The organism is Armatimonadota bacterium (genome assembly GCA_031459765.1).
GTDB lineage: Bacteria > Sysuimicrobiota > Sysuimicrobiia > Sysuimicrobiales > Kaftiobacteriaceae > Kaftiobacterium > Kaftiobacterium secundum.
This window is the reverse complement of sequence record JAVKHY010000015.1, coordinates 1-50857: the sequence shown is the minus strand read 5'-3', so window position 1 is coordinate 50857 and position 50857 is coordinate 1. Positions and strand designations below refer to the sequence as shown.

The 50857-nt window shown below is 69.9% G+C and carries 54 protein-coding genes, 1 tRNA gene and 1 pseudogene; 29 read left to right on the top strand and 27 right to left on the bottom strand.

Annotated features, from left to right (window positions below; translation table 11 throughout):
• From QN141_12915 to QN141_12895, 5 genes are all read right to left on the bottom strand, one after another.
• The coding region (locus tag QN141_12915) for a hypothetical protein (protein MDR7559377.1) at positions 1–444 on the bottom strand (444 nt) is incomplete at its 3' end.
• Positions 441–1136, bottom strand: a complete 696-nt coding sequence (locus QN141_12910) for an ABC transporter ATP-binding protein (GenBank protein MDR7559376.1) — start codon at positions 1134–1136, stop codon at positions 441–443. The genes QN141_12910 and QN141_12915, both read right to left, overlap by 4 nt.
• A gap of 45 nt (positions 1137–1181) precedes the next feature.
• Positions 1182–2411, bottom strand: coding sequence for an FtsX-like permease family protein (locus QN141_12905; protein MDR7559375.1), 1230 nt, complete (start codon positions 2409–2411; stop codon positions 1182–1184).
• Positions 2412–3158 (bottom strand): outer membrane lipoprotein-sorting protein, encoded by a 747-nt coding sequence (locus tag QN141_12900; protein MDR7559374.1) that lies wholly within the window; start codon positions 3156–3158, stop codon positions 2412–2414.
• Positions 3159–3170: 12 nt separating this feature from the next.
• Complete coding sequence (locus QN141_12895) at positions 3171–4382, bottom strand: FtsX-like permease family protein (GenBank protein ID MDR7559373.1); 1212 nt, start codon at positions 4380–4382, stop codon at positions 3171–3173.
• A gap of 53 nt (positions 4383–4435) precedes the next feature.
• Here QN141_12895 and QN141_12890 point away from each other — a divergent pair, with 53 nt between their 5' ends.
• From QN141_12890 to QN141_12860, 7 genes are all read left to right on the top strand, one after another.
• On the top strand, positions 4436–5017 hold the full coding sequence (locus QN141_12890) for a nitroreductase (GenBank protein ID MDR7559372.1): 582 nt from the start codon (positions 4436–4438) through the stop codon (positions 5015–5017).
• A gap of 119 nt (positions 5018–5136) precedes the next feature.
• Positions 5137–5811 carry a glucosaminidase domain-containing protein gene (locus QN141_12885; GenBank protein ID MDR7559371.1) on the top strand — a complete coding sequence of 225 codons (675 nt, stop codon included), beginning with the start codon at positions 5137–5139 and terminating at the stop codon, positions 5809–5811.
• A complete protein-coding gene (locus QN141_12880) occupies positions 5811–6371 on the top strand; it encodes a hypothetical protein (protein ID MDR7559370.1) in 561 nt (186 codons plus the stop codon). The genes QN141_12885 and QN141_12880 overlap by 1 nt, the downstream gene beginning before the upstream one ends.
• Complete coding sequence (locus QN141_12875; GenBank protein MDR7559369.1) at positions 6349–6816, top strand: hypothetical protein; 468 nt, start codon at positions 6349–6351, stop codon at positions 6814–6816. Before QN141_12880 ends, QN141_12875 begins: the two co-directional genes overlap by 23 nt.
• Positions 6817–6883: 67 nt before the next feature.
• A complete protein-coding gene (glyA, locus tag QN141_12870) occupies positions 6884–8212 on the top strand; it encodes a serine hydroxymethyltransferase (protein ID MDR7559368.1) in 1329 nt (442 codons plus the stop codon).
• A gap of 22 nt (positions 8213–8234) precedes the next feature.
• Positions 8235–8897 carry a phosphopantothenoylcysteine decarboxylase gene (locus QN141_12865; GenBank protein MDR7559367.1) on the top strand — a complete coding sequence of 221 codons (663 nt, stop codon included), beginning with the start codon at positions 8235–8237 and terminating at the stop codon, positions 8895–8897.
• 61 nt (positions 8898–8958) lie between these two features.
• Positions 8959–9033 (top strand) — tRNA-Gly (locus QN141_12860).
• Between the two features lie 316 nt (positions 9034–9349).
• Here the strand turns inward: QN141_12860 and QN141_12855 are convergent.
• Positions 9350–9928: a hypothetical protein gene (locus tag QN141_12855; protein ID MDR7559366.1), complete on the bottom strand. Its 579-nt coding sequence runs from the start codon at positions 9926–9928 to the stop codon at positions 9350–9352.
• 401 nt (positions 9929–10329) lie between these two features.
• Between QN141_12855 and QN141_12850 the strand changes: the two genes are divergently transcribed.
• A complete protein-coding gene (locus QN141_12850) occupies positions 10330–10920 on the top strand; it encodes an HD domain-containing protein (protein ID MDR7559365.1) in 591 nt (196 codons plus the stop codon).
• A gap of 158 nt (positions 10921–11078) precedes the next feature.
• On the opposite strand, the gene QN141_12845 is transcribed toward QN141_12850, so the two are convergent.
• On the bottom strand, positions 11079–11558 hold the full coding sequence (locus QN141_12845; GenBank protein ID MDR7559364.1) for a PadR family transcriptional regulator: 480 nt from the start codon (positions 11556–11558) through the stop codon (positions 11079–11081).
• A gap of 179 nt (positions 11559–11737) precedes the next feature.
• Here QN141_12845 and QN141_12840 point away from each other — a divergent pair, with 179 nt between their 5' ends.
• The gene (locus QN141_12840) at positions 11738–12721 is read left to right on the top strand and encodes a hypothetical protein (protein MDR7559363.1); all 984 of its coding nucleotides are present in this window, start codon (positions 11738–11740) and stop codon (positions 12719–12721) included.
• Between the two features lie 81 nt (positions 12722–12802).
• Entirely contained in the window at positions 12803–13543 is a 741-nt protein-coding gene (locus QN141_12835; GenBank protein MDR7559362.1) for an SDR family oxidoreductase, read from the top strand.
• A 43-nt stretch (positions 13544–13586) separates the two neighbouring features.
• Here QN141_12835 and QN141_12830 read toward each other — a convergent pair whose 3' ends face one another.
• Complete coding sequence (locus QN141_12830; GenBank protein ID MDR7559361.1) at positions 13587–14399, bottom strand: VWA domain-containing protein; 813 nt, start codon at positions 14397–14399, stop codon at positions 13587–13589.
• 301 nt (positions 14400–14700) lie between these two features.
• Between QN141_12830 and QN141_12825 the strand changes: the two genes are divergently transcribed.
• The 4 genes from QN141_12825 to QN141_12810 all read left to right on the top strand — a co-directional run bounded on the left by QN141_12825 (position 14701) and on the right by QN141_12810 (position 17554).
• Complete coding sequence (locus QN141_12825) at positions 14701–15312, top strand: DinB family protein (GenBank protein ID MDR7559360.1); 612 nt, start codon at positions 14701–14703, stop codon at positions 15310–15312.
• A gap of 1 nt (position 15313) precedes the next feature.
• Positions 15314–16408 carry a DUF763 domain-containing protein gene (locus tag QN141_12820; GenBank protein ID MDR7559359.1) on the top strand — a complete coding sequence of 365 codons (1095 nt, stop codon included), beginning with the start codon at positions 15314–15316 and terminating at the stop codon, positions 16406–16408.
• Positions 16409–16532: 124 nt separating this feature from the next.
• Complete coding sequence (locus tag QN141_12815; protein ID MDR7559358.1) at positions 16533–17072, top strand: DinB family protein; 540 nt, start codon at positions 16533–16535, stop codon at positions 17070–17072.
• Positions 17069–17554, top strand: a complete 486-nt coding sequence (locus QN141_12810) for an inorganic diphosphatase (protein ID MDR7559357.1) — start codon at positions 17069–17071, stop codon at positions 17552–17554. The genes QN141_12815 and QN141_12810 overlap by 4 nt, the downstream gene beginning before the upstream one ends.
• A gap of 20 nt (positions 17555–17574) precedes the next feature.
• Here QN141_12810 and QN141_12805 read toward each other — a convergent pair whose 3' ends face one another.
• The 5 genes from QN141_12805 to QN141_12785 all read right to left on the bottom strand — a co-directional run bounded on the left by QN141_12805 (position 17575) and on the right by QN141_12785 (position 22858).
• Positions 17575–19158 (bottom strand): FMN-binding glutamate synthase family protein, encoded by a 1584-nt coding sequence (locus tag QN141_12805; GenBank protein MDR7559356.1) that lies wholly within the window; start codon positions 19156–19158, stop codon positions 17575–17577.
• A gap of 12 nt (positions 19159–19170) precedes the next feature.
• On the bottom strand, positions 19171–19893 hold the full coding sequence (locus QN141_12800) for a 2Fe-2S iron-sulfur cluster-binding protein (protein MDR7559355.1): 723 nt from the start codon (positions 19891–19893) through the stop codon (positions 19171–19173).
• Positions 19894–19903: 10 nt separating this feature from the next.
• Positions 19904–21757, bottom strand: coding sequence for an NADH-quinone oxidoreductase subunit NuoF (locus QN141_12795; protein MDR7559354.1), 1854 nt, complete (start codon positions 21755–21757; stop codon positions 19904–19906).
• A 13-nt stretch (positions 21758–21770) separates the two neighbouring features.
• Entirely contained in the window at positions 21771–22253 is a 483-nt protein-coding gene (locus QN141_12790) for an NAD(P)H-dependent oxidoreductase subunit E (protein ID MDR7559353.1), read from the bottom strand.
• Between the two features lie 236 nt (positions 22254–22489).
• Positions 22490–22858: a VOC family protein gene (locus tag QN141_12785; GenBank protein ID MDR7559352.1), complete on the bottom strand. Its 369-nt coding sequence runs from the start codon at positions 22856–22858 to the stop codon at positions 22490–22492.
• Between the two features lie 134 nt (positions 22859–22992).
• Here QN141_12785 and QN141_12780 point away from each other — a divergent pair.
• The 3 genes and pseudogenes from QN141_12780 to QN141_12770 all read left to right on the top strand — a co-directional run bounded on the left by QN141_12780 (position 22993) and on the right by QN141_12770 (position 24670).
• Positions 22993–23178, top strand: a pseudogene (locus tag QN141_12780) (Rdx family protein).
• Between the two features lie 2 nt (positions 23179–23180).
• Complete coding sequence (locus tag QN141_12775; GenBank protein ID MDR7559351.1) at positions 23181–24341, top strand: aminotransferase class V-fold PLP-dependent enzyme; 1161 nt, start codon at positions 23181–23183, stop codon at positions 24339–24341.
• A gap of 29 nt (positions 24342–24370) precedes the next feature.
• Positions 24371–24670, top strand: coding sequence for a VanZ family protein (locus QN141_12770; GenBank protein MDR7559350.1), 300 nt, complete (start codon positions 24371–24373; stop codon positions 24668–24670).
• On the opposite strand, the gene QN141_12765 is transcribed toward QN141_12770, so the two are convergent.
• The 3 genes from QN141_12765 to QN141_12755 all read right to left on the bottom strand — a co-directional run bounded on the left by QN141_12765 (position 24643) and on the right by QN141_12755 (position 26502).
• Positions 24643–25059: an OsmC family protein gene (locus QN141_12765; protein MDR7559349.1), complete on the bottom strand. Its 417-nt coding sequence runs from the start codon at positions 25057–25059 to the stop codon at positions 24643–24645. The genes QN141_12770 and QN141_12765 overlap by 28 nt on opposite strands.
• Entirely contained in the window at positions 25056–25913 is an 858-nt protein-coding gene (locus tag QN141_12760) for an MBL fold metallo-hydrolase (protein MDR7559348.1), read from the bottom strand. Before QN141_12760 ends, QN141_12765 begins: the two co-directional genes overlap by 4 nt.
• 232 nt (positions 25914–26145) lie before the next feature.
• Entirely contained in the window at positions 26146–26502 is a 357-nt protein-coding gene (locus QN141_12755; GenBank protein ID MDR7559347.1) for a DMT family transporter, read from the bottom strand.
• A gap of 140 nt (positions 26503–26642) precedes the next feature.
• Between QN141_12755 and QN141_12750 the strand changes: the two genes are divergently transcribed.
• A complete protein-coding gene (locus QN141_12750; GenBank protein MDR7559346.1) occupies positions 26643–27665 on the top strand; it encodes a trypsin-like peptidase domain-containing protein in 1023 nt (340 codons plus the stop codon).
• Positions 27666–27681: 16 nt separating this feature from the next.
• On the opposite strand, the gene QN141_12745 is transcribed toward QN141_12750, so the two are convergent.
• Complete coding sequence (locus QN141_12745; GenBank protein ID MDR7559345.1) at positions 27682–28395, bottom strand: hypothetical protein; 714 nt, start codon at positions 28393–28395, stop codon at positions 27682–27684.
• Between the two features lie 235 nt (positions 28396–28630).
• Here QN141_12745 and QN141_12740 point away from each other — a divergent pair, with 235 nt between their 5' ends.
• On the top strand, positions 28631–29356 hold the full coding sequence (locus QN141_12740) for a hypothetical protein (GenBank protein MDR7559344.1): 726 nt from the start codon (positions 28631–28633) through the stop codon (positions 29354–29356).
• A 23-nt stretch (positions 29357–29379) separates the two neighbouring features.
• On the opposite strand, the gene QN141_12735 is transcribed toward QN141_12740, so the two are convergent.
• Positions 29380–30396, bottom strand: a complete 1017-nt coding sequence (locus QN141_12735) for a LacI family DNA-binding transcriptional regulator (protein MDR7559343.1) — start codon at positions 30394–30396, stop codon at positions 29380–29382.
• Positions 30397–30611: 215 nt separating this feature from the next.
• Between QN141_12735 and QN141_12730 the strand changes: the two genes are divergently transcribed.
• The 10 genes from QN141_12730 (at position 30612) to QN141_12685 (ending at position 42329) form a co-directional block, all read left to right on the top strand.
• Positions 30612–32027 (top strand): L-fucose/L-arabinose isomerase family protein, encoded by a 1416-nt coding sequence (locus QN141_12730; protein ID MDR7559342.1) that lies wholly within the window; start codon positions 30612–30614, stop codon positions 32025–32027.
• A 20-nt stretch (positions 32028–32047) separates the two neighbouring features.
• The gene (locus QN141_12725) at positions 32048–33673 is read left to right on the top strand and encodes a ribulokinase (protein MDR7559341.1); all 1626 of its coding nucleotides are present in this window, start codon (positions 32048–32050) and stop codon (positions 33671–33673) included.
• Between the two features lie 52 nt (positions 33674–33725).
• Positions 33726–34685: a tripartite tricarboxylate transporter substrate binding protein gene (locus QN141_12720; GenBank protein ID MDR7559340.1), complete on the top strand. Its 960-nt coding sequence runs from the start codon at positions 33726–33728 to the stop codon at positions 34683–34685.
• A gap of 7 nt (positions 34686–34692) precedes the next feature.
• Positions 34693–35148, top strand: a complete 456-nt coding sequence (locus QN141_12715) for a tripartite tricarboxylate transporter TctB family protein (protein MDR7559339.1) — start codon at positions 34693–34695, stop codon at positions 35146–35148.
• A 13-nt stretch (positions 35149–35161) separates the two neighbouring features.
• Positions 35162–36682 (top strand): tripartite tricarboxylate transporter permease, encoded by a 1521-nt coding sequence (locus tag QN141_12710; GenBank protein ID MDR7559338.1) that lies wholly within the window; start codon positions 35162–35164, stop codon positions 36680–36682.
• Between the two features lie 14 nt (positions 36683–36696).
• Complete coding sequence (locus QN141_12705; GenBank protein ID MDR7559337.1) at positions 36697–37620, top strand: dihydrodipicolinate synthase family protein; 924 nt, start codon at positions 36697–36699, stop codon at positions 37618–37620.
• A gap of 76 nt (positions 37621–37696) precedes the next feature.
• Positions 37697–38782, top strand: coding sequence for a pyridoxal phosphate-dependent aminotransferase family protein (locus QN141_12700; GenBank protein ID MDR7559336.1), 1086 nt, complete (start codon positions 37697–37699; stop codon positions 38780–38782).
• 25 nt (positions 38783–38807) lie between these two features.
• On the top strand, positions 38808–40379 hold the full coding sequence (locus QN141_12695; protein ID MDR7559335.1) for an ABC transporter substrate-binding protein: 1572 nt from the start codon (positions 38808–38810) through the stop codon (positions 40377–40379).
• A 59-nt stretch (positions 40380–40438) separates the two neighbouring features.
• Positions 40439–41443, top strand: a complete 1005-nt coding sequence (locus tag QN141_12690) for an ABC transporter permease (GenBank protein ID MDR7559334.1) — start codon at positions 40439–40441, stop codon at positions 41441–41443.
• The gene (locus QN141_12685; protein MDR7559333.1) at positions 41436–42329 is read left to right on the top strand and encodes an ABC transporter permease; all 894 of its coding nucleotides are present in this window, start codon (positions 41436–41438) and stop codon (positions 42327–42329) included. The genes QN141_12690 and QN141_12685 overlap by 8 nt, the downstream gene beginning before the upstream one ends.
• A 58-nt stretch (positions 42330–42387) precedes the next feature.
• Here the strand turns inward: QN141_12685 and rbsK are convergent, their stop codons facing one another.
• The 9 genes from rbsK to QN141_12640 form a co-directional block, all read right to left on the bottom strand.
• Positions 42388–43326, bottom strand: a complete 939-nt coding sequence (rbsK, locus tag QN141_12680) for a ribokinase (protein ID MDR7559332.1) — start codon at positions 43324–43326, stop codon at positions 42388–42390.
• 168 nt (positions 43327–43494) lie between these two features.
• Entirely contained in the window at positions 43495–44421 is a 927-nt protein-coding gene (locus QN141_12675; protein MDR7559331.1) for a nucleoside hydrolase, read from the bottom strand.
• Positions 44422–44501: 80 nt separating this feature from the next.
• Positions 44502–45893, bottom strand: a complete 1392-nt coding sequence (locus QN141_12670) for an amidohydrolase (protein MDR7559330.1) — start codon at positions 45891–45893, stop codon at positions 44502–44504.
• Between the two features lie 5 nt (positions 45894–45898).
• A complete protein-coding gene (locus QN141_12665) occupies positions 45899–46858 on the bottom strand; it encodes an ABC transporter permease (GenBank protein ID MDR7559329.1) in 960 nt (319 codons plus the stop codon).
• A complete protein-coding gene (locus QN141_12660; GenBank protein MDR7559328.1) occupies positions 46845–47963 on the bottom strand; it encodes an ABC transporter permease in 1119 nt (372 codons plus the stop codon). Before QN141_12660 ends, QN141_12665 begins: the two co-directional genes overlap by 14 nt.
• On the bottom strand, positions 47960–49516 hold the full coding sequence (locus QN141_12655; GenBank protein ID MDR7559327.1) for an ABC transporter ATP-binding protein: 1557 nt from the start codon (positions 49514–49516) through the stop codon (positions 47960–47962). Before QN141_12655 ends, QN141_12660 begins: the two co-directional genes overlap by 4 nt.
• Positions 49517–49565: 49 nt before the next feature.
• On the bottom strand, positions 49566–49922 hold the full coding sequence (locus QN141_12650) for a PIN domain-containing protein (GenBank protein ID MDR7559326.1): 357 nt from the start codon (positions 49920–49922) through the stop codon (positions 49566–49568).
• Positions 49919–50119: a type II toxin-antitoxin system VapB family antitoxin gene (locus QN141_12645; GenBank protein ID MDR7559325.1), complete on the bottom strand. Its 201-nt coding sequence runs from the start codon at positions 50117–50119 to the stop codon at positions 49919–49921. Before QN141_12645 ends, QN141_12650 begins: the two co-directional genes overlap by 4 nt.
• 104 nt (positions 50120–50223) lie before the next feature.
• A partial coding sequence (locus tag QN141_12640) for a BMP family ABC transporter substrate-binding protein (protein MDR7559324.1) occupies positions 50224–50857 on the bottom strand: 634 nt, incomplete at its 5' end.

Sequence of the window (50857 nt, the reverse complement as noted above, 5' to 3'; positions counted from 1 at the left end):
GAGTCCGGCGCGACCGAGTCTGGTTCCGAGCGCATCCACGGGTTCGACGGAGAAGGGAATCATCAGACGCGCGCTCTCCAGCGGCAGGCGCTCCACGCCCGCCCGCAGTTCGTACGGCCCGCGGCGGTGCCGGAGGTAGGCCTCCGTCAGGCCCCAGGACCACCGGGTCGATCCGAGCCCGCTGAGATCGAGGAGGACGCCGGGATCCAGGGTGAGGGTGACGGCGTCGGATCCCAGCGCGGCCCGGCGCTCCAGGTGGATCAGGCCGCGGAGGAACCAGGTCGCCGGCGCACCGGACTGCAGGAAGGTGACGGTGGTGAACTCGACGGACGAGGCGGCGGAGGCCTCAGAGGCCGGCGCGGAGAGCCACACGGCGGTGAAGACGGCGACGGCGACGCAGGCGGCGAGGGGGACCGCGGGCCCGCGCCTCTCCCGGAAGGTCATCCCGCCTCCCGCGTCTCGTCCCGCACGACACGCCCGTCCTCGAGGTGGACGATCCGCCGCACCCGCTCCAGCAGGCGCGGGTCGTGGGTGGCGACGAGGAAGGTCACCCCGTGCTCGCGGTTCAGGCGCCGCATCTCGTCGATGAGGGCGCCGCCGGTGGCGCCGTCGAGGTTGGCCGTGGGCTCGTCGGCGAGGATCAGCCGGGGACGGGCCGCCAGGGCCCGGGCCACGGCGACCCGCTGCTGCTGGCCTCCGGAGAGCTGGTTGGGCCGCCGGTTCCACAGTTCGCCGATCCCCAGGTCGCCCAGGGCGCGGCGGGCGCGCTCCTCCCGCTCCCTGCGGGGACGCCCCTGCAGTTCGAGGACGAAGGCGGCGTTCTCCAGTGCAGTCAACACCGGGATCAGGTTGTAGGCCTGGAAGACGAAGCCGAAGTGGCGCAGGCGCAGTTCGGCCAACCGGTTGTGGTCCAGCCGGTCGATGCGCTGTCCTTCCAGCCACACCTCCCCCGCGGTGGGGTGATCGAGGCCGCCGATGAGGTGCAGCAAGGTGCTCTTGCCGCTGCCCGAGGGTCCGGCGACCGCCGTGAACTCCCCCGGCGCGATCTCCAGGTCCACCCCACGCAGAGCAGGGGTCTGCTGTCCGTCGGTCCGGTAGACCTTCGTCAACCCGCGGACTTTGATCAGCGGTTCCATCGTGTTCATCCTCCGATGCATTCACGCGCCGACCGCAGCGCGCGGCTAGGCCACGAACCGCATCGCCTCCACCGGCGCGAGCCGCCCGGCGGTCCGGGCCGGCAGGAGCGCGGCCAGGACGCCGATGCCGATCACAAAGGCGACGATGATTGCCACCTCTACGGGGGCAATGCTGCCGTACATCACCTCGGGGAGACCGTAGGCCTCCACCACCTCCCGCCACGCGCCGGGATAGGAGTACCCGCGGGCCAGGCGCGCCACCGTGGCCGAGCCCACCGCCAGGCCCACGGCCGCGCCGCTGCCGCAGAGGAGGAGGCTTTCCAGGAGGACCATCCCCAGGACCCGCCGGCGGTTCGCCCCGAGGGCGATGATGACGCCGAACTCGCGCGTGCGCTCCACCACGCTGAGGTAGACGGTATTGAGGACCAGCAGCCCGGCCAGGATGAAGAACAGGCCGAGGAAGACCGTGAGGATGGGCCGCAGGGCCCGTTCCAGGCTGCTGATGGCGGGATAGGTCTCCCGCCAGGTCTCCACCACGACCTCGTTGCCCAGCGCCGCCTGCAGCCTGGCGGCCAGCGGAACCAGTGCCGCGTCGTCCGTGGTGCGGCGGAACTCCGGAACGTGGACCTCGAACCGGGAGACGGCGTCCGACGCGGCCAGCTCCTGGGCGGCGGGCAGGGAGAGCACCGCCCCGCGGGCATCCTGCGCCGGGTCGGGAAAGCGGAGGATTCCGACGACGACGTAGGCCGACGCCCCGGTGCCCTCCGTGCCCGGCGCATAGGCGTAGACCGCGTCGCCGATCTGCACCTGGAGGGTGCGGGCCAGAGCCCGGCCCAGCGCGATGCCCTCGAGGTCCTCCGGGTCGGGAAGCCGTCCTTCCCGGACGAACTTGTCCGCAAACCGCCGCCGCAGCGCCGGCGGTTGCCTCAGCCCCACCAGCAGGACACCGCGGGCGCGGTCTTCGCCGGAGAGCAGGGCCGGCACTTCCAGCGCCTCGACGATCAGGCCGTCCCCAAGGGCGCGGGTGAGGCGGTCGCGAAGGGCGGCGGCTCGGGGGAGGACCGCCTCGCGGAAGTCGCGGACGGCACGGTAGCCGCGGATGTGGATCTGGATGTGACCCACGGTGTCGGTGAGGTTGACGTACATCCCATCGCGGGCGGCGTTGGACAGGCCGAAGTAGGTCATGCTCATCCACACCGTAAAGGCGACGGCGAACGCTGCCCCGAGGCTGCGGCTGCGGTTGCGCCAGATGCTGCGCCAGGCGAAGGCGAACAACTACTCGCACCCCTGTTCCAGGGCCTGTAACGTGAAGCAGGTCTCGGGGACGGCTCCGAACCGGAGGTCCCGGAGGGACGCCGTCGTGCGGTACCCTTCGCGCAGCAGATCCTCGACCACGGTGCGGGTCGGGAACAGCCGGGCTCCGACCCGGGTATGGTCGGAGAAGGTGACGCGTTTGACCGCGCGGTCGCGCTGGTCGTAGAAGGTCCACTCCAGCGGGGCATAGGTGGCGGCCTGCGCCCGCACCAGGAGCTTCCCGTACGGCGTCGGCGCCCCGGGTTTCGGCCGCAGCTCGAGGGTGATCACCCCTTCCGCGGTGCCGGCGATACGCGGCGTGTAGTCCTGCTCCGCGTCGCGCCCGGCCAGGTCGCTGTAGGAGATGTCCGAACCGAGGAAGCTCTCGCTGCGGCCGCTGGGCGGCAGGCGCAGCGCCCGCTTGAGGCGGGGGTTGTAGAGCCATAGGTTGTCACCGACCCGCAGGAAGGCCTGCCCGGCGTCGCGGGCGGGCGCGCGGACCACGGCCAGCGCGCGGTCTTCGCCGTCGCTCCAGATGTCCAGCACGTACTCGGTCTGCCGCCCCGGCCGGACCACGGTTAGCGCGATGGTGAACCGGCCGCTGCCCCCGCGGTGGTTGTCCTCGATCGCCCGCAGCACGGCCTGCGGATCGGGCGCCGGTGCGCCGGCGCCCGCCGATGAGGCGAGCAGGGCCGCCAGGATGCCGAGAGTCCACACGGTCCGGACCATGCTCTTTCCCTCTCACTCGATACGCATCGCCTGCGCCGGCCGCAACCGGCGGACGCGGCGGGCGGGGATCAGGGCCGCCAGCACTGCGCCGACGAACACGGTCATCGAGGCGTAGAGCGCGTACGCCGGGCGCACCGCCGTGTAGATCTCTCTGGTCAGGGGAACGCTGGACCAGGCCCCGACGAATCCGCCAAAGGCGGCGCCGAGCAGGTTGATTCGGGCCAGCAGGCCGACCGCGCCGTACCCGGCGGCGAGACCGACGATCCACCCCAGCACGGTGGTGATGACCGACTCCAGCACGACGACCCGCGCCAGACGGACCGGGGCCAGGCCCACCGCCGCGATCATCCCGAACTCGCGGGTTCGCTCGATGACGCTCACCGTCGTCGTGCTCGTGACGGCCGCGGCCGCCACCAGGGCGAAGAGAAAGGCGATGGGGATCGCCGCCACGCGGTTCGATTCCAGGTCCTGCCGGATCGCTCCGAGCATCTCGGCAGGCCCGTAGGCCGCCACCACGGGCGGAAGGAATCGCCGCAACTCCGCCGCCGCCGCCTCCTCCTCGCCGCGCGGGACGTCCAGGGCGAGCGCCGTGGCCGTGTCTACGCCGGTGAGACGTCGGGCGTCGGCGAGGTCGACCAGGACGAGTCTCTCGTCCACCTGGGACACGCCGGTCTCCACCAGGCCGACGAGGACGAGGCCCGCGGCCCGCGGCCCCGCCGGCCCGGCCGTGTCCACGACCGCCCGCTCTCCCAGACGGACGTCGAGGCGTTCGGCGAGGGCTCTGCCCAGCACCAGCTCTCCGGGTCTTTGCAGCATGCGTCCCGCGACGATGTGCGCAGGGACGGCGCTGACCTCGCGTTCCCGCTGTGGCTCAATCCCCCGGGCTACCGCGGACTCGGCCGTGTACGCCGAGCGGATGAGCGCGGGGAATTCGAGCCGCGGCGCGATGCCGCGGACCCGGGGGACCTCCCGGAGGGCGGCGGTCAGGGCGAGGTCGGGCAGGGCGTGCTCCGGATCGGGGTCGTCGCGGTAGTCCGGCGTCATGATCAGGACCGGCGCGCCGACAAAACGGGCCTGGGCGTTGAGCACGGACGCCGCATATCCGTCATTGATCCCCCAGTAGAGGATGGTGGCAAACGCCGCGTAGGCGACCACCAGGATCAACAGCACGGTCCGCCGGCGGTGGCGCCATACATTGCGCCAGGCCAGGCGCCACAAGGTCATCACGATACCTGTTGTATCACCGGGCAGAAGAAGGAGTATAGGGCGGAGGACGGATGAATACTCCTTCCATGGACATCCTGGAGCTCATCAAGACCCGCCGCAGCATCGCGCAGTTCAAACCCGATCCCATTCCGCGCCGGCTCATCGAAGAGCTGCTGGACGCCGCGGTCTGGGCGCCGAACCACCGCCTCACCGAGCCGTGGCAGTTCTTCGTCCTGGGGGAGGAGAGCAAACGCCGCTTCGCCGAGATCCGCCGGGAGGCCCGCCGCAGCCTGTTGCCCAATCCCGACGCGCCGGAAGCCCAGGCCGCATTGCACAAGATCTACGAGGACACCGTGCGCACGCCGGCGATCGTCGTCTTCACCTCGGCCGGGCATCCCGACCCCGAGTTGCAGGAGGAGAACTACTGGGCGACCTTCGCCGCCGCCTATGCCGTGATGCTGGCGGCGTGGGCGCACGGGATCGGCACGTACTTCCGGACGGGCCGGGGGATCGTGGACGGCGCGCCGCTGCGCACGCTGCTCGGACTCCCGGACGACCGGCGGATCATCGGCGTCCTGTACCTGGGCTACCCTGCGGCCGTCCCGCAGAAGCGGAGGACTCCCGCCGCGGAAAAGACGATCTGGCTGCCCTAGCGTCGCGCTCCGGGTCGCACATCTCTGTGACGCGCGTCCCGGGTCCTCAGGATGGGGGACTTCCCCGGCGCCGCGCCGACGCGCTATCCCTGCGCCATGGCCGATCCTTTCTGAGGCAGGTGCGCGCCTTCGTCCCCCGGGCGGAAGCGATGGGAGTGCCGGGCGCGGTGATGGTGGCCCAGGCGGTGCTGGAGAGCCGCTGGGGACGGTCGGGCCTGGCCAGGCTCGGCCGGGCCTGGTACGGCATCAAGGCCACGGCGTCGTGGCCCGGCGCCGTGTACAGCGGCACGACCAGGGAGTGGATGGCCGGACGGGGGGATGCGCTTGTTCTGGGCCGCCACCGCGTCTACCCGTCGCGCGCGGCCGCCCTGGCCGCCGGGTGCGCCCCGGGCTCGCTCTTCCGCGCCTACCCCTCCGTGGCCCAGAATGTCGGCGACTACCTGCGCTTCTTCCGCGTCAACCCGCGCTATCATCCCGCGCTGCGCGCCTACAGGCAGTCCCGCGACGCCCGGCGCTTTGCCCTGGACATCGCCCGGGCCGGGTACGCCACCGCGCCCGATTACGCGCGGCGCCTGATCGCCGTGATGGAGCAGGTCGCCGCGGACCTGTTGCCGGCCCGGAGCCTCAGCCTGTGGCTGCTCGGCCGATACCTGCCCTCCGACGCGCTGCTGGTGCGCGGGGGCCGCGTCTATCTCCGGGTGCGCGCGCTGGCCGCGGCGCTGGGCTGGCGGGTGGCCTACGACCCGCAGCGCAAAGCCGTCTACATCGGGGTCGGTGGGGAGGAGGGTGGGTGATGCAGCTTTCCGGAGCACTGATCCAGGCGCTGGTGGATCTGTTGAAGGGGATCGGCCTGCTGCGCGAGCCGGCGGAGGAGGTGGAGTTCCGCAGGGCGGTGGCCGATCTGGAGAAGACGAAGGCGCAGGTCTGGGTGGATTTCGTCCGCGCCACCAGTCCCGATCCCGCGCGGGTGTACATGTGGGCGAACAGCGTGATCGCGCTGATCAGGCCGGCGATCTCCCTCCTCATCGTCGGCGCGATGATCTTCGCGCCCGCACGCATGCTCGATCTGGTCAAGACCTTCGGCGAAGCCGGCCCCGCCGGGTGGATGGTGATCGCCCCCGTGCTGTGGTGGTTCTTCGGCCGCGATGTGACCAAGGTGGTGGCGATGCACTACGGGGGGCTGATCCCCGTGGGCAGCGGGTCCGCCGAGCGGAGGACGCCGGAGCCCCGTCCGGCCGAGGGCGACGGGGCGCTCGCGCCCTGGGAGCCGCTGGAGCATCTGGAGGAGGTGGACGGGCCCGACCTCGAACGTCCTGAACCTGAGTTCTCTCATGATGCGCGGGACCGTCGTTAACCTGCAGCTCGTCGCCCGCCACGGGGAACGCCCCCGCGCCGTGGTGGAGGTCCGCGCCCTGGTGGACCACGGGCTGGAGGGCGACATCCACGGGAAGACGAAGCCGGGGTCCCGCCGCCAGGTGTTGCTCGCCGACCGCGGGACGCTGGAGGGGCTTGGACTGCGTCCCGGCGACCTCCGCGATCAGATCACGGTCGATCTGGCCGTCCTGGAACGCCTCCCGGCGGGCACCCGGCTGCAGGTGGGCGAGGCGACGCTCGAGCTCAGCGGCCCGTGCGAACCCTGCACACACATCGGCGCGCTCAACGGCGTCTCCGACCCCGTCGCCTTCCAGGAGACGCTCCGCGGCCGGCGCGGCCAGCTGGCCCGCGTGGTCGCGGTGGAGGGCGCCGGCGCCATCCGGGTCGGCGATCCGGTGGTCGTGCGGGATCCCGTGCCGCGCTGACCCTTCCGCCGGCCCGCCCGCAGGTTGCCTCTTCCGTGGCGCAGAAGGGGTCTTCCCGGTGATCCTCATGGCCCTGTCCGAGCGCGATCCGGTTGTCTTCCGCATCCTGGAGGCGGAGCGTCGCCGCCAGCGGGAAGGCGTCGAACTCATCCCCTCCGAGAACTACGTCTCCGAGGCCGTGCTGGAAGCGATGGGGTCCGTCTTCACCAACAAGTACTCCGAAGGCTATCCGGGCCGGCGCTACTACGGCGGCAACGAGAACGTGGACGATATCGAGCGCCTGGCCCAGGAGCGGGCCAGAGCCCTCTTCGGCGTGCCCCACGCCAACGTCCAGCCCTACTCAGGCAGCCCGGCCAACCTGGCCGTGTATGTGGCCACCTGCCGGCCCGGCGACACCATCATGGGGCAGAACCTGCCCGACGGCGGTCACCTCACCCACGGCTGGAAGGTGAGCGTCACCGGCACCTACTACCGCAGCGTCCCCTACCACGTCACGGCCGAAGGTTACATCGACTTCGACGAGGTCTGGCGTCTGGCGCGGGAGCACCGACCGCGGCTGATCTGGTGCGGGGCCACGGCCTACGTCCGGGAGTTTCCCTTCGAGCGGTTCGCCGAGGTGGCGGACGAGGTGGGCGCCTTCTTCGCCGCCGACATCGCCCACGTGGCGGGACTGGTCGTGGCTGGCGTGCACAAGAGCCCGGCCCCCTACGCGCACATCATCACCACCACCACGCACAAGACGCTGCGCGGGCCGCGCGGGGCGATGATCATGGTCACCCGGAAGGGGCTGGACAAGGATCCCGAACTCGCCGAGCGGATCGACCGCGCCGTCTTCCCGGGGCTCCAGGGCGGTCCCCACGACCACACCACGGCGGCGATCGCCGTGGCCCTGGGCGAGGCGGCGCAGCCGTCTTTTGCCGCCTACGGCCGCCAGGTGGTGGCGAACGCGAAGGCGCTGGCCGCCGGGTTGATGCGCCGCGGCCTGCGGCTGGTCACCGGCGGGACCGACAACCACATGGTGTTGCTGGACCTGACCCCGGACGGGCCGGGCCGCGGGGTCTTCCTGCAGGAAGCCCTGGACCGGGTCGGAATCACCGTCAACAAGAACACCATCCCCGGCGAGCCCTCCTCCGCCTTCTATCCCTCGGGCATCCGCCTGGGGACACCCGCCGCTACGACGCGGGGGATGCGCGAAGCGGAGATGGACCAGATCGCAGCGTGGATCGCGGAGGTGGCCGCCGAGATCAGGGAGTTCCGCCTCCCCGAGGGCCGCGAGGAGCGCGCCGCGGAGTTGCGGCGCTTCCGGAAGGCGATCCAGGACAGCGCGCGGTTGTCCCAGATGCGGGACCAGGTGCGGGCGTTCTGCCTGCGGTTCCCCGTTCCCGGGACGGCCTGACGGAGGGAGGCCGCGAGGGGCGATGGCGCTGCGCAGCAAGAAACTGCTCATCACCTCCGGTCCGACGCGCGCCCCCCTGGACGCCGTCCGCTACATCACCAACAAGGCCACGGGCCGCCTGGGGGCGCTGATCGCCGAGGAAGCCATCCCGCGCGGCGCGCACGTCACCTTCGTCTACGGCCGTCCCAGCCAGCTCCCCGTGGTGCGCGGTCACGCCGATCACCTGACGATGATCGCCGTGGAGACGATTGACGATCTGGTCAGCGTGTTCCGCGACGAGATCCCCAAAGGCTACGACGCCGTCGTGCACCCCATGGCGGTCCTCGACTTCCAGCCGGATGTGGTCCGGTCGGAGAAGACGGGGAGCGGCGTCGAGGAATGGATCGTGCGGCTGGTGCCGACACCGAAGGTGATCGGCCTGGTGAAGGAGCTGGACCCCGACACCTACCTGGTCGGCTTCAAGCTGGAGGTGGGCAAGACCCCCGAAGAGCTCCGCGAGATTGCCTACCAGTTCCTGAAGAAGAACCGCTGCGACCTGGTCGTGGCCAACGACCTCCGGGAGATTGAGGAAGGCCACCACACCGGCTACTTCATCACCCCCGACGGCCGCCTGGCGCAGACCGTGGTGGGCAAGGACGCCATCGCCCGGGCCGTCGTCGAGCACCTCGAGGCGCACCTCGGATAGCCCGGTCACGGCGGGCGGGGTATGGACAGGGCGGAAGTGGTGTATAATCTGGGTTAGCCGAGCGGGCGTAGCTCAGGGGTAGAGCATCGGCTTCCCAAGCCGAGGGCCGTGGGTTCAAATCCCATCGCCCGCTCCAATCCGCAACCAGGGCGGGTTCCGCTGGTCGTCCTCGTGCTCGCGTTCGGTGAGTTCAGGGAATGGGATCGCCGCCTGCGGCCGGGGCGCGGAGGAGAAGGTAGTCAGCCGTCGGGCAATGGCCGGTCCGAAGAGAGCCTCGCCGGCGGCCACGGCCTGGATAGTCCGCACCAGTTCTCCCTGATCTGGGCTCTTGGGCAGACGTCTCAGGAGCAAGGAGCAGAAGAAGCATAAGGAGCAGTTTTTTCATCGCTTTGACTGTAAACAGCGGACGTCCCGCTGTCATGGCAGCGGTGTCCTGGATGCCGCAGGACTGCCTAGGGTGGAAACGCGAGCCGGATTGGGTTAAAACGCAGCTCAAAGTCGGGGAGTTGACCGATCTGGGTGTGCCGGTCGAACAGCCACAGCGGACGGGTGACGAAGGCAATGGGCTGGTCGCGCACCGGCACCTTCGGGAAGGCGTACGGTCTTACCAGCCGCTGGTGGGGCATGATCTGCTCACGTCCCTGCGCCGGCATCAGGTCTGGAAACGTCCGCGCCAGCGCTTCATCCGAAATCGGGCGGTAATACTCGTCGAGGATCCGCAGGCGGACGTTCAGGGAGAGGAATCCTTCGATGCGGAGACGGCTGTTGTTCGCCAGCTCCAGCAGCATCACCGTGTACGAAGCGGCGGCGCGCCGATGGATCGCGCGCGTCTGGGCGTCGGATACCCACATGGCGTAGTAGGGTTGCTCGGTCAGGCCGGGCGTGACCCACACCGCCGTGGCGGTGATGAACCCGCCGCCCGTGATCGCCACCCCCGAACTGGATTCGTGACCGGCGGGCGCCGGGAGGTCGGGAGCGGCTGCAGCGAGCCCCACCAGCGCCATCCAGATGAGCACCACCCGTCGGCCCACGGCGGTCCTCTCCTCCCGCCGACCTTCGCGCTGGGGGCGGGCGATCCTTCGCGACAGCGGCGTGCATGGGTGTTGGCACCGTCGGGATGGGGGAGCGGTTCTTGTAGCACACAGGCGTCCGAACGATGATGGGAGATCGGCAGATCGCCCGTGTCCATACGATGCGCGACGTCCCGGACAAAGCGCTCGAGTACGTACGCTTAACTGACGCGGCAGGCGACGACGGAGAGGAGGCGCGTCAAGTCGTCGTTGTATCGCTCAGCGCGCCTCCTCTTCTGCGGTAGTTGTCGCTACCGAGGAGCCGCCTCGGGCCTGTGAGGATCCGACATCCTTCTGTCCAAATCTCTGGTCGTGAAAGCCGAGCCGAGAGTAGGCACTGGGCGGACGCGAGGGAGACGCTGATGGCGCGAAGCGTAGCCTGGCCGAGACTTGGGCGCAAGTTCCAGCAAGCCTTGAGATATGTCCATCGGTTGCACCGAGGTCAATACCGCAAACGGACGCGCATCCCGTACATCGGCCACCTGCTGGTGGTGGCCGGGCTCGTCCTGGAATACGGCGGGGATGAAGACCTGGCCATCGCTGCCCTCCTGCACGACGCGGTGGAGGACCAGGGCGGAAGAAAGACGCTGGCGCAAATCCGGCGGCGTTTTGGAGGCAGGGTCGCCTCGATCGTGGGGGAGTGCAGCGACCGGTTGACGGTTCGCAAGTCGCCATGGCGGGTGCGTAAGGAGACTTACCTGACGCACCTGCGAACAGCCTCTGAGGGGGCACTCCTGGTGTCACTGGCCGACAAGGTGCACAACGCATCCACGATCGTTAAGGATTTGCACCGGGTCGGCGACAGGGTGTGGTCCAGGTTCGGCGGCGGCAAGGCGGGGACTCTGTGGTACTATCGGAGGCTGGTGGACACGTTCCGGCAGACGACCGCCCCCGCGGATTTAGTGGGGGAACTGGCACGGCGCGTCTCCCAGATGCATAGACTGGCCAGGTGAAGTCGCGTCTCAGCACTATCTGCGCCGCATCCGTCAGCGGCAGCGCATCGTCGTGATCCACCGCCGGCAGCATGTCTCGACAGGATCACCAGTAGATCCAGCAGGACCTCGAACGCCACTGGAGCACTACCCGCGGCTCCGGGTGTCCAACCAGTGCCTCACTCCCGGAGGATGCCCTCGATCTCCTGACGGGCGCGGGCGACGACCTCGCGGATGCGCCGAAGTTTGTCGGGGTTCACGCGGTGCCACGGGGCCCGGCTGCGGAGCGCGTGCCCGAGATCCCAGAGTTCCCGGTACGCGGGCCCCCACCAGTCCCACCAGTGACCGAACCGGGTCCGGATCTCCTCCACGGCCTCCCGGCGCTCGGTGAGGAACTGCCGCCCCTCCTCGGTGATGGTGTACACCTTCTTCCCATCCTGGAGGCTGGACGTGACGTAGCCCATGTCCTCGAGCATCTGCAATGTGGGATAGACCGCTCCCGGGCTGGGCGCGTAGAAGCCGCCGAACTGGTCCTGGAGAGCCCGGATGATGTCATAGCCGTGCATCGGCCTGTCCTTGAGAAGGTCCAGGATGAGGTACTTCAGATCTCCTCGGCCGAAGAACCGTCCGCGAAACGGACCGGCCCACGGTTTGAACACCGGCGTCACCTCCGCGGATGGCGCGACTACTAGTTATATCTAAATACTATTAGAGCACACTCGTACCTTTGCTGCCAAGGTGCGGGGCCTGCGGCGGCTTGACTCGTGCGGGGATAGCAACTAGGGTGGCAGGGTGGGCCAGAGGCCCAGATGCTACCCCGCCCCCGGTGGCTCCCCCGATGACCATCCGAACCTTCGCTGTTGTTTTCCTGGCGGTGCTCGCGGCGGCTCCCCAGGCGCCTGCAGCGCCTTCCGCTCATCCGGCGCAGGTCCCGGCCTTCGGCGTGATGCTGGGGGCGTCGGGTATGGGAGTGGAGCAGCGCATTGCCGTGGCGCGGACCCTCGGGGTGCGCTACGTCCGGCCCAACGACATCCGGATACCCGCCTGGCGGGGAGCGGATCCGGAGGCGGCGGCTTTCGCGCAGGCCGGTTTCGGGATCGTGTTGACCGTGCGCAATGCCGCCGCCGGTCCCCTCAGGCCGGCGGCGCCTCCCGCAGACTTGGCCGCCTTTCAGCGGGCCGTGGGGGAAATTCTGGACACCCATCGCCCGGCGCTCCTGGTCGTGGAGAATGAGGAGAACTCCGCCCTGTTCTACCGCGGCACGCCGCAGGAATACGGAGCGGAACTGCGGGCCGCCTGTGCGGTGGCCCGCGCCCGGCGCATCCCGTGCACCAACGGCGGGTTGGTCAGCGGCCTGGTGGCGCTGCTGGTCTACGAGGGTTATCGAGAGGACGGGGATCCTGCGCGCGCCGAGGAGTTCGCCCGTCGCGCCTTCACCCCCTCCCAGCGGGCGCGGCTGAACTCACCGCAGGTGCGCGAGCAGGTGGCGCGGGGCAGGGCCTTGCTGGGAGAGTACCGCGCCGCCGGCGCGGATTACCTCAACTTCCACTGGTACATCGCCGATCCGCAGGCGCTCCGCGAGGCGGCCGCCTACCTGCGCCGGCAGACGGGGTTGCCGCTGGTGACCAATGAGATCGGCCAGCACGACGACGACCCCCGGACGACGACGGCGCTGCTCCACGCCGCGGCGGAGCTCGGGTTGCCGTACGTCGTGTGGTTCAGCATCGACGCGCCTCAGGCCCGGGCGTTGATGAATCCCGACGGCACCCTGCGCCCGCCGGGCCAGGCATTCCGCGCCTTCCTCGCCGGACGCAGTCGCTGAGCCAGGCGCTGATCATAGGGAGCGAGGAACAGGCGGACAGCCGGCGGGATCGCGAATAGGGATCGGCGAGGAGGGGGAGAGATGGGACGGCTGGAGAATCGGGTCGCGATCATCACGGGCGCCGGAGCGGGTATGGGGCGGGCGATGGTGCAGCGCTTCGTGGCCGAAGGGGCTCAGGTTGTCGCCGCCGACGTCGTGGCCGCGGGACTGGAGCAGTTCCGGGGCGTCCCGGCCGTCACGACGGTGCGGATGGACGTCACCGTGCAGGCCGATGTGGACCGGCTGGTCCAGACCGCGCAGGATCTCGGCGGGCCGCACATTCTGGTCAACAACGCCGGGATCATGGACCGCTTCCTGCCCGTGGGGGAGGTGACCGACGAGGTCTGGAGCCGCGTACTGGCCGTGAACCTGACCGGGCCGATGATGCTGTGCCGCGCCGCGATCCCCGTCATGGTGCGTTCGGGCGGAGGGGTGATCATCAACATTGCCTCCGTCGGCGGCCTCGCCGGCGGCCGGGCGGGTGTGGCCTACACGGCCTCTAAACACGGCCTGATCGGCCTGACCAGGAACGTCGCCGCCTCCTACGGCGGCGACGGCATCCGGTGTGTGGCCATCGCTCCCGGCGGGGTGAAGACCGGCATCAGCATCGGCGGCGACCCCAGCCCCCGTGGGTACGAGACGCTCAAGAAGACGCTGGGGGCCATGCCCCGACAGGGAGAACCGGAGGAGATCGCCGCCCTGGCCGCCTTCCTGGCCTCGGATGAGGCCAGCTTCCTCAACGGCGCCGTGATCACCGCCGACGCCGGCTGGCTGGCCTACTGAGTTCAACCCCGACGATCAGGGGCGAGAGCTCCGCGATGGGCTGTTAACCGATCGGGGTGAGGCGTACCCGGAGGGCCACGGCGGCGGCGAGCAGCAGCGCCGCGATTGCCGCACCGGCGTGGGCGATCTCCGTGGGATTCCGGGTCCAGCCGATGGTGCGGGCCAGATCCCGGTAGATCTCGTGGAGCTGCCCGACCTCCTCGGCGCGATAGTACCGGCCGCCGGTCACATCCGCGATCGTCCTCAGCGTGGGTTCGTCGAGGACGCCGAAGTAGCCGCTGCGGAACGCGGAGGGATCCGCCGTCGTCCCCAGCCCTACGGTGTACACACGGACGCCCCGGCGCCGCGCTTCCTGTGCGGCCTCCTCCGGCAGGATACCGTCGCTGGCCCGGCCGTCGGAGAGGAGGATCGCCGCGGCGCGGTAGGCTGTCCCGGCCGGAAGCGGCATGGCGGGGCCCTCACCGGTCACCGCCCGCACGCCTTCCAGCAGGCCCGGGCCCAGCTGGGTCCGCAGCTGCGTGCGCAGGCCGTTGATGCCGTCGATCATCGCCTCCCGCCGGTCGGTCAGCGGCACGACCACGGTGGCGAAGTTGCCGAAGCTGACCAGCGCCACCCGGCTTTCCCGGGGCAGGCGGCGCACGAACTCGCGGGCCGCCGACCGGGCCGCCTCGATCCGGCTGGGGCGGATGTCGGTTTCCTCCATGCTGCGGCTGATGTCGATGATCAGCACGACGGGAGTGCCGGTGGGAGTGCGCAGCCGAACCACGGGGCCGGAGGCGGCCAGCAGCGCGGCCAGGAGGGCGCCGCCGAAGAGCGCCGCCGTCAGGTGCCGGCGGCGGGATGTCGTCGACCGCATCGCCTCCGCCAGCGGGTGGGCGTGGAAGCGGACCGCAAGCCGGCGCTGCGCGCGCCGGAGGAGCGCGGCATAGAGGGCGCCGAGGAGCGGGACCAGCGCCGCAAGCCACAGGAGTGCCGGATACCGCCAGCTCAGGGGTGAGCCCCCTCGTGTGCGACGGGTTGTTAGAAGGGATTATACTCGGTGGGGCCCGGAGAATGTGACGGAGATCGAGGGGGTCAGCCGTGCGGACTCCACCCCCGGCTTCGACCGGGGAAGCGGGCGCCGGTCGTGGAATTCAGTTCCCGCGTGATGATCGCCGATGACTCTAATCGAGCAGTTCCTGCGCAGCCACGCAATCGTCCACGACCTGGGAGTTGGAGCGCCCGAAGGAGGATTTTCGCTCGCGCACGGCCGATTGCGGGGGCTCAGTGAAGAGCAGCTCCGGCTCCGGCCGCAGGGGTGGAATTCCATCGCCTACCTCTGGTGGCACATGGCCAGAAGCGAAGACGTTGCGACGAACGTGATCGTTGCAGGCCGGGCGCAGCTCTTCGATGAGGGGCAATGGTCGGAGCGCCTGCAGGTGCCGCGCCGGGACATCGGTACCGGGATGTCCGACGAGGAAGTGGAGGACCTCAGCCGCGCCGTCGATATTCCCGCGCTGCTGGCCTACCGCAGCGCCGTCGGCCGCCGTACCCGGGAGGTCGTCCAGGCGCTTCCCGAGGCGGAGTGGGGCCGGGTCGTGGAGGCGGCACTCATCCAGCGTGCGGTGGAACAGGGGGCGTTCACGCCGCAGTCGATGTGGGTGGCCGAGTTGTGGACGGGCAAGATGAAAGGTTGGTTCCTCTGCTGGGTTGTCGTCGGCCACAGCTACATGCACCTCGGCCAGGCCGTCTGGGTCAAAGAGATGATCCTGCAGCGGCGAGGTCGCTGACGTGAGACGGACCGGGACGGCGGTCCTGCCCCTGCACGGCGGCCGGGCGCCGCGCTGGCTGTTCGAGCGCATGACCCGGCTGGCCCGCGCCGTTGTGGCCGCCCTGGTTGAGGACGGCGGCCCGGAGGTCGTCCTCCGCCGTCTCAGCGACCCCTTCTGGTTCCAGGCCCTGGGCTGCCTGCTCGGCTTCGACTGGCACAGCAGCGGGGTGACCACCACGGTGTGCGGAGCCCTCAAGGAAGGGCTGCGCGGGACCGAGCGTGATCTCGGGCTGCTCGTCGCCGGCGGCAAGGGGAGGGCGTCGCGCCGCACCCCCGAAGAACTGCGCGCCTACGGCGACCGATTCGGCCTTGACGCGCCCGCGTTGGTCTACGCCAGCCGGCTCTCCGCAAAGGTGGACAACAACGCGGTCCAGGACGGCTATCAGCTCTATCATCACACCTTCTTCTTGACCACATCCGGACAGTGGGCGGTGATCCAGCAGGGGATGCGGCCGGAGGATCGCACGGCGCGCCGGTATCACTGGCTGGGCGAGCGGGTGGAGAGTTTCGTCCGCGAGCCGCACGCCGCGGTGTGCTGCGATCTGCGCGCGGAGACGCTCAACCTGGTCGCCGCCGAAGGCGAGGAGGCGCGCGGGGCGATGGCGGCGCTGGCGCGCCGGCCGGCCGGGGAACTGGCCAACCACCTGGAACGGTTGAGCCATCTCGCGCTGCCGTCCCGACACGCCATCCTGGCCCGGGACCTCAATCCGGCACGGCTGTCGGGGGTGTTCCTGCACACCTACGAGGCGCAGCCGCAGACCTTTGAGGCGCTGCTGGGGTTGCCGAAGGTGGGGGCAAAGACGCTGCGTGCCCTGGCCCTGCTCTCCGAGCTGCTGGCCGGCGCGCCGCTGTCCTGGCGGGATCCGGCTCGCTACGCCTTCGCCCACGGCGGAAAGGACGGGATCCCCTTCCCGGTCGACCGGCTCACCTACGACCGGACGACCGGGATCCTGGAGGAGGCCGTCCGCCGGGCCCGGATCGGGGAGCCGGAACGCCTGCGGGCCCTCCGCCGGCTGCAGGCCTTCGTCGCGACTCCCGGTGCGCCCCGCTCATGAGGTCGTGGGTGTCGCCTTCGGAGTCCCGGAAGAATGTATCCTTCCGGCCCGAAACCCGGCCGGGGACCGATAATCGTAGGGGATCCGGCTTGTGCCCCGGCACCCGCTGGAGCATGATAGGGGCATGATCGACTTCGCCCACGCCTACGACGTGCTCTCCCGGGCCAGGGAGACGCTGTTCGACTGGATCCGGCCGCTCGATCAGGCCCGGTACACCCAGGCCTTTCCCTTCGGGCTGCACACCCTGCGGAGGACGATGGTGGAGATCGCCGCCGCGGAGGGGTGGCTGGCCATGCGCATCCGGGAAGAGCCCTTCCCCGTGCCCTTCGATTGGGAGGAGTGGCCCATCTCGGAGCGAGCCTGTCCGACCTTCGCCGCCCTGGAAGCGGCCTGGCGCCTCCAGATGCCGCAGACCCGGGCCACCCTCGCCGCGATCACCGAACCCGGCCGCATCGTCGAGAACCGCATGGTCGGCCGCCGGCGTATCGCGATCTACCGGGCGGCCCAGGGGGACCTCGCCATGCAGTTGCTGATGCACGAGGTGCACCACCGCGCCCAGGCCATGGCCATGCTGCGGCAGTTCGGCATCGAGGCACAGGACCTGGACTACATCGGGTTCGCCCAGACCGTGCAGCGGGAGCCCCGGGCCCCGCAGATGGCATGATCGTCGAGGCCCTGGTTGAAATCCCCAAAGGCAGCCGCAACAAGTACGAGTACGATGCCCAGGCCGGGCGCCTGCGGTTGAACCGCGTGCTCTACTCCCCGCTGCACTACCCCGCGGACTACGGCGTCATCCTCGATACCCGGGCCGAGGACGGAGACCCGCTGGATGTCCTCATCCTGACCTACGAGGCGACCTTCCCGGGATGCCTGGTCCCCGTGCGGCCGGTCGGGGTGCTGGACATGCGGGACGAGAAAGGGCGGGATCAGAAGATCCTGGCCGTCCCCGACGGCGACCCGCGGTTCCACGAAGTCACCGATCTGGCCGACCTTCCCCCGCACTTCCTGGCCGAGATCCGCCACTTCTTCGAGGTCTACAAGACCCTGGAGCACAAAGAGACCGAAGTATTCGGCTGGTCCGGCGCCGCGGCCGCCGAGGAGACGGTGCGCGAGGCGCAGGACCGGTTCCGATCCGGCCTCCCCTAGACAGGCGTGTCGGCGAACGCTCAGGCGGCCGCGAGGATCTCTTCGGCCTCCTCGCGATCGACCTCGGAGACCAGCGGGATGCCGCTGGCCGCCGCGGCCTCGGCGGTGAGGGCGGCGATGTCATCGCGGGCGATGTGGGCGAGGGTGAATTTGCGCGCCCCGCACATCAGCTGCCGCAGCCCCTGGGCCACGCGCTGGTAGTAGGTGTAGAGGCCGATGGCCCCCGTGGGGATCAGGCGGAAGCGATCCTTGTAGCGTTCCTGCAGCTCGGGCGCGGCGACGAAGATTTCGTTGACCGTCGTGCCGAAGCGTTCAATGTAGACGGGCAGGCTGCCCTCCGCGATGCGCCGTCCGATGGTCTTGCCCACCATAGCCGCGGCCAGCGGTCCCCGCGCCCAGGCGATCAGTTTGGCGTAGGGTGCCACCAGGGCCAGGCCTTTGAAGATTTGATCTTCAAAGGTGAACCCGCCGGCCAGGGCGATGGGCGGAATGTAGCTCCCCTGGCGGGCCAGTCGCTGGCAGTACTGGTACAGCAGCGAGTGCAGCTCGACGGCCGGGATGCCCCACTCGTTCATCATGCGCCAGGGACTCATGCCGGTCCCGCCGCCGGCGGCGTCCACGGTGAGCAGGTCGATCCCGGCTTCGGAGGACCACTTGAGGGCACGGGCCAGGTCGGCGGGGCGATAGGCCCCGGTCTTCAGGAAGACCCACCTGGCGCCCAGCCTGCGCAGCTCCTCGACACGGCGCAGGAAGGCGTCCCGGCTGGCCATGCCGACGCGCGAGTGACGCTCGAACTCGCGGAAACTGCCGCGGCGGAAGGCCTCGACGACGACCGGGTGGTCGGGGTCGGGCAGCACGATGTACCCGCGGTGCTTGAGCAGGCGCGCCCGCTCCAGGTCGCGGATCTTGACCTCGCCTCCGATGTCCTTGGCGCCCTGGCCCCACTTGAGCTCCACGGCGGTGACGCCCAGGGCGCGGATGGCGTATTCGTGGACACCGAGCCTGGTGTCTTCCACATTCGCCTGGACGATGATCTCGCCCCACCCGTCTTCCTGCCAGTCGCGGAAGACGCGGATGCGCCACTCCAGCTCGCTGCTGGACACCACGCGCCCGGCGGAGATCTGCGCCCCCGGGTCCATGCCGCAGACGTTTTCGCCCACGGTCAGGCAGGTGCCGGATATGGCCGCGCCGATGGCCAGGCTCTCCCAGTTGGTCTTGGCGATGTTCGTCGAGCCAAGCGCGGCGAGCAGGAAGGGAAGCCTGGAGCGCAGACCGGGCTCCCGACCCCAGGTGACCTCGAGATTGACGTTGGGGAAGAGCGCTTTGTCGCTGTCGGGTTCGATGCCCCAGGCGCCGGTGGCCCGCCCTAGGATCGTGAAGTGGGAGAGATCCACGGGGTAGTTCTTGCCCGACGCGGTGGTGATGATCCCAAAGGGCTGGGGGTAGATCATCTCCGCCCCGCGGTAGGCCGACTTGCCGATCTCGCACATTCCGATGCAGCCGTCGATGCAGGTCGTGCACATCCCGCTGAAGGGGCTGATGGAGTCCTCGGTGCGGTTCTTGGTCAACGTGGCCGCCGAGGCGTTCAGACGGGAGTAGGTCATGGCGCGCCTCCTCTACGTGCGCGTCGTCTCCTGCGGGGATTCCGGCCGGACCAGATCCGGGCGCAGGGGTCCGGCCAGTTCGCAGGCCGCGCAGGGATCCAGAAAACACATCGCCTGGTCATGGTAGGCAAGGCAGGCGGGGGCAAAGTTCAGGCAGCCGGCGCAGAGGGTGGCCTCGGGCTGCGGACCGTGGCAGCGCAGCTCGACGACCGGGCAGACGCGAAGGCAGGCGCCGCACTGCCGGCAGAGATCCGATTGCCAGCGGAAGGGGCTCATCACCCTGCGGCGAGGTCCGCGGTAGGCGAAGCCGATGGCGCCCGCCATCATCTGCTCGCGGCAGATACGCACGCACTTCCCGCACTGGATGCAGTCTTCAAATTCCGGCTCCAGACGCACCCGCCGGACCCCGTAGCGGCTGGCGAGGTCCTGGAGGGTTTTCGACTGCGGGCAGGTGGCCACGTAGAGTTCCAGCAACAGCCGGCGGGCGCGGTCCACGCGGGCGGAGTGCGTCCGGACGACGAGGTCGTCGCTGACGGGCAGCGTGCAGGCGCTCTGCAGCCGACTGCGGGGAGGACCGCCGACTTCGACCAGACAGAGGCGACAGGCCCCGTAGGGGGTCAGGCTGTCATCGTGGCAGAGCGCAGGAATCGGGATGCCCAGGAAGCGGGCCGCTTCCAGGACGGTTGTCCCGTGCTCCACCTCGAGTTCGATGCCGTTGATGGTCACCCTGGGCATACCCTGCTCCTCACGTCACCACCACCGCATGCGGCTGGCAGACTTCCAGGCACGCGCCGCATTTGATGCACCGGGTCTGGTCAATGGTGTGGACCTCGTCCTTCTCCCCCCGGATGGCGTCGGTGCTGCACACCCGCGTGCAGGCGTGGCAGCCGTCGCAGAGCGCCGGCTCGATGGCGTACGTGATGAGGGCGCGGCAGACCTTGGCCGGACAGCGTTTCTCGCGGATGTGGGCCAGGTATTCGTCGCGAAAGTAGCGCAGGGTGGTGAGCACAGGATTGGGCGCGGTCTGGCCGAGGCCGCAGAGCGAGGTTTCGCGCACCAGCCAGCCCAGGTCTTCCAGCAGGGGCAGGTCCTCCTCGCGGCCTTTCCCCTGCGCGATGCGGGTGAGAATCTCACGAAGGCGCTGGGTTCCTTTCCGGCAGGGGAAGCATTTGCCGCAGGATTCTTCCTCCAGGAACTCCATGAAGTAGCGAGCCACATCCACCATGCAGGTGGCGTCGTCCATGACCACCATGCCGCCCGATCCCATCATGGAGCCGGCCTCGGTCAGCGTCTCGTAGTCGATGGGGAGGTCGATGAGACTGGCCGGAAGGCAGCCGCCCGATGGGCCCCCGATCTGGACGGCCTTAAGCCGTCTGCCGCCCGGGATGCCTCCACCGATCTCGTAGATCATCTCCCGCAGGGTGATCCCCATGGGGATCTCCACCAGGCCGGTGTTGTTGATCTTGCCCACGAGGGAGAAGATCATCGTCCCTTTGCTGCGCTCGGTGCCGATGGCGGCGTACCACTCGGGCGTCCGGGTGATGATCACCGGGACGCTGGCCCAGGTCTTCACATTGTTGATGACGGTCGGCTTCCCCCACAGGCCCTGCTCGGCGGGATAGGGGGGCCGCGGCGTGGGCTCCCCTACGCGGCCTTCGAGGGAGCGGATCAGGGCGGTCTCCTCGCCGCAGACAAAGGCACCGGCCCCCTGCACGAGACGGATGCGGAACCGCAGGGTCGTGCCGAGAATGCCGTCTCCCAGGAGCCCGTACTCCTCGGCCTGCCGCAATGCCACCTGGAGGTGCTCGACCGCCAGCGGGTATTCGGCACGCACGTAGATGAAGCCGTCACTTGCTCCCAGGGCGTACGCACCGATGATCATGCCCTCGATGACGCTGTGCGGATTGCCTTCGAGCAGGCTGCGGTCCATGAAGGCGCCGGGATCGCCTTCGTCGGCGTTGCAGATGATGTATTTCGGGGTGCCCTGCTGCCGGCGCATCAGCGCCCACTTCATTCCGGTGGGGAAGCCGGCCCCGCCCCGGCCGCGGAGCCCCGACCGCGTCACCCAATCCACCACCTCCGCCGGCGTCAACGTGGAGAGGGCGCGCGCCAGCGCCGCGTAGCCGCCCACACAGAGGTAATCCTCGATGACCTTGGGATTGATCTTTCCGTTGTTGCCCAACAGGATGCGCTGCTGGCGGGCGTAGAAGGGCACATCGTCCTCGCGCAGCGCCCGCCGGCCCGTCGTCGGATCCTGATAGAGGAGGCGCTCGACGGGCCGGCCGCCGTTCGTCACACTGGCCACCACCTCGGGGGCGTCGCGAGGGGCGACGCGGTTGTAGAAGATGCCCTCGGGCCAGACCAGCATGATCGGCCCGCGCTCGCAAAAGCCGTGGCATCCGGTGCTCTTCAGGTCCACCGAAGCCTGCAGGCCGGCGCGGGCGAGCGCTTTCTCCAACGCGGCCAGCACCGCGGGGGCGCCGGCGGCGGTGCAGCCGCTGCCGGCGCAGACGGTGAGACAGGGCCGGGCGGGATCGCGGGCGGCCAGGCAGGCGGCCCTGTAGGCTTCCAGGTCTTCGATCGTCCGCAGTCTGGGCACCGTCGCGCTCGCCTTACCCCGCTGCCCGCGCCACGGCCTGGCGGCGGTACTTCCTGAGCAGGCCGGGCACCTTGATCTGGGTCAGGTGCGGGTGGGTGTCCGTATCCACCCGCACCACCGGAGCCAGCCCGCAGCACCCGATGCAGCGGACCGTGCGGACGGTGAATTCCAAATCCTGCGTGGTCCCCGGGACTTCCAGCTTCAGCTCGCGCAGCAGGCGGTCGAGCACACGCGGTGCCCCTCGCACGTGGCACGCGGTGCCGAGACAGACCTGCACCAGGTGTCTGCCGACGGGCTCGAGACTGAAGCAGTTGTAGAACGTGGCGACGTGGAAGACCTCGGTCAGCGGCACCCGCAGCCGGCGCGCCACCGCACGGAGTGCCGTTTCCGGCAGGTAATGACACTCGCGTTGAATCTCCTGGAGAATAGCGATGAGGTATTCGGCCCTGTTGGGCCAGCGAGCAACGATCGCCTCAGGGCTGGCCGCGGCACCCATCGTCCACTCCCATTCTGCACCGGCGCGAAGGTCGTGGTAATCAGGCGGCCCATCGATGAGAATCGGGCGGGCCATGGATTTTAGAAGGGAGTCGCGGATCCGACCGCTTGGTGTGTTCCGTGCGCTTTGGGCAACCGCCTCGCTCTGAAGCAATCTCCGGCCGCGAGCCTACAGCCAGTCGCCCGCTCCCATGTGATGACTTCCGCCCTCCGCGTGCGCTGCGGCGGCTCCGACCGCTACGCCCGGGGCACCTCGGCCATCAGGGCGTGGGTGTTGCCCTCCGAGTCCTGGAAGAACGCCATCCACAGGTCGTAGGTGTCCATCCTGGCGATGACGTGCGGCTCGTCCGTGAACCGCACGTCGCGCGAACGCAGCGTCGCCGCCGTGGCCTGGATGTCGTCCACCTTGAAGTAGAGGATCGACGTGCCGCCCGAGCGGCCTTCCGGCCGGCTGAGCATCAGCCGCACGCCTCCCGCGTCGAAGAACGCCAGCCCGGGCGGCGCCTGGAACAGGAATCGCATTCCCAGGCGGTCACGGTAGAACTGGACGGCCCGCTCGAGATCGTTGACGTGGACGGCGATCTGGCCGATGGTGGACAGGGTCATGGCGATGCCTCCGGCGGTCGCGAGGAAGTGGAAAGATGAATTCGGCGCCTTTGCGGTGAATCCATTTGTTCACCATGGCGTCGAAGGTGCGCGTCCAGATCGAGTACTGCGCGGAATGAGGATATGAAGACCACGCCGCCCGTGTGGCGGCGGAGATCCTGGCCGACCACGGTGAGCGGATCGCCGCCCTGACGATCGTGCCGAGCTCCGGAGGGCGGTTCGTCGTCCTGGTGGGGGACATACCGATCTTCGACAAGAAGACGCTCGGCCGGTTCCCCCAGCCGGGAGAAGCGACGCGTCTGGTGGCCCAGGTAATCTAGCCATGCCCGGGCGCCACTTTTTGCAGATCCCCGGTCCCACGAACGTGCCCGAACGCATTTTGCGCGCGATGGACCGCGCCGTGCCCGATCACCGCGGTTCCGAGCTGCCCCCGCTCGTCCGGGAGGTCACCGCCGGGCTCAAGGGGCTCTTCCAGAGCGACGACGGGCAGGTCGTGCTGTTTCCGGCGTCAGGCACGGGGGCGACGGAAGCGGCCATCGTCAACACCGTGAATCCCGGCGACCGGGTCCTGGCCTTCAACACCGGATACTTCAGTCACGCCTTCGCGGAATGCGCCCGGCACCACGGCATGCAGGTGGACGAGCTGGAGCTGCCCTGGGAGGAGGGCGTTCCCGCGGCGGTGGTCGAAGAGCGCCTGAAGGCCGACCGCGGACACAGCTATGCCGCCGTCCTGGTCGTGTACAACGAGACCTCCACCGGCGTGACGTCCGACCTGCGCTCGCTTCGGCGGGCGATCGACGCGGCGAAGCACCCGGCGCTGCTCCTGGTGGACGTGGTCAGCGCGCTGGCCAGCATCGAGTTCCGCTTCGACGAATGGGGGGTGGACGTGGCCCTGGCCGGGACGCAGAAAGGGCTGATGCTCCCGCCGGGGATGGCGGTGCTGTGCGTGAGCCCGCGGGCCCTGGCCCGCGCCGAGGAGGTGCGCACTCCGCGTCACTTCTTCGACTGGCGGCCGGTTCTCGCCGAGATGCGGCGCGGCTACTTTCCCTACACGCCGGCCACGCTGATGCTCTACGGGCTCCGCGAGGCGGTGCGCATGCTCAACGAGGAAGGGCTGCCGCAGGTCTTTGCCCGCCACCGGCGGCTCGCGGAGGGAGTCCGCCGGGCGGTGCGCGCCTGGAACCTGCCGATCTTCTGCCGGAATCCCGCCGAGTACAGCAACACGCTGACCGCCGTGGTGCTGCCGGAGGGCGCCGATGCCGACAGGGTGTTGCGCATCGCCGAGTCCCGCTATCACCTGTCGCTGGGCACGGGGTTGGGCCGTCTGCGCGGCCGCGTCATCCGCATCGGCCATCTCGGCGCGCTCAACGAGCTCGAAGCGCTGGCGACGATTGCCGGCGTGGAGATGGCGATGGAGGTCGCCGGGATCGAGGTACCCACGGGGGCCGGCGTCGCGGCCTGCCAGCGGTTCTTCCTGGAATGAGGGTGTGGCGTTGGGCGAGCGGGATTTGGATGGTCCTGCTTCTGGTCGTCTCGGTGCTCCCTCCGACGCTGGGCGGGCAGGGCGGCGTGCTCGGGCACCTGCTCGGCTATGGGATCTTCGTCCTGCTGCTGAGGCGATGGCAGCGGGTCGGACCGGCGGTGCTCCTGGCCTGGGGGTACGGGGCCCTGATCGAGGCCGTGCAGTGGGCGCTGCCCTACCGGTCCGCGGAAAGCATCGACCTTGTCGTCAACGGTGTGGGCGTGGCCGGGGGACTCCTGGTCGATCGGCTCTGGCCGCGCCGTCAGGTCTCGTCCAGCACGACGTCGTAGGAGAGCTCCGCGGTCCGCTTCACCATCCCGGCGACCGAGCAGTACTTGTCCACCGACAGCGCCACCGCGCGCTCCACCTGCTGGCGCGACAGCCCCCGGCCTGAGACCCGGTACCGCAGGCGGACTTTCGTGAAGACTCTGGGGGGATCGGGGGCGCGCTCCGCGTCGGCCTCGACGCGGAGACCGGTGATCTCGCCCCGCATCTTCTGCAGGATCTCCACCACATCCACGGCGGAGCAGCTCGCCAGGGCCATCAGCGTCGTTTCCATCGGGGACGGCCCGGCGGGCGTGACCCCTTCGCGTCGGTCCTCGATCATGAGCTGCGCCCCGCTGTGGGCGGAGGTGCCGATGAAGCGCAGCGGCGGCGCCCACTCCACCGATACTTTCATCGCGCCGCCCTCTTCGCCCGGCTCTCCCGGATGCAGGCGATGGCGGCCGGCGTGACGATGCCCAGGCGGTACTGCGGGAAGCGCTCGCGGATCGCCGCCGCGGCGGCGTCCTCCGTCTGCCCCGATTCCAGGGCGTCGTTGACGATGGCCTCGACGGCGTCGTGGTAGGCGGCCTGCTGGTCCAGCAACTCGATCCCCCCGGGGCTGCCGTGGCCGGGGATGAAGACGTCGGCGTCCAGCGCGCGCAGCGCGCGCAGCCCCTCCCGTACCCCGGTCAGCGACGCGTGCTCGTAGTTGTAGTGGTAGCCGGCGAACAACAGGTCCCCGCAGATCGCCACGCGCGCTTCGGGCACGAAGAGAAAGGCGTCTCCCGGCGTGTGCCCCCATCCGGGATGCCAGACCTCGACCTCCACGCCGCCCACGTGCAGGACCAGGCTTTCGTCAAAGGTGATCGAGGGCAGTACCGGCCGCGCGTCCAGGAACAGGTCGGCGACCGCGGGTTGGGTCCGCCGCGCGGCGATGAGCCGGGGGTGCTCGCCGGCCATCGCCTCCCGGCAGGCCCGGTGCCCGATCAGCGCCGCGCCGCGGTCTTCGAAGACGGCCGCCCCCAGCGTGTGGTCGGTGTGGTGGTGGGTGAAGACCACGAAGCGCACAGGGGCGTCGGTCCGTCGGCGCAGGGCGGCCTCGATCAGCCGGCCGTGCGCGGGCGCGATCAGCGGGTCGACCAGGAGGACGGCACGTTCACCGACGACCGCGACGGCGTTGGTCCCGTAACTGGTGGGCATCGAGTCGCCGCCGAGAGAGTAGACGACGACGTTGTCGTGGACACGGGTCTCCGTCAATTGGGTAGTCACGCCCTCGGTATTTCTCGGCCCGGGAAGGGGGTCCTGGTCGGCGGCGGTCGGCGCAGTAACCACAACGTTGCCATGTCGGCCTTCACCTCTCCTGGGGTTGCTCGCGCGGCGCGGCCAGCGGAGCCGGGCCGCCAGTCCGCGTCCTCGTTGAGGAAGACGATGCCCAGCACCAGCCCGACAACCGGAAAGACGTAGGTGACCAGCGACGTCCGCGTCGCTCCCCAGGCGTTGATCAGGAAGAGTCGGCCAGCCAGTAGTGGGCGATGACGATCGCAAAGAGCGGGGTGGTCGCGTTGAGGATCGCGGCCAGCGCGGAGTCGATGCGGGTTTCCGCCCAGGGGATGAGGACGAAGGGCAGGGCGGTGTTGAAGGCCCCCATGAAGAGATAGGCCGGCCAGTGGGTGCGCAGCAGGCCGAACCGCTGGCGCGAAATCCACCCCACGACCAGCAACCCGATCAGGCCGAACAGCAGACGGATGGCCGCCAGCGTGGCCGGTCCGATGTCGGCGACCGCGATCTTGATCCACAGGAACGAACCCCCAGATCGAGCCGAGGAGGACGAAGGCGACCCACTCCCGCATGCCCGCATTGTGCCTTCACGGACGGGGTTTGAGAAGTGACCGACGTCACAGGCGCGGCGGGCGGCGCGGTCACAGGCGCAAGGGAGGAGCCGGAATAGGGGAGCGAGGGCACGCGTTTGGCCGTGCAAGCAGGTGGAGGTGAGCGACGTTGCTATTGGAACGGGTTCTGGCCGCCGTCGACGCCGACCAGAGGGCCGAGGCCGGCGCCGGTGAAGAGGCGGAGGCGCTGGACGCCTACTCCCGCGCCGTGGTCCAGGCCGTGGAGCGCGTCGGCCCGGCGGTGGTCAGCGTGGCGGTGGCCCGTCCGGCGCCGGAGCGCTTCCGCCGGCGCGGGCTGGACGAACTGCGCGGTGCGGGCAGCGGCGTGATCATCACGCCCGACGGATATGTGCTCACGAACAGTCACGTGGTCGCCGGGTCGGAGCGGATCGAACTCCGGCTGCAGGACGGGCGGGTGCTGGAGGCCGAGACGGTCGGCGACGACCCGCACACCGACCTGGCCGTGGTCCGCCTCCGGGAGTCGGGGCTGCCCTGCGCCGAGCTGGGCGACTCGGCCCGGCTGCGCGTGGGGCAACTGGTGGTGGCCATCGGGAATCCGCTGGGCTTTCAGGCCACGGTGACCACCGGCGTGGTCAGCGCGCTCGGCCGGTCGCTGCGGGCGCAGTCCGGCCGGCTCATCGAGAACGTCATCCAGACCGACGCCCCGCTCAACCCCGGCAACTCCGGCGGGCCGCTGGTGGACTTCCGCGGCCGCGTCGTGGGGATCAACACCGCGGTGATCGTCGGCTCGCAGGGGATCTGCTTCGCCATCCCCGTGAACACCGCGAAGTGGGTCACCGCTCAGCTCATCCGCGACGGACGGGTCCGGCGGGCGTACCTGGGGATTTCCGGGCAGCTCGTGCCGGTGGACCGTCGGCTCCGCGTCGAGCTGGGTTTGGCCGCCGCCACCGGCGTGCGGGTGGTGGAGGTGCAGCCGGGCACGGCGGCGACCAGGGCCGGCATCGCGCCCGGCGACGTCATCGTGCGGGTGGGGGAGAGCCCGGTCGCCTCACCGGACGACCTCCAGCGGGTGCTGGGGCGCCACCCCGTCGGGGAGCCGCTGACCGTCGAGGTGCTGCGCGGGGCGGAGCTTTTTCGCCTCCGCACGCAGCCGACAGAACTCCCCGACTAGACGCTTCCCTGGAATCTCAGGCCGCCTGCCGCGAGGCAGATCTCCCCCTGGCCGTCTTGAACCGGACCAGGCCCGGACCGGCTTCGGCGCGCATGACGAGGGAGGTCCAGACGAACCACCCGGCCATGAGGGCGAAGCTGCCCATGAAGAGCACCACGTGGTCGATGAATCCGCCCAGGAACATCGTAGTCCCCGCCACCGCGCTCAGATACCCGACCCCGGCATAGCGCCTGGCCCGGAGCATCACGATGCCCAGGACGATGGCGCCGAGCCCCACCGCCACCTGTCCCAGGGCGAACATCGAGGCCTCGACCCACTGGACGCCGCGGAAGGCAACCACCGCGCCGGTCCTGTTGACCGCGTACAGCTCCGCCGCCCCGCTGTAGCCCACCTGCCGGATCAGGGCGCTCGCGGCGAATCCGAGGGCCCCGGTGATGCCGAAGGCCGGGCCGATCCGGGCGCTGGCCGGCGCATCGTCGCGGAACCGGTCGCCCAGGGCCAGGAACAGCACCATGCTCATCAGCGCCGCCAGCAGCCCACCCAGCACGTTCACCGTCCAGAACAGCATCTCGTGTCTGGCGACAAAGGTCAGATAGCGGTGGGGGTTGGCCTGAGCCGCCATCGTCAGGCCGGCCTGCGGGAAGAACCAGACAAATCCGAGGAACAGCAGAGCCGTGGCGATCCCGGCCAGGACACCGGCCTCGGCGCCCAACCGTCGCAAGTTCTCCATCGAGCTCCCTCCTTTTGGAGCCGGGCAGGAAGATAGGGTTGCTCCCACGCCCTGTCCGGTATCCAGGTCCCCTGCCCGAAAGGGGACCGCGGTAGGCCGGATTCCCCGGGCATCCGGTCGATCCCCGCGCCGGAGACTACGGGTTCGCCGCCGCGGGCAAGGTACTGGTTACCGGCCCAAAATCGCATTTGGCGGGGAGCCGAGTCTGGCGGAGTTCAGAGGAGGCGGGCACTCCATGGACAGCCTGCGCCGTCTCGGCGGCGAGGCGGGGCTGGTGGCGGGTGTCGCCACGGCCTGGATCTTTCTGGGTTTCGTCTTCATCTTTCCGACCGCCGGGCTGGACTACGTCGATCAGGTCAACCCCCACCGCTACCTGCCCTTCGTGATCCGCCACCCGGCGATGGTCTGGGCCGTGCACATCCTGGGGGGATTGCTGGCCGCCTTCGGCACGGCCGTGCTGTTCGCCGCACTGCAGGACCGCTTCGGCTCCGACGCGCCGGGTACGGCCCGGCTGGGCGCGGCCGCGGGATTGTTCGGTGCGGGGACGCTGGCCGCGGCCGTGCTGGTGCGCCAGGCCGGTTTTGACGCCCTGGCCGGCCTCTACGCCACCAACGCCGTGGGCGGCGCCACCGCCTTCTACGCCCTGCGCAGCGTCGTGGCCTCCCTGGAGTCCCTGAGCGCGCTGGCCAGCGGCGTCGGCATCCTGCTCCTCGGCCGGCTGATGGTGGCCGACCGGCGCTTCCAGGCCGTCGGCTATCTCAGCGTCGGCGCCGGCGCGATCATGATCTTCGCCGCCTTCGTTTCGCACGTCTTCCTGTTCATGCTGAGCACGGTGGCGATGATCGCCTGGCTGCTGTGGAGCTCGCTGACCCTCCGGGCGGAGGCCGGTCCGGCCTTCCTGACCCGGTGGCACACGTCGGCCCGCAAGCGCCGCGCCAACGGCGCCCGGCGCACGGCATAGATCGCCCCTCGCTCAGATCCGGGTCAGGACGGACGCCCGCGCAGCGACGCCCCGCAGGACTGGCGCACGACCAGACGGGTCTTGAGGACGACCTCCTGAGGCGGCCGGTGGGGATGTTCCAGCCGCTGGATGAACAGCTGCGCCGCGCTGGTGCCCAGCATGTAGGCCGGTTGGGCCACGGCCGTCAGCGGCGGGGTGAGGATCGAGGCCCACTCCATGTCGTCGAAGCCCACGACGGCCATCTCCTCGGGGATGGCCACGCCCAGCTCTTTCAGCGCGGTCAGGGCGCCGATGGTCATGAGGTTGTTGGCCACAAACAGGGCGGTGGGGCGCCGCGGCATGCGGACGAACTCCCGGGCCAGCTGGTGGCCGCTGTGCGGCTTGAAATCCCCGACCCGCACCAGGTCGGCTTCGGGCTCGATGCCGTGCTCGCGCAGCGCCTCGTAGTACCCGGCCAGACGCTCCTGGCCGGTGAAGACCTGGGTGGGACCGCTGATGATGCCGATCCGCCGGTGGCCGAGGGCGATCAGGTGGTGCACGGCGGCCCGGGCGCCGTCCCGGTTGTCCACGATCGCGACGTCGGCGGCGACGCCCCGGAGCCTCCGGTCGATCAGGACCAGCGGGAGCCTGGCGCGCAGCCAGCGGCGCAGGTGCGGCGTGGGCGAGCCGCTGGGCGCCAGGAGCAGACCGTCCACCTGCTTTTCGCGGAGGACCCGCAGGTAGACATCCTCCTTGGTGGGGTTTTCGTCCGCGTTGCACAGGATGACGGCGTAGCCGTGGGCCCGGACGACGTCCTCGATCCCGCGCACGACGGTGGCGAAGAAGGGGTTGGCGTTGTCTGAGACGATGACGCCGACGGTGTGCGTCCGCCGCTTGACCATCCCCCGGGCCACGGCGTTGGGCGTGTAGTCCAGCAGCCGCGCCGCGCGCAGCACCTGGCTGCGGGCCCGCGGGCTGGCGTACCCGTATCCCCCCAGCACCCGGGATGCGGTCGCCACCGACACCCCGGCCTTCCGCGCAACGTCCTTGAGGGTGGCCATGTTCAGGGCCGATGACCGGGGAACGTTCTCACCATCGGACCCATCTTCGGCGCCGACCCCAGAGCCCCTTCCGGTTCTGGCGCGCTCTAGGAAAGTCGGCTTTTGACGGCAGGAGTCTCTTGAGCAGGAGGCGAACCCTGAGGGAGAGGATGTGAGAGCGTTTTCATACCAGCGGCGGGCCAAGGGCCCGGCGAGTACGCTTGCGGAGGCGTCGGATGAAACCGCCGAAGGTGGGGATCCTGACCTTCTCCGATGGACGCCCGCACGTCCATCGTGAACTGCTGCCGTTGACCCGGCAGTTCCAGGAGCGGCTGGCCGCGCGGCTGCGGGAGCACGGCTGGGAAGCCGTCACCGGCCGTGAGATCGTCTGGACGCCCGAGCTGGCCCGGAGCGAGGGGCAGTTCCTGGCAGCCGAGCGCGTCGAGGCGACGGTGTTCAACTTCGCCATCTGGAACTTTCCCCATCTGCCCGTGGTGGCCAGCCGTTTCGCCCCCGGGCCGTTCTTGCTGTTCAGCAACGTCAACCCGCAGTACCCGGGACTGGTGGGGATGCTGGCCAGCGCCGGCGCGCTGGACCAAGTCGGCGTCTTCTGCGCCCGGGTCTCCGGCGACGTCGGCGACGATACGACCTTCCGGCGGGCCCTCGAGTTCCTGCGGGCGGCGGTCGCGGTCAACCGGCTGCGCGGGGAGACCTACGGCCTGATCGGCGGGCGGTCCATGGGCATGTACACCGCGCAGAGTCCGCTCGACCAGTGGCAGCGGCAGTTCGGCATCGACGTCGAGCACATCGACCAGTTCGAGATCGTCCGCCGGGCCGACCTCGTCGCGGAGGACCGCGTCGAGGCCGGGCTGCGCTGGCTGGAGGAGCACGCCGGCGGCATCCACTACGACGGCACGAAGCTCACCCCGCAGCTACTGAAGCGCCAGATCCGCAGCTATCACGCCCTGCGCGAGCTGATCGCCGAGTTCGATCTGGACTTCTGCGGCATCAAGGGCCAGCCCGAGCTCACCGATCACTTCTGCACGATGGACGTGGCCGAAGCGTTCTGCAACGATCCGTACGACTGGGAGGGTCCCCACGATCCCATCGTCTGCGCCACCGAGGCCGACATGGACGGCGCCCTCACCATGGAACTGTTCAAGCATCTCGCCGCCACGCCGGTGCTGTTCGCCGACGTCCGCCACTACGACGCCGCCGACGACATCTGGGACCTGTGCAACTCCGGCCAGCACGCCACCTACTTTGCCGGCCGGTCCTTCGACCCGGCCGTCAACCTGCCGAAGGTGCACTTCTATCCCGAGATCATTTACTTCCCCGCCGGCGGCGCCTCGGTGGCGCACATCGCGGCGCCCGGAGCGGTGACCCTGGCCCGCCTGGCGCGGCGGCAGGGCCGGTACTGGATGGCCATCGTGCCGGCGGAGTTCGTCGAGTTTCCGGAGCCCGTCGCCCGACAGAAGGCTGCGGCCACCACGCCGGAGTGGCCCCACGCCTTCGCCCGTTTCCGCGTGCCGCCGGAGGAGTTCCTCGGCCACTACGACAGCAACCACATCCACGGGGTTTACGGCGACTACGTTCAGGAACTGATCTGGATCAGTAAGATCCTGGGGTTCGACTACCGGGTCTTCGCATAACCCGCGGGGGCGGGTGGGGCATGCCCGGGTGCACGATCGGCATCGATTTCGGCACGGAGTCGGCGCGGGCCGTCCTCGTCGATGTGGCGGACGGGCGCCTCGTCACCACCGCCACCTTCGCCTATCCCCACGGGGTGATCGACCGGGTGCTGCCCGGCGGGGCCGCGCCGCTGCCCCCGGACTACGCCCTCCAGGATCCGCAGGACTGGCTGGAGGCGCTCGAGGCGCTGTTGCGACAGATGGCCGCCGCCGCGCCGGCCGAAGAGATCATCGGGATCGGCGTCGACTTCACCTCCTGCACGGTGCTGCCGACGACCGCCGACGGCACCCCGCTGTGCATGCTCTCCGACTACCGCGGCCAGCCCCACGCCTGGCCCAAGCTGTGGAAACACCACGCCGCCCAGCCTTACGCCGACCGGATCAACGCCGCCGCCGGGCGGCCCGGCGGCGAGTTCCTGCGCTTCTACGGCGGCAAGACGTCGTCGGAGTGGCTGTGGGCCAAGGGCTGGCAGTTCCTGGCCGAAGCCCCGGCCCTGGCCGAGGTCGCCGAGCGGTGGATCGAAGGCGGCGACTGGATCGTCTGGCGGCTGGCCGGCCGCGAGATACGCAGCGCTTGTCAGGCCGGCTACAAGGCCCACTGGCAGAAGGACGCCGGGTATCCCCCGGCCGCCTTCTGGCAGTCGCTGGACCCGGTGCTGCCCGCGCTGCTGACCAGGCTCGGCGAGCCGCACCCGGTGGGCGTCTGTGCGGGGACGCTCACCCCGGAATGGGCCCGGCGCACCGGGCTGCGGCCGGAGGCCGCGGTCGCGGTGGCCGTGATCGACGCGCATGCCGGGATGCCCGCGCTCGGGATCAGCGCCCCGGGCCGCCTCATGGCGATCATGGGGACCTCCACCTGCCACCTGCTGGTCGATCCCAATCGCTTTGCAGTGCAGGGCATCTCGGGTGTCGTGGAGGACGGCATCCTGCCCGGGTTCTTCGGCTACGAGGCCGGGCAGGTGTCGGTGGGCGACATCTTCCAGTGGTTCGTCCGGACCAGCCGGCTGACGTTTCAGGAGCTGGAGGCGGAGGCCGGGCGGCTGGCGCCGGGGGAATCCGGCGTGCTGGCCCTGGACTGGTGGAACGGCTGTCGCACGCCGCTGGTGGACGCCGACCTCTCGGGACTGCTGGTGGGACTGACCCTGGCCACCGAGCCCGCGCACATCTACCGGGCGCTGCTGGAGTCCACGGCCTTCGGCACCCGGCGCGTGATCGAGACCTTCGAAGCGGGCGGCGTGGCCGTGCGGGAGGTCCACGCCTGCGGAGGATTGGCCGAGCGCAGTCCGCTGCTGCTGCAGATCACGGCGGACGTCCTCGACCGCGAGGTGCTGGCCGCGCCGCTGCCCCACGCCTCGGCGGTCGGGGCGGCGATCTACGCGGCCGCGGCGGCGGGCGAGGAGGCCGGGGGATACACCGGCGTCGTGGAGGCCACAGAGCAGATGGGCAACCGGAGCCGGATCCGCTACGCGCCGCGCCCCGAGGCGCGCGAGATCTACGACGCCTTGTACCGGCATTACCTGGAGCTGGCGCATCACTTCGGGGAGGGCGGGACGGAGGTGATGAAGGCGCTGCGCCGATTTCGTAGCAGGACGAGAGGACACCGTTAGGCCATCTCAAGCGGAGGTGAGACGGATGCAGAGGCCATGGAGGCCCAAGGGAGTGCGCGCCCTTCTGGGCGCCGTCCTTGTGGTGTTGATGGCGGTGCCGCTGGGCGCGGCGCCGTCGCCCTATCCGACCAAGGGCATCACGATCATCGTGCCCTGGTCGCCGGGAGGGGGTACGGATCGCACCGCGCGGGCCATCGCCGCGGTGCTGGAAAAGGATCTCCGGGTGCCGGTGGGGGTCGTCAACCGCACGGGGGGCGGAGGCGTCATCGGGCACATGGCCACGGCCACGGCGGACCCCGACGGCTACACCCTCGGCATGATCACCATCGAGATCACGATGATGAGCTGGCTGGGGCTGACCCACCTGACCTACTCGGACTACCGGCCCATCGCCCTGTTCATCAACAACCGGTCCGGCATCACGGTGCGCGCCGACGCGCCCTGGAAGGACTACAACGAGTTGATGGCCTACATCAAGGCCAATCCGGGGAAGCTGAAGGCCTCCGGCACCGCCGCCGGCGGGATCTGGGACCTGGCGCGGGTCGGCTGGCTGCTGGGTGCGGGGTTGACCATCGACCACGTCAAGTGGGTGCCGAGCACGGGCGCCGCCGCCGCGCTGGCCGAGCTGGCGGCCGGGGGCGTGGACATCTGCACCTGCAGCCCGGCGGAGGCCCTGCCCCTCGTCGAGGCGGGTAAGGCGCGGGTCCTGGCGGTGATGGCCGACAAGCGCTGGGATCCCCTGCCGAAGGTGCCGACGTTGAAGGAGCTGGGAGTGGACTTCGACATCGGCGGCTGGGCCGGGCTGGCCGCGCCGGCCAAGACCCCGGACCACATCGTCGAGTTCCTGGACGCCGCCGTGAGCAAGGCCGTGCGCTCCCCGGAGTTCACGACCTTCATTAAGACCAGCGGCTTCTGGCTGGACTACAGGAATGCCCGGGACTTCACCAAATTCCTGATGCAGGAGCACGTGAAGAACGGCAAGCTCCTGAAGGCCGGGGGCTTCATCAAGTAGGCGCAGCATGGGAGCCTGGGACGCGCTGGCCGGGGTGTTGTTGGCGCTCCTGGGCTCCTATGTTCTTCTCGTCGCCCGGACCTTTCCGAATCTCTCCGGCGGCTATCCCGGACCGGGGCTGTTCCCCCAACTGCTGGGAGTGCTGCTGGCCTTGGCCGGAGGCGGGCTCGTGCTCAACAGCCTGCTGACGGGGACGCTGTTCAGGCGCCCGGCGCTGGTCAGTGCGCCGCGGCGGGACGCGGTCGCGGCCCTGATCGTCCTCCTGGCGGTCGTCGTGTTCATCGCCCTGGTGGAGCGCGTGGGCTTCATCCCGCTCACCTTCCTCATCCTGGCCGGGCTCATGCTCCTGTTGGGCGTGCCGGCGCGCTGGGGTCTTCCCCTGGGGGCGGCGCTGACGCTGTTGCTGTACCTGCTGTTTGCGCGGCTGCTGCGCGTCCCGCTGCCCGTCGGACCGCTGCCCTAAGGTCACCGCGGCGATGACCGACCTCATCCTCAAAAGCCTGGGCGCGCTGGCCGATCCCGGGGTCATCCTCGTCATCCTGGTGGCGGCGCTTTACGGGCTGTTCATCGGCGCGATGCCGGGGTTGACCGTGACCATGGCCGTGGCGCTGTTTGTGCCCTTCGCCGTCTTCCTCGATCCGATCCCGGCCCTGGCGGCCATCATCACCCTGCAGGCGCTGGGCATCTTTGCCGGCGACATCCCGGCGGCGCTGGTGCGCATGCCCGGCACCCCCGCCTCCGCCGCCTACGTCAGCGACTCCTACGCGCTGAGCCAGCAGGGACAGGCCCGTCTGGTCCTGGGCGTCGACGTTCTGGCCTCCGCGTTGGGCGGACTGATCGGTTCCGTCGCCCTGATCGCCGGCGCGTCGGTGCTGGCCGAGTTCGCCCTCACCTTCAGCAGCTACGAGATCTTCTGGCTGGCCCTGCTGGGGTTGAGCTCGACGGCCTTCATCGCCACCGCGTCGCCGCTGAAGGGTCTGGTCTCCGTCGTGCTCGGCCTGCTGCTGTCCACGGTGGGGATCGACATCACCCTGGGTTTCCCCCGGTTCACCTACGGCGTGCCCTTCCTGCTGGGCGGGATCAGCTTCATCCCGGCCATGATCGGCCTGTTCGGGGTCAGCGAGGTCCTGCGCACCGTGCTGCGGGGCGAGATGCACCTGGCCTACGCCCGCCTGGAGCGGGGGCCTTCGTTCCTCCCCGCGCTGCGCACCCTCTGGCGCCACCGGGTCAACGCCCTGCGGGGCGGCCTGGTCGGCCTGATCTCCGGGGTCCTGCCCGGGGCGGGAGCGGACATCGGCGCCTGGCTGGCCTACGGCACCGCCAGGCGCTTTTCCAAACAGCCCCAGAAGTTCGGTCAGGGGTCCATGGAAGCCATCGTCGAGGCGGGGGTGGCCAACAACTCGGATCTGGCCGCCGAGTGGATCCCCACCCTCGTCTTCGGCATTCCCGGCGACGCCTTCACCGCCGTGGTCCTCGGCATCCTGATGATGAAGGGCATGCGCCCGGGTCCGGCCATCCTGCACAACTACACCGATGTGCTGGTGGCCGTCTACATCACCTTCATCCTGGCCAATCTGTTGATGGTGCCCCTGGGTTTCCTCGCCGTCCGCGCCAGCAGCCAGATGGTCCGCCTGCCCCGCAACGTGCTGATGCCGGCCATCCTCATGATGTGCATCGTGGGGAGCTACGCCATCAACAACAGCCTCTTCGATGTGGGCCTGATGCTGGGGATGGGCGTCCTGGGCTTTCTCCTGGAGGCGATGGCGTTTCCGGTGGCGCCCATCGTCCTGGGGCTGGTGCTCGGCCCGCTGCTGGAGCAGAACTTCATGATCAGCCTCATCAAGAGCGAGGGACACCTCGCCCTCTTTTTCAGCCGGCCGGTGAGCGCCGTCCTGGGTGTGCTCACGCTGCTGGTCTGGTTCCTGCCGCTGGCGTCGCTGGTCCGGCGGCTGGCGCGGGGGCGGAGGGCGGCCGCGGAGCCTGTCCGTCAGGAGTAGCGGGGAGGGGGAAGATGTTTGACCGCCGGAGGCTGGGCGGCATCGTGGTGCCGATGGTCACGCCCTTCGAAGATGACGGAATCACGGTGCGCGAGCAGGGCGTCCGGCGGCTGGTGGACTTCCTCATCGAGACGGGCGTCCACGGGATCTTCGTCGCCGGCACCACCGGCGAGGCGGCGGCGCTCGACGACGCGCAGTGGCGGCGCCTGGTGCAGGCGGCCTCCGGCGCCGGGCGGGGCCGGGTTCCCCTGCTGGCCGGCGTCATCGCCCCCACCACCGCGCTGGCCGCGGCGCGGGCCCGGTGGGCGGCCGACCTGGGCGCGGACGTGGTCGTGGCCGCCGCGCCATACTACTACCTCCCCGACCGGTGCGAACTCGTCGCCCACTTCCGGGAGATTGTCCGGGCCACCCCGCTGCCCGTGCTGCTGTACAACATCCCGCAGACCACCAAGGTCCACCTGACCCTGGAGGTCTACCTGGCGCTGGCCGATGAGGAGCAAATCGTGGGGCTGAAGGATTCGGCCGGGGACGTCACCGAGTTCCGCAAGGCCGTGCGGGCCCTGCGCGCCGGCGGCCGGGACTTTCGGATGTTCTTGGGCACGGACCACCTGACGGATGTGGCCGCGCTGGTCGGTGCGCAGGGCACGGTGCCGTCGCTGGGCAATATCGCTGGCAGGGACCTGGTCGCCGCCTGGCAGGCGGCGGCGGCCGGAGACTGGACGGAGAGCGCGCGGCGTCAAGAGCGGGTGGCGGCCCTGACGCGCGTCTACGATCTCGGGCGCGAGGTCCACCAGACGGGGATCATCGTCGGCCTGAAGTGCGCGCTGACCCTGATGGGGATCCCCGCCGGGCCGCCGGCGCCGCCCGCACTCCCCGCCAGCGCCGAGGAGGTCCGGCGGGTCGAGGCCGTCCTGCGGGAGGGCGGACTGCTCCCATAAGCTGCTCCAAGAAGAGGTCCCCCCTCCGGGCGGCCGAATTAGTCAGTCACAGGGACACGCGATGTCCGGAACATTGATGGAAAGCGCCCCCGCCGCCGAGACGATCATCGACGGCAGGCGCTATCTGTACTTCGGGGGAACCGGCTACTACTCGCTGCAAAACCATCCCGCCCTGGTGAAGGCGGCGGCCGAGGCGCTGGCCACCTACGGGATGCACTCCGCCACCTTCCGGGGCGGATTCGGCACGACCCCCCTCTACGTCGCCGTGGAGCGGAAAGCGGCGGAGTTCTTCGGCACCGAGGACGCCGCCTACATCGCCTCGGGCTATCTCAGCAATATCGCCGGATTTCAGGCATTGGCCGAGATGGTGGCGTTCGACACCGTCTTCTACGATGTCGGCTCGCACTACAGCCTCACCGATTTCCTGTTCCTCCTGCAGGGGCCGGCGGTGGCCTTCGCCCACGCCGACCCCGATGATCTGGTGCGCCAGCTCCGGGCACACGCGGTGCCCGGCCGACGCGTGCTCATCGTCAGCGACGGGGTGTTTCCCTTGATGGGGGAGATCGCCCCCGTGCCCGCCTACCTGGAGGCGGCCGCCGCCTATGACGCCTGGGTCTGGCTGGACGACTCCCACGGGGTGGGCATCCTGGGCCCCAACGGGCGCGGAACGTACGAACACTACGGCCTGGCCTCGGAGCGGCTGGTGTTCGGCGGCACGCTGAGCAAAGCCTTCGGATCCTTCGGCGGGATCATTCCCGGCCCCGGCCCGCTCATCCGAACGATCCGATCCGGTCACGTCATGAACGGGGCAACATCGCCGACCTCTTCCGCGGCCGCCTGGGCCCTGACCAGCATCGAGCTGCTCAGGCAGCATCCCGAGTGGCGCAGGCGGCTCCGGGAGAACGCCTTTCGGCTGAAGGCCGGCCTGCGGGCGCTGGGCCTCCCCGTAGGCGACTCCCCGCTGCCGATCGCCGCCTGGACCCTGGACTCTCCCGAAGAGATGGACCGGATCCAGCGGGCCCTGATGGAGCGCGGCATCTGCATCCAGCGGGCGTACTATCCCGGGGCGGGCGCCGCAGGCGCCTTGCGGGTCGTCGTGTTCTCGAGCCACACGCCCGAGCAGATCGACCGTCTGCTGGAGGAGCTGAAGCGGCTGCTGTGACCTCAGAGCGGAGGTGGTGATCGTCGTGAGCGCTTCCAGGTGGTTCCGGGTGCTGGCGGTCCTGGCGGTCCTGGGGCTGCTGGGTGTGCCGAGGCCGGCCGGCTCCGCGCAGGCCCCGCCGCAGGACGTCCTCATCTTCGGCGCCACCAGCGATGTGGAGACCATGGATCCTCAGGTCAGCGTGGACAACATCGCCTGGCGGGCCATCTACTACTGCTACGACCGGCTGGTCCAGCTGAAGGGCGGCACGACCGAGGTCGCGCCGCAGCTGGCGGAGTCCTGGACGGTCTCGCCGGACGGCAAGACCTTCACCTTCCGTCTGCGCTCCGGCGTGAAGTTCATCGACGGAACGCCCTTCGATGCCCAGGCGGTGGCGGCGAGTTTTGGGCGGCTGTTCAAGATGGGGAAGGGCGCCGCAGGCCTGTGGGACGGCATCCTGGATCCGGGCGGCATCACCGTGGTGAACCCCTCCACCATCCGGTTCACGCTGAAGACGCCCTTCGCCCCGTTCCTCGGCTCCCTGGCCACCGACCAGGCCAGCATCGTCAGCCCCGGGGTGATGAAGCACGAGACCGCCGGCGATCTGGGGCAGGCCTGGCTGGCGGGCCACACCGCGGGGACCGGGCCTTTCTACCTGAAGGAGTGGCGCCGCGGCGAGCGCATCGTCCTGGAACGCAATCCGAACTACTGGGGGCCGAAGCCGGCGCTGCGGCAGGTGATCATCCGCAACATCCCCGACGCGGCGGTCCTCCGCGACCTGCTGGAGCGGGGCGAGGTGGACATGGGCGAGGTGCTCACGGACGACCAGATCGACGCCATCAAGGACAAGCCCGGAATCCGGGTGTTCGAAGCGCCCTCCTTCCTGGCCACCTACATCTACCTGAACAACCGGAACCGCTACCTGGAGAACGTCAAGGTCCGTCAGGCCATCTCCTATGCCATCGACTATCAGGGCATCATCAGGGGGGTGCGCAAGGGCCGCGCCGTGCAGATGCGGGGTCCCATCCCCCAGGGCATGGCCGGGCACGACAAGACGGTCTTCCAGTACACCCGCGACGTGGCCCGGGCCCGCCGCCTGCTCGCTGAGGCCGGGCACCCGCAGGGATTCGAACTCGGCCTCCTCATCGACCCCGGCGTCCGGGAATGGGCCGACATCGCCACCATCGTGCAGGCGAACCTGGCCGAGATCGGAATCCGCGTCAAGATCGAGGGGTACGCACGGCCCACGATGCGGGCCAAGCTGGACAAGGCCGACTTCGACATGGCGACGGGCTTCTGGACACCGGACTATCCCGACGCCGACATGTTCACCTGGTTCTGGTTCTACTCGAAGAACGGCGGGCTCGCCGGGAACCGTTCCTTCTACTCCAACCCGCGCATGGACGAACTCGTTGTTGCCCAACGCCAGGAGCCCGATCCGGCCAAGCGGATGCAGCTCTTCCGGCAGATCCAGAAGATCGCCGTGGATGACGCCGTCTACGTCTACCTCTACCAGCCGGTCTACCGGATCGCCATGCGCAGCCGCGTCCAGGGGTACGTCTACAACCCGATGCTGCTGTTCATGCCCAACTTCAGCGGCATCTCCAAGGCTCCGTAGTCTCGCCGTCCCCGGGGGGAGGAGGCCGGCCGGTCTCCTCCCCCCGGCCGCCGCCGGAGATGACCCGCTTCCTGGCCCGCCGCCTCCTTCTCCAGGTCCTGGTCTTCGCGGGCGTGCTGGTTCTCACGTTCCTGATCTCGCACAGCGTCCCGGGGGATCCCGCCCTCCTGCGCGCGGGGCCGCGGGCCAGTCCGGAGATCATCGCCCAGCTCCGGCACGATATGGGGCTGGACCGTCCGTTGCCGGTCCAGCTGTGGCTCTACCTCCGGGAGCTGGTGCGGGGCGATCTGGGTTTGTCCGTGCGGACCCAGCGTCCGGTCCTCCAGGACATCGCCGAACACTTTCCGGCGACCTTCGAACTGACCACGGCGGCGCTGCTGGTCGTTGTTCTGGTGGGAATTCCGCTGGGGGTGCTCTCCGCGGTGCAGAAGGACCGCTTCCCGGATCACCTCAGCCGGATCATCGCCATCTCGGGGGTGTCGCTGCCGGTGTTCTGGCTGGGCCTCATGCTCATCTACATCTTCTTCGTGCGGCTGGGCTGGCTGCCGGGCACCGGAAGGCTGGACATGGGGGTGGAGCCGCCGTCGCTGACGGGCCTCTATGTGCTCGACGCGCTGCTGATCCGGGACTGGGCGTTGCTGGGCAGCGCACTGCGCCACCTCTTCCTGCCGGTGCTCCTGCTCTCGTACGTCTCGCTGGCCCCCGTGGTCCGCATGGTGCGCTCCAGCATGCTCGAGATCCTGGGCCAGGACTACATCCGCACGGCCCGCGCCAAGGGCCTCGCCGAGCGCGTCGTCATCTACCGGCACGCCTTGCGGAACGCCCTGATCCCCACCCTCACCATTGTCGGCCTCGCTTACGGGACGCTGCTGCAGGGGGCGGTGGTCACCGAGACGATCTTCGCCTGGCCCGGCATGGCCTATTACGCCGTAGGCTCCATGACCTACCTCGACTATCCCGCGGTGATGGGCATCACGCTGGTCAGCGCGCTGATCTACAGCACCGTCAACCTCCTCGTGGATCTGCTCTACGGGGTGGTGGACCCGAGGATCCGATATGACTGACGCCGTTCCCGAGATCCGTGCGCTGCCCGGGGTCCCGGCGCGCGCCCGGCCGGAGTTGCGCTGGCTGCTGCGCCGGCCCCTCACACTGCTGGGTGCGGGCATCGTACTGGCCGCGGCGGTGGCCGGTCTTGCCGCGCCGCTGCTCGCGCCCTATGATCCGCTGGCCCTCGACATCGCCCACCGGCTGCAGCCGCTCAGCCGCGCCCACCCGCTGGGGACGGACCACCTCGGCCGCGACCTCCTCAGCCGGATCCTCTACGGGGCGCGCATCTCCCTGGGAGTGGGCGTGACCATCGCCGTCATCGGAGCCCTGGTGGGTACGGTGCTGGGTCTGCTCGCCGGGTATCTGGGCGGAAAGGTGGACGAGGCCATCATGCGGATCTGCGATATGTTCCTGGCCTTCCCCGCGTTGATCCTGGCCATGGCCCTGGCGGCGTCGCTGGGGCCGAGCCTGCGCAACACCATGCTGGCCCTGGTGGTGATCTGGTGGCCGTGGTATGCCCGGATCATGCGAGGGCAGATCCTGGCCCTGCGCGAGGCGGAGTACGTCATGGCCGCGCGGTCGCTGGGCGCGGGCCCTCGCCGCCTGATGTTTTTGCACCTCTTGCCCAATGCCATTCCGCCGATCATCGTCCAGGCCACGCTGGACATCGGAAACGCCATCCTCATCGCGTCGTCCCTGAGTTTCCTCGGTTTCGGGGCGCAGCCCCCCGCGCCGGAGTGGGGCGCTATGACCAGCGAGGGGCGCACCTTCCTGCGCGATTACTGGTGGTATCCCACGTTCCCCGGGCTGGCCATCATGGGGACGGTGATCGGCTTCAACCTGCTGGGGGACGGCCTGCGCGACTTCCTCGATCCCCGTCTGAGACGCCAGGCTGGCGGCTGAGCCGGTATCCACGGGCGGCGGATTCCGCGGCGCACGTCTCCGCGGCGATTGCCACGGCTCAGAGGGCGAGGCCCCGGGCGCGGGCGAAGGCTTCGACATCCGCGCGGGTCGGCATGGAGGGTTGCGCTCCCATGCGGGTGACGGAGATCGCCCCCGCCAGGTTGGCCAGCCGGGCGGCGGCCGCCACATCGGCCCCCTCGGCCAGGGCCACGGCCAGGGCCCCGGCGAAGGCATCCCCGGCCGCCGTGGTGTCCACCGCCTCCACCGGCACCGCCGGCAGCAGGCCGCGCCACCCGCCCGCCGCGACGAACGCGCCGCGGCCGCCCAGCTTGAGGACGGCGTGGCGGCAGCCCAGGGCGGTGAGCCGCTCCGCCGCAAGGCGCGCGCCTTGCTCGTCGCCGATGGCGATCCCGGTGAGGGCCCTGGCTTCCACCTCGTTGGGGTTGATCACGTCCACCAGCCGCAACAGCCGCTCCGGCAGCGGCTCCGTCGGCGCCGGCGCCGGGTCGAGCACGACGCGGCATCCTGTGCCCCGGGCCAGCTCGGCGGCGCGCACGACGCAGTCCAGCGGGACCTCGAGTTGCAGGAGGAGGACCTGGCTGGAGGCGATGGCCTGCCGGGCGGCCTCCACCTGCGCCGGCGTCAGCTTCCCGTTGGCCCCCGGGGCGACGACGATGGTGTTCTGACCGCGTGGGTCCACGGTGATCAGGGCCACTCCGGATGCCGCCCCGTCGAGAACGCTGACGTGGGTGACGTCGATGCCGTCCCGGAGCAACCCGTCCCGCAGCTGCCGGCCGAAGGCGTCCGAGCCCACGGCGCCGACCATGGTCACGGCGGCTCCCAGCCGGGCCGCGGCCACCGCCTGGTTCGCGCCCTTGCCCCCGGCGAAGGTGGCAAACTCGCCGCCGGTCACCGTTTCCCCGGTCTGCGGGAGACGGGGGGCTTTGATGACCAGGTCGATGTTGAGGCTCCCGACGACGGTGACGCGCGCGGGCATCTCGTTCTCGAAGGTTCGGCGCGGAAAAGAGAAAACCCCGCGCGGGCCGGGTGGGGGCCGCGCGGGGCGGAGACAGACCGCGCGCCGCGCGCGGTCCTTACTTCGTGATGAGCTTGAGCGGCACCGGCGTGAACTTGGGGACCTCGGGATTGAGGATGCCGGCTCTCTTCATCGCAGCACCGTGGAGAGCATCTCCTTCCAGCGCTTCGCGTCGATGGCCCAGCAGACCTCGATGTTGGGGGGGCGGTTCAGCACGCCGTGGCGGTCCACCACGGTCATGCCCCGGGTGAGTTCGCTGGTGGTCTCCACGTCCACGTAGTGCTTCCGCCGCACCGTGCACACCGCCGGGTCCAGGGCTACGGCCATCGTCACCGGATCGGGCAGGGTGAGGCCGATGTCGCCCAGCCACTCCCGCGCCGTGCGGATGGCCGTGCGGTTGCAGTCCAGGGTAAAGTGCGCGAAGGGCGTGCCCAGGGCCCGGATCTGCGCCATCTCCCCGTCGTCGAAGGCCGCGGCGTCCCGGCAGTGTTCCCAGCCGACCATGAGGATCGGCATCCCCGAGTGGAAGACGATCCGGGCCGCTTCGGGATCGACCCAGATGTTGTACTCCGCCGCCGGGGTGATGTTCCCGACGGTGGCCGCCGCGCCGCCCATCACGTAGCACTGGCGGACCATCCGCGCGATCTCCGGGGCCCGGCGCAGCGCCACGGCGATATTGGTCAGGGGGCCCAGGGTGACCAGCGTGTACTCCCCGGGGCGGGCCCGGATGAGGCGGATCAGGGCGTCGACGGCGTGCTCTGTCTCGGGAAGACGTCGCGGGGCCGGGTAGCCCATCCCGCCCATCCCGTCCGGCCCGTGGAAGAAGAAGGCCCAGTGGGGCTCCCGCAGCAGCGGTCGGGGGCAGCCGAGGTAGACCGGCGTCTGGGCGCCGCACAGCTCGACGGTGTACCCGGCGTTGCGGGCGCCCATCTCCACGGGCACGTTGCCGGCGACGACGGTGATGGCGTCCACGCGCACGTCGGGCCAGCGGTGGGCCATGAGGATGGCCACGGCGTCGTCGGAGGCGGTGTCGGTGTCGATGAGGAAGCGGCGCATCGCCGGATCCTGAACGCCCTCTCCCGGCTCGGTGTAGGTGCGTGCTACAGTGTCAGCTTCACCGGCGGTGGGGGCGGTCCCTACGATGGACGCTCCCCTCCCGGATAGACGGCGCGGCGCCGCCCGTGGCTCGTCTCAAGCAACCGGCCGGTCCGGGCGGCGATGTCCTTGATGACCTGCGCCTTGTCAATCGTCTGCAGCCGGCGTCCTTCCATCAGCACCCGGCCGTGCACGACCACGGTGTCCACGTCGCCGGGGCGGGCGGCGTAGACCAGCGCCGCCCGGATGTCGTGCACCGGCTGCAGGTGGACGCCCTCCAACCGGATCAGGATGATGTCCGCGAGATACCCGGGGGCGAGACGCCCCAGCTCGTGCTCCTGGCGCAGCACCCGGGCTCCCTCCACCGTGGCCATGGCCAGGGCGTCGTCGAGGGTCAAAATCGTCGGATCCCTTCGCTCGTGCTTCTGCAGCATCGCGGCCAGGCGCATCTGCTCGAAGAGGTCCAGGGTGTTGTTGCTGGCCGCCCCGTCCGAGCCCAGGCCGACCGCCACGCCGGCCCGGCGCATCGCCGCCACCGGCGCAATCCCCGCGGCCAGCTTCAGGAAGGTCTTGGGACAGTGGGCCACACCGACTCCGTGGGCGGCGAAGAGCGCGATGTCGGCCTCCGTGGCGTGCGCGGCGTGGGCGGCCAGCACGGGGACGTCCATCAGGCCGAGCGCGGCCAGGTGCGCCGGCGGCGTGCGGCCGTGGGCGGCGAGGCTGGCCCGCACCTGCTCCGCCGTCTCCGAGACGTGGAGGTGCACGCCCAGTCCGGCGCGCTTCGCCTCCGCGGCGACCGCGCGAAGGTAGTCGGGCGGGCACAGGTAGGGCGAGTGCGGGCCGAGCCACATCCGGATCCGGCCGTCCCCCGCCCCCTGGTAGCGGGCGATGATCCTGGCGCTGTCGTCCAGCTCGGCATGAAGATCGCGGCCGAACAGCGTGGGCGCCAGGTGCGCCCGCAGGCCGCTGTGCAGGAGGGCTGCGGCCACCTGGTCCATCAGAAAGTAGTGGTCGGCGACGGTGGTGACGCCGCTTTCGATCATCTCGGCCGCGGCCAGCAGCGTTCCCCAGTAAACGTCGTCGGGCGTCAGGTTGCTCTCCATCGGCCAGATGATCTCGTTGAACCACCGCTCTACCGTAACGTCCTCGGCCGCGCCCCGGAAGAGCACCATCGCCGCATGGGCGTGGGTGTTGATCAGCCCGGGCAGGGCGACCATGCCGGTGCCGTCGATCACCCGGAGGCCGGCTTCGGGCCGCGGCTCGGGCCTCGGTGGAACTCCCGGCCGGTCGGCCGATGGCGGTCCCTCCGCGGCGGCGATACGGATGATGCGCGGACCTTCGATCAGGATGTCCTGACCGGGCAGGATCGTCGTCCCGGTGCCCCGGGGATCGACGACGGTGACGTTGCGAATCAGCAGGGAGGCGCCGCCCACCGCCGTCACTCCGCGGCGGCGGGCCGGACCCGGAGGCGGTGCTGCCGTCGCGCCGCCGCCCGTCGCTGGGCCGCGGCGTGCACGGCGAGCGCGGCGACGGTGACGACATAGGGGATGACCTGCACATACTGCGGCGGGATGCGCAGCGTGCCCAGCTGGTTGGCCAGCGCATCGGCGGTGCCGAAGAGCAGCGCGGCCAGCATCGTCCCCACCGGGTGTCGGGCCCCGAGAAAGACCGCGGCCAGGGCGATGAAGCCGCGGCCGGCCGTCATGTCCCGCTGAAACAACTGCAAATAGCCCATGCTCATGTGCACCCCGCCCAGCCCCGCCAGCAGCCCGCTCAGGACGAGGGCCGTGTAGCGGGTCTTCCGCACGTCGATGCCCGCCGTGGCCGCGGCGTCGGGGTTGGCTCCCACCGCGCGCAGATGGGTTCCCCGCACCGTCCGGAACAGGAACCACCAGACCAGCAGGACCATGACGAAGGCGACGTAGACGAGGAGGTTCTGGCCGCTGAGGATGGGCCCGAGCACCGGGATGCTCTTCAGGATCGGGATGTGCACGTAGGGCATCGTCAGGCTGGCCAGCTCCGAGGAGGTGCCCTTGTCCCCGGTCAGGCTGTACATGACGAAGACCGTCCCGCCGCCGGCCAGGAAGTTCATGGCGATGCCGGCCAGAATCAGGTCGGCGCGCAGGTCCAGGTGGACGAAGGCCAGGATCAGGGAGAACAGGGCGGCCGCGGCCAGGGCGGCCAGCAGCCCGAGCCACGCGCTGTGGGTGTAGGCGCTCACCGCCACGCCCGTGAACGCCGCCAGCAGCATGGTGCCCTCCAGGGCGATGTTGATGACGCCGGCCAGGTCCGAGAGCAGCCCGCCCAGGGCCGGCAGCAGGATCGGCGTGGTCACGCGCAGCACGCCGGCGGCGAAGGTCACGGAGAAGATGCCGGCGAGGACCTCACCCGGCGGCATCGGCCGTCCTCCGCGCCTGGCGCCGGCGGCTGACCCCGACCAGCAGCTCCGCCGTGATGAAGAGGATAATCGTGGCCTGGATCACCCGGACGATGTCCGACCCCACGGCCGCGGTGCGTTCCATGATGTCGCCCCCGATGCGCAGGTAGGAGTACAGCAGCGCGGCCAGGGGCACGAGGAGGGGGTGGTTGCCCGCCATCAGGGCCACGACGATCCCCTCGAAGGCCAGCCCCAGCGAGATGTTCAGCAGGAGACGCTGGTGGACGCCCATGGCCAGATGCGCCCCGGCCAGTCCCGCCGGAATGCCGGCCAGGGCCATGGAGAGCATGATCGTGCGCCGCACGTCGATCCCGCCGTAGCGCGCGAATTCCAGGTTGGCGCCCACCATGCGGAGCTCGTACCCCAGCGGCGTCTTGTAGACCAGGAACCAGGTCAGGACGACCAGCGCCGCGGCGACGAAGAGCGCCGTGTTGATCCGTGAGCCCTCGAGGAAGCGGGTGAAGACGGCCGACGGCGGGAAGGGATCGGACCAGGTGTACCCCGCGCCCGGCGGCTTCAGCCAGTAGGTCAGCAGCAGATCGTAGGTCCGCACCGCGACCACGTTCAACATCAGGGTGGAGACAATCTCGTTCGCCCCGTAATAGGCTTTGAGCGCTCCGGGGATCAGGCCGAAGGCGAAGGCCGCCGCGGCCGCACCGAGCACGGCGATCGCCAGGTGGAGGGGCGCCGGCGCCGGCACCTTGAGGGCGATGATCCCGGCCGCCAGTGCCCCCAGGTAGAGCTGTCCTTCGGCCAGCAGGCTGAACTGCTGGGCGCGGAAGACGACGGCGATGGAGAGCCCCAGCATCGTCAGCGTCGTGGCGTCCTCGATCCAGGTGCCGACCCGCGCCGCGCTGCTCACCGGTCCGGTGAGCAGCGCGAGATAGGCCTGGACCGGTCGGTCGCTGACAAAGAGCGTGATGACGAAGCCAAACACCAGGGCGATGACGACGGTGCCGACGGTGCGGACGAGCTGGGCCAGCGCCGCCCGCCGGCGCTCCCGCCGGAACCGCGCCTGTTCGGCCGCTCTCCCCGCGGCGGGGGCCGCCGCTTCCAGCCCGTTCATCGCGCGGCCTGGGGGCCGGGTGCTGTGCTTTGGTCCTGCTTTTTCAGGCCCAGCATGTAGAGCCCCACCTCTTCTTCGGTCAGCCCGCCCGGCTCGTCGAAGACCGCCGCGATCTCCCCGTTGTGCATCACGGCCAGCCGGTCGGAGAGGGCCATCACCTCGCTCAGGTCCGCGGAGACCAGCAGCACCGCGGCCCCCCCGTCGCGGATGCGCACCAGCTGCCGGTGGGCGAACTCCGTCGCCCCGATGTCGATCCCGCGCGTCGGCTGCGCCGCGACCAGCACCTTCGGCCGGCGCGACAGCTCCCGGGCCAGGACGACCTTCTGCATGTTGCCGCCGGACAGCGCCCGCACCGGGACCGCGCCGTCCGGCGCCCGGATGTCGAACTCCGCCATCAGCTGCTCCGCCGTCCGCTTCACCGCGGCGGAGTCCATGTACCAGCGGTATCGGGTGAAGGGCGGGGCGAAGTACCGGTCCACGATGAGGTTCTCGGCAATGCTGGCCGGAGGGGCGACGCCGTTGCGCAGGCGGTCCTCCGGAACGTGGCTCATCCCGGCCTGGCGCACGCGGCGCGGCGACCGGTTGACGACGACCTGCCCGTCGAGGAAGACGGTCCCGCCGCTGGCGGTCCGCAGTCCGGTGAGGATTTCTACCAGTTCGGTCTGCCCGTTGCCCTCCACGCCGGCGATGCCGAAGATCTCGCCGGCGCGCACGGCGAAGGACACGCCCCGCAGGGCCCGGTGGCCCGTCTCTGTGACGTACTCCAGGTCGCGCACCGCCAGGACGACCGGGCCCGGCTTCCCCGGCGGTCTGGCCACCTGCAGCAGCACCCGGCGGCCGACCATCATCTGGGCCAGCGTCTCTTCTGTGGCCTCGGCCACGGGCAGCGTGCCCATCACCCTGCCGTCGCGCATCACGGTGACCCGGTCGGCCACGGCCTTCATCTCGCGCAGCTTGTGGGAGATGAAGATGACGGTCTTGCCCTGCGCCACCAGGCTGCGCACCGCCCTGAACAGATCCGCCGTCTCCTGCGGCGTGAGGACGGCGGTGGGTTCGTCCAGGATCAGGATCTCCGCGCCGCGGTACAGTGCTTTGAGGATCTCCACGCGCTGGCGCATTCCCACAGGGATCTCATCGATGCGCGCCCCGGCGGTGACCTGCAGGCCGTAGCGCCGGGCCAGGTCCTCCGCCACGGCCAGGGCCCGCCGGCGGTCGACCAGCCCCCGGCGCTGCGGTTCCAGCCCGAGCACGATGTTCTCGGCGACGGTGAAGTTCGGGACCAGCATGAAGTTCTGGTGCACCATGCCGATCCCGAGGGCGATGGCCGCGTGCGGGTTGCGGATCGCGACCGGCCGGCCCCGCAGGCGGATCTCACCGTCGGTGGGCTGCTCCAGGCCGTAGAGCAGCTTCATCAGGGTGGTCTTGCCGGCCCCGTTCTCGCCCACCAGGCCGTGGATCTCGCCGGCCCGGACGGCGAAGTCCACCCGGTCGTTGGCCACCACCCCGTTGGGGTAGACCTTGGTGATGCCGCGCATCTCCACCAGCGCGTCCACGACATTCACCGGGTTCGGACGGGAAGCGGAGTTCTCCTGGTGCGGTCGCTCAGGGCGCCAGCCGCAGAGCCGCCGCCGCCTGCTGCAGGGGTCGGTCGAGCGTCCAGAGCGCGGCGGCGGAGAGGCGGGCCGAGGCCAGCAGGTGCACGTCGATCCATCCTAAACCCCGTCCGTACAGGCGGTGGCGTTCGACGAACTGCAACACCTCATCGTGTTCGGCAACTGTGGCCGACGGCAACGCGCTCAGCAGCGTCAGGAATTCCCTGCGGTGAGGGACGGCGCCACAGGCCAACTCCCCAATGACGAAAGGGTGGGTGACCACCTCCCCCTCCTCGAGCAGGCGCCCCAGCTCGGCTGACCCACGACGCAGGTGGTCAACCCACACGGAGGTATCCACCAGGATCACGAGATTTTAACCGGTCGTCGCCGCGGGATCGGCCGCAGGCGGGGGGCCGTGCCGCCCAGGCCCGCCAGCCGGCGGGCGCTCTCCCGCGCGATCAATGCCCGCAGACCCATGTGGATCAGGGCCGTCTTCTGGGTGACCCCCGTCAGCCTGGCCGCGCGGCGCAACAGTTCCTCATCAACATTCAGCGTTGTTCTCATGTCTGCATTTTGATGCAGAATCGATACAGATGTCAACGCGGCCGCGGTGCCTCCCGGGCCCGGACCGGAGAGGCCGTCGGGCCTCCCCGGTCCGCACGGGCGGACTACTTGAACACCGTCTCGACCTTGATCTTCCCGCTGAGGATGTCCCGCTGCGCCTGGTCGATGGCGGCCACGACGTCGGCCGGCGTCCACTTCTTGAAGTTCTCGTTGCGGGCCAGCCCGACCCCGCCCTCGGCGATGCCCAGCGCCTCCGCCTTGCCCCAGGGCACCTTCCCTTCGCGGGCCAGGCGCAGGGCGCGGTGCAGCGAGTTGTCCACGTTCTTCAGCATCGAGGTGAGGATGCGGTTGGCGATGGCCGGTTTCTGCGCCTTGAAGATCTCGTACTGGTCGCTGTCCACGCCGATCGCCCAGCGCCCGTCCTCCGCCGCGGCCTCCAGGATGCCCACGCCGGTGCCGCCCGCGACGTTGAAGACGATGGCCGCGCCCTGGCGGTACATCGCCTTGGTGATCTCCTTCCCCTTGGCCGGATCGTTGAAGGCGCCCGCGTACTGGACGAGGACGTCGCGGTTCGGATCCAGCCCGGCGGCCTTCGCCCCCTGCTTGTAGCCCACGATGAAGTCGTTGATCACCGGGATGTCCAGCCCGCCCACCACGCCGATCTTCGTCCCGGTCATCCCCGGGATGTTTTTCTTCTTGAGCATCAGGCCCCCGTACAGGCCGGCCAGGTAGCTGCCT

Bases quoted from the DNA above. Each gene is read 5' to 3' on its own strand.
- QN141_12910 (MDR7559376.1), bottom strand. From the start codon at position 1,136: ATGGAACCGCTGATCAAAGTCCGCGGGTTGACGAAGGTCTACCGGACC.
- QN141_12900 (MDR7559374.1), bottom strand. From the start codon at position 3,158: ATGGTCCGGACCGTGTGGACTCTCGGCATCCTGGCGGCCCTGCTCGCC.
- QN141_12895 (MDR7559373.1), bottom strand. From the start codon at position 4,382: ATGACCTTGTGGCGCCTGGCCTGGCGCAATGTATGGCGCCACCGCCGG.
- QN141_12890 (MDR7559372.1), top strand. From the start codon at position 4,436: ATGAATACTCCTTCCATGGACATCCTGGAGCTCATCAAGACCCGCCGC.
- QN141_12880 (MDR7559370.1), top strand. From the start codon at position 5,811: ATGCAGCTTTCCGGAGCACTGATCCAGGCGCTGGTGGATCTGTTGAAG.
- QN141_12875 (MDR7559369.1), top strand. From the start codon at position 6,349: ATGATGCGCGGGACCGTCGTTAACCTGCAGCTCGTCGCCCGCCACGGG.
- glyA (MDR7559368.1), top strand. From the start codon at position 6,884: ATGGCCCTGTCCGAGCGCGATCCGGTTGTCTTCCGCATCCTGGAGGCG.
- QN141_12865 (MDR7559367.1), top strand. From the start codon at position 8,235: ATGGCGCTGCGCAGCAAGAAACTGCTCATCACCTCCGGTCCGACGCGC.
- QN141_12850 (MDR7559365.1), top strand. From the start codon at position 10,330: ATGGCGCGAAGCGTAGCCTGGCCGAGACTTGGGCGCAAGTTCCAGCAA.
- QN141_12840 (MDR7559363.1), top strand. From the start codon at position 11,738: ATGACCATCCGAACCTTCGCTGTTGTTTTCCTGGCGGTGCTCGCGGCG.
- QN141_12835 (MDR7559362.1), top strand. From the start codon at position 12,803: ATGGGACGGCTGGAGAATCGGGTCGCGATCATCACGGGCGCCGGAGCG.
- QN141_12830 (MDR7559361.1), bottom strand. From the start codon at position 14,399: ATGCGGTCGACGACATCCCGCCGCCGGCACCTGACGGCGGCGCTCTTC.
- QN141_12825 (MDR7559360.1), top strand. From the start codon at position 14,701: ATGACTCTAATCGAGCAGTTCCTGCGCAGCCACGCAATCGTCCACGAC.
- QN141_12815 (MDR7559358.1), top strand. From the start codon at position 16,533: ATGATCGACTTCGCCCACGCCTACGACGTGCTCTCCCGGGCCAGGGAG.
- QN141_12810 (MDR7559357.1), top strand. From the start codon at position 17,069: ATGATCGTCGAGGCCCTGGTTGAAATCCCCAAAGGCAGCCGCAACAAG.
- QN141_12805 (MDR7559356.1), bottom strand. From the start codon at position 19,158: ATGACCTACTCCCGTCTGAACGCCTCGGCGGCCACGTTGACCAAGAAC.
- QN141_12800 (MDR7559355.1), bottom strand. From the start codon at position 19,893: ATGCCCAGGGTGACCATCAACGGCATCGAACTCGAGGTGGAGCACGGG.
- QN141_12790 (MDR7559353.1), bottom strand. From the start codon at position 22,253: ATGGGTGCCGCGGCCAGCCCTGAGGCGATCGTTGCTCGCTGGCCCAAC.
- QN141_12785 (MDR7559352.1), bottom strand. From the start codon at position 22,858: ATGACCCTGTCCACCATCGGCCAGATCGCCGTCCACGTCAACGATCTC.
- QN141_12775 (MDR7559351.1), top strand. From the start codon at position 23,181: ATGCCCGGGCGCCACTTTTTGCAGATCCCCGGTCCCACGAACGTGCCC.
- QN141_12770 (MDR7559350.1), top strand. From the start codon at position 24,371: ATGGTCCTGCTTCTGGTCGTCTCGGTGCTCCCTCCGACGCTGGGCGGG.
- QN141_12765 (MDR7559349.1), bottom strand. From the start codon at position 25,059: ATGAAAGTATCGGTGGAGTGGGCGCCGCCGCTGCGCTTCATCGGCACC.
- QN141_12755 (MDR7559347.1), bottom strand. From the start codon at position 26,502: ATGCGGGCATGCGGGAGTGGGTCGCCTTCGTCCTCCTCGGCTCGATCT.
- QN141_12745 (MDR7559345.1), bottom strand. From the start codon at position 28,395: ATGGAGAACTTGCGACGGTTGGGCGCCGAGGCCGGTGTCCTGGCCGGG.
- QN141_12740 (MDR7559344.1), top strand. From the start codon at position 28,631: ATGGACAGCCTGCGCCGTCTCGGCGGCGAGGCGGGGCTGGTGGCGGGT.
- QN141_12735 (MDR7559343.1), bottom strand. From the start codon at position 30,396: ATGGCCACCCTCAAGGACGTTGCGCGGAAGGCCGGGGTGTCGGTGGCG.
- QN141_12730 (MDR7559342.1), top strand. From the start codon at position 30,612: ATGAAACCGCCGAAGGTGGGGATCCTGACCTTCTCCGATGGACGCCCG.
- QN141_12725 (MDR7559341.1), top strand. From the start codon at position 32,048: ATGCCCGGGTGCACGATCGGCATCGATTTCGGCACGGAGTCGGCGCGG.
- QN141_12715 (MDR7559339.1), top strand. From the start codon at position 34,693: ATGGGAGCCTGGGACGCGCTGGCCGGGGTGTTGTTGGCGCTCCTGGGC.
- QN141_12710 (MDR7559338.1), top strand. From the start codon at position 35,162: ATGACCGACCTCATCCTCAAAAGCCTGGGCGCGCTGGCCGATCCCGGG.
- QN141_12705 (MDR7559337.1), top strand. From the start codon at position 36,697: ATGTTTGACCGCCGGAGGCTGGGCGGCATCGTGGTGCCGATGGTCACG.
- QN141_12700 (MDR7559336.1), top strand. From the start codon at position 37,697: ATGGAAAGCGCCCCCGCCGCCGAGACGATCATCGACGGCAGGCGCTAT.
- QN141_12690 (MDR7559334.1), top strand. From the start codon at position 40,439: ATGACCCGCTTCCTGGCCCGCCGCCTCCTTCTCCAGGTCCTGGTCTTC.
- QN141_12685 (MDR7559333.1), top strand. From the start codon at position 41,436: ATGACTGACGCCGTTCCCGAGATCCGTGCGCTGCCCGGGGTCCCGGCG.
- rbsK (MDR7559332.1), bottom strand. From the start codon at position 43,326: ATGCCCGCGCGCGTCACCGTCGTCGGGAGCCTCAACATCGACCTGGTC.
- QN141_12675 (MDR7559331.1), bottom strand. From the start codon at position 44,421: ATGCGCCGCTTCCTCATCGACACCGACACCGCCTCCGACGACGCCGTG.
- QN141_12665 (MDR7559329.1), bottom strand. From the start codon at position 46,858: ATGCCGCCGGGTGAGGTCCTCGCCGGCATCTTCTCCGTGACCTTCGCC.
- QN141_12660 (MDR7559328.1), bottom strand. From the start codon at position 47,963: ATGAACGGGCTGGAAGCGGCGGCCCCCGCCGCGGGGAGAGCGGCCGAA.
- QN141_12645 (MDR7559325.1), bottom strand. From the start codon at position 50,119: ATGAGAACAACGCTGAATGTTGATGAGGAACTGTTGCGCCGCGCGGCC.